The sequence below is a fragment of the Geobacter sp. genome (assembly GCF_030834625.1).
Classification (GTDB): Bacteria; Desulfobacterota; Desulfuromonadia; order Geobacterales; family Geobacteraceae; genus Geobacter.
Genome location: NZ_JAUQXO010000045.1, coordinates 1 through 57,671, shown reverse-complemented (window position 1 = coordinate 57,671; position 57,671 = coordinate 1). Strand labels below are relative to the sequence as shown.

Sequence of the window (57,671 nt, the reverse complement as noted above, 5' to 3'; positions counted from 1 at the left end):
TGAAGTTTCCGTATTCAAGCGTGAACACGAGGGAATCGTCGTTCTGGTCACACTCCGGTTCCGCAGGGGGCCGGAAAGCCGGTGCCAGGGGCTCAATCCGGACGGCGCCGATGGCCAGGGGGGGCGATGACGAAGTAATGCGGCGAACAGGAACTCCGCGCTCGGCAAGAACCGCCCTCAGCTCCCCATGGTCGCCGAATGGAGTCGTGACGCCGCTTTCCCAGAACTCGCCGATGGGGAACTGCGACGCTATCGAAACAAGCCCCTTGATGTGGTCGGGATGGGGGTGAGTCAGAACGACGACATCGAGCCGGTCTACCCCCAAGCTCCAGAGGGCGGGAGCCAGAAGCCGCTCACCCACGTCCATTCCCCCCTCATGGAGGGAACCGCCACCATCAACGAGCATCCGCTTGCCGTCGGGAAACGTGATGAGGGTCGATTCACCTTGGCCAACGCTGAAGAAGGTCACCGTGAGTTTGCTCGGTGAATCTGCCTGTGCCGGCAGGTGGAGCATGAGGATCAGTCCCACAGACCCCGTACAAAGGGCAAGTTGGGTCCGCGTTCCCTTGGTGAGCGAGAGGGCAAGGAGGGCCAGGTAGAGCACGACCAGGTCGGTGAGGGTGACGCTTCGCACTGGCAGAGGAGGAATTCGGGCCACCACAGTGATAATACCGTCGGATACCCTGACAAACCACGCCGCAACTCCGAGAAGAAACTCAGCCGCTCCCGGAAGGACAGAAATCAGCGGAAGAGCGGCAAAACCTGCCACTACTGCACCGTAACCCAGCAGAGGGACCGCCACGAAATTGCCAATGAGACCGGCGACCGATGCCCGGTGAAAGGTATGGACGACCGGAAGCATGGTCACCATGGTAGCTGCGGCCGAAGCGGCAACGAACAGCAGGAGCTTTTTCGTTACGCCTTCCCTGACGCTGGAAAACGGCTCCATGCAGAGCGGAATCAGCAGCAACATTCCCCAAATGGCGAGAAAGGAGAGCTGAAATGAAATGTCGAACAGTGCCTGGGGAGTGACCATCAGAATGCCGAACGCGGCTACCATGAGGGTGTTGAGAGGATCAGTTTCCCGTTCGAGGATGAACGCCAGCGTGACAACGACGATCATTACCACTGAGCGGACCGTGGCCGGAGCAAGGCCGGCAAGGAAGAGATAAAACACGACGGGAGGGAGCGTGGCAACAAGGACGGTGTGACGAAGATTCAGGCGCAGGGCGAGAAATTCCGACCGCGCCAGAAGACACAAGAGGAGATAGTGGATGGTAAGGGCAATTACTCCCACGTGAAAGCCGGAGATGGAGAGAATGTGGTTCACGCCGGCGCGGGCATAGGCATCTTCAGTTCCATCGGAGACATACCCCCGCTCACCCACGAGGATCGCCCGAAGAACTCCACCTTCAGCGGGGAACCGGCTACCGATGAAATTGCCAAGCTCCGCGGCGAGTCGGTCAAACCAGCGCTGGACAGGGTACGCAACCGCCTCGCGCATAAGTAGTATGTCGTCCGCACTCCGTACCGAAGCCGTGGCAAATATCTCCCGGTAAGCCAGGTGGCGGCGGTAGTCGAATTCCCCCGGCAGTCCGAAATTTAACGGCTGACGGATCCGGGTTTCGAACCTCACCCGGTCGCCGGTCAGTACGCCTCCCCTTCCCTCCCGGATAAAAACAAGGAGACGGCCGGTGGCGGGAACGGGTTTTCCGTCTCGGAGAAACCGCTCAACTTCCACAATGAGCCGCGAACCTGTTCCATCAACCTCGGGGCGGGCGCAGACAACCCCTTCCACGATGACCGGTTCCTGGGGGGCGGAACGCACAAGGTGATGCAGCGGGTGCGAAGGGGTGAGAAAAGGCTTCAGGGACGCGCTCCCCCAGACGAAAAAAGTAGGGGCAAGGAGGAGCGCGAACGGGATGCGGCTTCTGAGGAAAACTGTCCCTAGCGAAGCGGCTAAGAGCAGAGGAAGGAACAGATCAGGAATTATTAAGCTGAAATGATGGGCAGAGGCGAGCCCTGTCATCATCCCGAGGAGCGGAAGAAGAAGGGGCCTCGCGGTCACCCTGCCCCCTAGCGTGATGGACGGATGCGGCTCAGGTCCTTGCGGAGCTGGGCTTCGAGTTCGGCGCGCGAAATCGTCGCCTTCGGTTTCATGTTTCCAAGGCCAAGCGCAGACAGATAATCCGCCGGAGAAGATGGGCGACTGGAGATCTCAACGGAGTCGGCACCCCCAAGGGAAGGAAGCTGGACTTTCAGGATATGGGTCCCTTTCTGCAGACGCAGAACCCCGATGTCATACCAGTCAAGGTACGGTTTTCCCTTCAATTGCATATGTTTTCCATTGAAATCAGTGATGAGTGTCTCACCGAGGAGACGTACACGAACAGCATATACGCCGGTAACAGGTATATCGAGGGGGAGATCGATTAGTGCTCCGCCCGACCCAGCCCTCACCCACGTCGGGGCCACATGGGCACCCAGATAGTCGGCCGTGGTCGCTACAGCCGTTGAGGGGAGGGTTGCGCCATTGTGGAAACTCACGATCCGGGGACGACTTGCCCCGCTGGCAGAAAACCCCTTCTCCAGATCGAGGGCGGCTGCGATGGTTTCAGCGTAGTCACCCCAGGAAAGGGGTGCGTCGGGGCGCCATCCTTCAAGGGGCTCAATGGCCGGATGGTCCCCGACTGCATGAAGGGTAAAGGCATCGACTCCCCCTTCGGGAGGAAGTTGCACCAAGATCTCCTGCACCCCGGCATTGAGTAGCACCGTCCCGGCCTCTGCCTCGCGGAGGCTGCCGCCGGTTTTCACCGTGAGTTCCCGGTCCCCAGCCAGCCAGCGCTGGCCGTCTCCTCGTAACACGACCTTCAACAGATACTCCCCCCCACGCGGAAGAAAGACCGAAAAGCGGACCGTGGTCGGCATGGCGGTTCCACTGAGCCAACCCGTTCCCGAGAATGGTCCGTGGAGCGGATAGTTGCGAACAGTGACGCTGTCTCCCTGGGTATTGAAGACGTCTTCGGCCTCAAAGCGGAAGGTACGCTTTCCACTCAGGACCGCAAGATAATCGGCAGTCTTGGGTTCGGCGGGGAGCCCGGCCTGCCACCCCAGTTCCCGAACGAGATAGGCAGCGAACTCTCCCTGCGTGACGATGTCAGAGGGAGTGGCCTGGGCCAGCGGCTCACTGTGGGTCGCCAGAACCATGACGACTGCCAGAAGAGCGGCCATGCAAAACGATTTCAGGGAAACTGCCAGCCACGATGCGATCATGTCCGTCCTCCGCGCCTCACAAAAAAACTGTCGCTATCCATATAGCATAGCTCCCACCATTTGCCAAATGGCATGTACGGTGTTATTAGTATAGAGTTGCAATCGCTTGAGACCTGACCTCGTCGCCCCGAAGGGCGTGCAAAGCCGGTTTCCGCTATTGCAGGAGAAGTCAAAACCTGATCCCAACCAGTTTTTTCTTACTTATGTATAAAGTGGAGACGCTCACTTGAATCCCCCATTGCGTGTTCTCATAATTGAAGATTCCGAAGACGACTGCTTCTTCCTCGTTCGGGCGCTCAAGAAGGAATACGAAATAAGCTTCGAGCGGGTTGATGCTGAAGAGCCCCTTCGCAAGGCGCTGAACCGGGAGCGATGGGACATTGTCCTGTCCGACTACTTCATGCCCCAGTTCGATGCGGTGGCTGCTCTCACTATTCTTCAGGAGTTGAACCTGGACCTCCCGTTCATCATCGTTTCCGGCAGAATCGGCGAGATCGAGGCGGTAAAGGCCATGAAGGCCGGTGCCCACGATTACATCATGAAGGGTGACCTTGCCCGCCTCATCCCTGCCATACGCCGGGAACTGCGTGAGGTAGACATACGCGAAGAGCGCCGCCAGGCGGAGCGGAATCTGCGGGAACAGCTCCACTTCAGGCAGGTGCTCATCGACTCCATCCCGGCCCCCATCTACTTCAAGGACCCCAACGGGGTCTTTCTCGGCTGCAACAAAGCCTTCGAGTCATTTTCCGGCATTCCCCAACACCAGATAGTCGGCAAAACCATGACTGACCTGGCCTCGAAGTCCCTTGCCGAGCGGTTCGTCGAAACCGACCAGGAACTCTTCCAGCACGGGGGCACCCAGATCTACGAAAGCTCCATCTCCTTCGCCGATGGTGCGCTCCATGATGTCATCTTCTACAAGGCCACCTTCAACAACATCGACAACACCCTCGGCGGGCTTGTCGGCACGATCCTCGATATTACCGAGCGGAAACAAACCGAGGAAAAGCTGCGCTACATGAGCACCCACGATCCACTGACCGGCCTCTACAACCGGGCCTATTTCCAGGAGGAACTGGAGCGGCTCGAGCTGGGGCGCCAGTTTCCGGTGAGCATCGTCGTCAGCGACATCGATAAGCTCAAGTACGTCAATGACACCCTCGGTCACGCGGCAGGTGACGATCTGATAACCCGGGCAGCCCTGATGCTCAAGGGGGCCTTTCGGGCCGAAGACGTCGTCGCGCGAATTGGCGGCGACGAGTTCGCTGTTCTCCTTCCCACCGCCGATGCCGTGGTCGTGGAAGAAGCTCTTGCGCGCGTGATGTCCAAGATCGAGGCCAGCAATTCGTCCGACGTCTCCTTCGCGCTCAGCATGTCGTTCGGAGCGGCCACCGCCTCCAAAGGGGACCGGTTGGAGGAAACCCTGAAGCTTGCCGACAAACGGATGTACCAGCACAAGTTCAAAAAAAGCCACACGGCGGCCTGATCTCATATCCTGACGATGCCGCCCCTCTCCTGCCAGAAAGCGCTTCACTCATTCACCTTCATCAGCAAGCCCTTCACGCCCGACGTTCTGGACAGCCAGGTGCGCGATGTCCTCGAAGATCGGGTGACTATTTATCAAAAGCGAGAGAGGAACCGCCGTGAACGCTACCATCCTGACTGTCGATGACGAAGAGATGATCAGGGACCTCATGGTCACCGCCCTTTCCCGTGAGGGATACAGATGTTTCCAAGCCGGCAGCGCAGAAGAGGCGCGTGAAGTCCTCCTGAACAACAGGGTAGATCTGGCGATCCTCGACATCATGATGCCGGGACGCTCGGGAGTCGACTTGCTACAGGAACTCAAGGCCCTGAGCCCGGAAACCGTGGTGCTTATGGTCACGGCAATCAGCGACACGGAAACGGCCATGAAGTGCATCCACCTGGGGGCCTACGACTATATCCTCAAGCCGTTCGAGATTGACCGGGTGCTCCTGACCATCCGCAACTCCCTGGAGCAGCAGCGCCTTCTCATCGAGAACCGGGAGTATCAGGCCAACCTGGAGAAGAAGGTCGAAGAGCAGACCCGTCAGATCCGGACGGCCATGGAAGACCTAAACCTTGCCTACAATCACACCCTGACGGCGCTGGTGCGGGCACTGGATGCCCGCGAGAAGGAGACGGGCTCCCACTCCGAGCGGGTCATGGGCTATACCATGCTCCTCGGGAAAACCATGGGGATACCGGAGAGCGATTTAAGCGTCATGGCGCGGGGTGCGCTTCTGCACGATATCGGCAAGATCGGTATCTCCGACAATATCCTCCTCAAACCGGCCAAGCTAGACGAAGGTGAATGGACAGAGATGAGGCTCCATCCCCAACTGGGCTACGACATCCTCTCGGGCATCAGGTTCCTCAAGGGACCGGCAGAGATGGTCTTCGCCCACCACGAGCGGTTCGACGGCAGCGGCTACCCCAAGGGGTTACGTCGACACGACATTCCCCTTGGTGCCCGCATCTTCACCCTCGTCGACACCCTCGACGCCATGACGTCCGACAGGCCCTACCGCAAGGCGCTTCCCTTCGATGCAGTCATCAGTGAAGTGACGCGCTGTCGCGGAACCCAGTTTGATCCTCAGATTGCCGATATCTTCCTTTCAATCCCCCGCAAGCGATGGGAAGACGTGGGCAGGAAAACCTTCATCACCCGTTAACGCATCTGCGTTGCACTTTCACGTACCACTCCCACTCGATACCCAGCTTCTCTTTCTTTTGCATATACCAAATAAAAAGGCCGCCCAGATCGGACGGCCCCAGTGCTGCTATAGTTTGCGAAACGCGGAACGAGCCTAATCTTCGTCCTCTTCACCGTACTCATCCACGCCGAACGCCTCGTCGTACCCCAGGTCGTCGGCCCCTTCGGTTTCGTCGAGTTCCTCGGCGAAATACTGCTCGGGAGAACGGTCGTCATCAGCAATCGCCTCGAACCGGGCAAGAATGTCCCCCTTGGTGCAGTAGCGCCCGTCGCGGTGGCCGCAGACATCGACTGGTCCCTTGTCGCACAGGTCAAAGAGTTGGATTTCGGTGCAGAGTCGCTGCGGTTTCGCGTTTTCTTCCATGAATGCCTCGCTGTAAGTCGAAATCGATGTCAGTTGCCGCTGACAAATTCCATCGCCTTCGCCACTTCGGCCTTGCAACCGATGTAGACCGGCGCCCGGTGGTCGAGGGACTGGGGCTCCAGGTCAAGGATCGACTGCTTTCCGTCGGTGGCGGCGCCCCCTGCGTTTTCAACCAGAAATGCCATGGGATTGAGCTCGAAGAGGAGCCGGAGCTTGCCGTTGGGGGAGCCGTTGAGGGCCGGGTACATGAAGATTCCTTTCCCCTTCATGATAACCTGGTTGATGTCGGGGACAAAGCCGCCGGAGTAACGGAGCTTGGCCCCCTTCTCCTCCAGATAGCGAACGAACTTCTCAGTCCCCTCCTGGTACTTGTTGCGCAGGCCGCCGGGTGAATACATATCCCCTTCCGGCTTCATGACAATATTTTCGCGCGAAAGTGTGTACTCCATCAGGTGGTTCATGGTGAACTCGTGCACCCCTTTGCCAACAGAGTAGACCAGCGACACCCGCGGACCGTAGAGGATGTACAGGGCCGCCACCTGGTTGCGCCCCTTCTGGAGCAGGTTACATCCTTCGTAGATGGAGACGATGGTTCCGACCGCCAGATTCACGTCCACGAGAGACGAACCGTCGAGGGGATCGTAAGCCACTGAGTAGAGCCCGTCTGCATCGGCCTGGGCCTGGAAGATCTCGTCCATCTCCTCGGAAGCGATGTTACAGACAACGCCGGAATGGATGAGCCGTTTTCTGATGATCCGGTCCGAAAGGACGTCCAGGGCAAGCTGTTCTTCGCCATAGAGGTTTGACGTACCCGCCACCCCAAGGTCACCGGTACGAACCGCGTTGATTACGTACTTGCCCGCCTCGGCAATCTCGCAGATAAGGTGGATGAGGTTGTCGCAGATCCCCTGATTGCGCAGATGGCGGCGCAGGTCAACCTGGAATTTCGTCTTGCCCGGCTCACTGAACGGCATGCATCCCTCCTGTGCGTACATAGATGGTTAATTCAATAAAGGGTAATGTAAACAGGTGGGGCAAATCAAGCGAAAAGTGGCGTCAACCCTGCACCCATGGGGGGATTGCAAAGTCGCGGCTACGGTTTATACTTTAGCGCGAATACAGCTTTGACCGGAGGGTTTCATGCAGACCACCAGCAGACGGAAATTCCTCGGCATTTGCCTCGGGGGGCTTGCAGCTGCGGGGACCGCTGCCACAGCGTATCCCCTTCTCAGCTATCTTGCCCCGCGTTCAATCGATGAAACCGGCGGGAAAGTAACCTTTCCCGAAACGGAAATCCCACCAGACGGAGCGAAGATCTTCGACTATCGCGGCACGACAGGCGTTGTCATCAGAAAACAGAGTGGGGAACTCGTTGCCCTTTCAGCCATCTGTACCCACCTGGGATGCATCGTCCAGTGGGAAAACGAAAAACAAAATTTCCTCTGTCCCTGCCACGCCGGCCGCTTCACCCCCGACGGGGCTGTCATCTCCGGCCCACCACCAAAGCCCCTGGCTAAACTCCCGATCACCGTCGCCAACGGCGTTGTAACCGTAGGTTAGGAGGGGATATGTCTCCTTTGAAGAGCATCTACCACTGGCTCAATGTCAGACTCGGCGTGGATGAGCTGGTTGAAAAACGTCTCACCGGCTACCTCCTTCCCCGCTCCATCAACGCCTGGTACTCCCTCGGCAGTGTGCTCCTGGTTATTTTCGGCATCCAGGTGGTCACCGGCATCCTCCTTCTCATCTACTACGTCCCTGACGCGGAGAAAGCGTTCAAGAGCGTCACCTACATCATGAACGATGTCCACTTCGGCTGGCTGATCCGCATGTGCCACGCCGTGGGTTCCAACATGATGGTAGCGGTCCTGCTCCTCCACATGCTGTCGGCTCTCTTTATGGGGAGCCACAAGAGCCCCCGGGAACTGAACTGGGTGACCGGCTTCATCCTTTTCAACCTGGTCCTGGGGATATCGCTCACCGGCTACCTCCTCCCCTGGAGCCAGCTCTCCTTCTGGGCCACCACCGTGGCCACCAACAGCGCCGGCGCCATTCCAGTCATCGGCCAGTATCTGGTGGAATTTCTCCGGGGTGGAAAGCTCGTGGGACCCCACACCCTGGGGCGGTTCTTTGCTGTTCACGTGGCGCTGCTGCCCCTTGTAATCGGGGCGCTGATCGGGGCACACCTCTTTTTGCTGGAGCGGATCGGCGTCTCCACTCCACCCTTCGGCCAGAAGGAAACGAAAAGCACTTGGCAGGGGGACGAATTCCGCCATGAATCCCACCCCGGCGGCATCCCTTTCTTTCCCAATTATCTCCTCCAGGACGTCACTTCCATCCTGATTTATCTGGCGATCTTTTTCTGTGTCGTCTTCTTCAGCCCCTATATCTTCTTCCCACCAACCGCCTTCGTCCCGGCGGACCCGTTCAAGACCCCGGCCCACATCAAGCCCGAATGGTACTTTCTCGCAAACTACCAGACCCTCAAGGTCTTCCCCAGCGAACTCCTGGGCCTCATGGTCCAGGGGGCGGCCATGACCTTCCTGGCACTCATTCCCTTCATCGATCGGGGAAAGGAACGGCACCCCCTCAAAAGACCCCTCTTCCTCGCCTGTTTTATCGGGGGAATTATCCTCTTCATCGGCATGACGATCTGGGGGCACTACTCATGAGACAATCCGCTACCAATCGCTTCTGCGTCATTGCTTGTAGTACTCTGCTTCTCCTGCTGACTATCCTCTCACCCGCTGCCCGCGGCCAGGAGGAAACCGTCTGCATCCAGTGCCACGGCCCGCAACCGGGCAAAGGAGGAGCACCGGTGAAAGCGTGGCGTGGGAGCATCCACGCCGACAACGGCATCTCGTGTCACAGCTGCCATGGCGGAGACCCGAACGATGCCGCCAACGCCATGAGCCCTGCCCGGGGCTTCGTGGGGACGCCCCAGGAAGCCGGCATTCCCGCGTTCTGCGGCCGCTGCCACGCGGGGATCATGGAGGACTACCTGAAGAGCGCCCACGGGAGGGCCCTCGGCAAAGGTGGCCCCACCTGCGTCACCTGCCACGGAGCTCACGAAGTCAAAAAGGCAAACCTCGAACTTATCAACGAGAAGAGCTGTAGCCGTTGTCACCCCTATGACCGTGCCGCCGGAATCAAGGAGGCCATGCGGCAGACCGAAGGGCTCATTACCGACATTGAACGGAAGATCGAGCGCTTCAAGGGTGAAGGGGTTGACACCGAGCGGCACGAGAAGAGCCTCTTCTCCTTGCGCAACCGCTATCACCGCCTCTTTCACGAAGTCGATACCGCCAAGGTAAAACGCGAGTCGAGCCATATCCAGCAGGAACTGAACACCATCAACCAAACACTGGAAAACCTCGATGAACGGAACCGCCGCCGTAAAATTGCCGGTGCCATGGTGGTCGGTGGACTGCTCGTTGCCGCCCTCATCGCCCATCTCCTCAAGAGAACCTATGACGATTAACGCAATACCGAACCGCCCCAACACGCTATGAACCTCGCCCGTCAGCATTAATTGAGACTAATAGATTTTGCTTTACTCAAACTATTTTCTTATGTATACAATTACGTGGGTTGTTTGAATTGCCAGGGAACGGAGGTGGAACGTTACAGGCGCATGGGTAGCTGTCGTTCCCGGAAGAGATATTCCGGCACAGGCGCAGCCCGCGTCTGACGGTGATTTGGATCAAGGCATTTTCACGAGCTTTCCCGCAAAGGAGGAAGAGACATGGTTGTACTTGTTCGCTGCACCGACGACACCATCACCGTTGCACAGGAGTCAAAGCTCAGTAAACTCATCAAGGACGGTTTGGTCAAGTCGTATTTGCGCTCCGGAGAGTGGATGGACGCGGTAAACCTGCAACCCGAGCCCAGAAAACGTCCCGCCCCTCCCGCCGATTGCCTCTGCACGGCATATGTTTCGTGCTTCTGAGACGTTACTGCTTTCCCACTTATAGATAAAGAGAGCCGAGGGCGACAATCCGTTGCCCTCTTTTTTTGTCTGCACTGTATCGTAACAACTTTGTTCTGGACGAAAAAAGGCCGGCAGTTTCCCGCCGGCCCCCCTCTGTATTTCTCAAACTCCCCCCTACACCCGCGTCAGCTGACGGTACTTGATCCGGTGCGGCATGTCGGCTGCGGCGCCGAGACGCTTCCGGCGGTCCTCTTCGTACTCGGAATAGTTGCCGTCGAACCAGATTGCCAGGCTGTCCCCTTCGAAAGCGAGGATGTGGGTGGCGATCCTGTCCAGGAACCAGCGGTCATGGGAAATGACCACGGCGCAGCCGGCGAAGTTCTCCAGGGCCTCCTCCAGCGCCCGCATGGTGTTCACGTCAAGGTCGTTGGTCGGTTCGTCCAGAAGGATGACGTTGCCCCCCTCCTTGAGCATCTTTGCGATGTGGACCCGGTTTCGCTCCCCGCCTGAGAGCATCCCCACCTTCTTTTGCTGGTCGCTCCCCGAGAAGTTGAAGCGTGACACGTAGGCCCGGGAGTTGACGTTGACCTTGCCGAGTTGGAGCGTCTCCTGTCCCCCGGAAATCTCCTCCCAGATGCTCTTGTTCGGGTCGAGTGCGTCGCGGCTCTGGTCGACGTAGGCTATTTTCACGGTATCGCCGATGCGGATGGTGCCGTAATCAGGTGATTCCTGGCCGGTGACCATCCGGAAAAGGGTCGTTTTGCCGGCGCCGTTGGGGCCGATGATGCCAACGATGCCGCCGGGGGGAAGCCGGAAGCTCATACCCTCGAAGAGGAGCCGATCGCCGTAGGCTTTTGAGACATTGTCCGCCTCAATGACGATATCGCCGAGCCGCGGCCCGGGCGGAATGTAGATTTCGAGATCCTTGGACCTCTTCTCGCTCTCCTGTGAGAGGAGCTGCTCGTAGGAACTGATGCGCGCCTTGCTCTTGGCATGACGCCCCTTGGGGCTCATTCTGATCCACTCCAACTCCCGCTGGAGGGTCTTCTGTCGCTCGCTCTCTGACTTCTCCTCCTGGGTAAGGCGGTTCTGTTTCTGCTCCAGCCATGAGGAGTAGTTTCCCTTCCACGGAATCCCCTCACCCCGGTCCAGTTCAAGGATCCAGCCGGCCACGTTGTCGAGGAAATAGCGGTCATGGGTAACGGCGATGATGGTGCCGGGATAGCCTTGGAGGTGGTGCTCGAGCCAGGCGACGGTCTCGGCGTCCAGGTGGTTGGTGGGTTCGTCGAGGAGGAGGATGTCAGGCTTCTGGAGGAGCAGCCGGCAGAGGGCCACCCGACGTTTCTCGCCGCCGGAGAGGACCTTCACCGGGGTATCGCCCGGCGGGCAGCGCAGGGCATCCATGGCCATCTCCAGGCGGGAGTCCAGGTCCCAGGCGTCAAGATGATCGAGCTTCTCCTGCACTGCGGCCTGGCGGTCCAGCAGTTTTTCCATGTCGGCGTCGGGATCGGCGAAAGCAGCGGTGATCTCGTTGAATTCGTTCAGGAGGTTGACGGTCTCCTGGCATCCCTCCTCTACGATCTCACGGACAGTTTTCGCCTCGTCGAGCCGCGGTTCCTGCTCCAGGTAACCAACAGTATAGCCGGGGGAGAGGACCGCCTGTCCATTGAAGTCCTTGTCGATCCCGGCCATGATCCGCAACAGGGTCGATTTGCCCGAACCGTTCAGGCCCAGGACGCCAATCTTGGCGCCATAGAAATACGAGAGTGAAATGTCCTTGATGACCGGCTTCTTGTCGTAGTACCGGGAAACCCGCATCATGGTGTAGATAATCTTATTTCCGTCAGAGCTCATGGGCGGATAAAAACCTCCTGGATAAATTTGGCTTACCCTTGTACACTGTCGGCTAAGTACCTGTCAACAAGAAGCTTTTCCAAATTCCTTTGAAATCCGGACAGATTGGCTTACAATTCGTCGACTGATCTTCTCGAAAGGTGGAACCAATGAAAAAACGCTGGATTGCCAAAATCTTTACCATCGCCTTCGCCGTCTCCCTCGTAGCAGCCGCATACCAAGAGGCCGATGCCCGCGCCGGTGGCGGCCGCTCCTTCGGCAGCCGCGGTGCCCGCACCTACAAGGCACCGTCCCGCACGGTGAACCCGTCACCATCGAGCCCCCAGACTGCCCCGGCTTCGCCACAGCAACCCTTTCCCCAGGCCCAGCCCCAGCGGCAGGGAGGGAGTTTTCTCCGGGGCCTTGCCGGCGGGGTCGTTGGCGGCCTCCTCGGCGGCATGCTCTTCCGGAGTCTCGGCTTTGCCGGCCCCGGCGCCGGTGGCGGCATCGGGATCTTCGACATTCTCCTCATCGGCGGCATCCTCTACCTGATTTACCGCTTCGTGGCCTCACGTCGCCGTGAAGCTGCCCAGACCGCCGGCGGCGCACAGCAGAACTGGCGTCAGGCAGAAACCGTCGAACCTCCCCCGCAGCAGTTCGGCTTCGGCCAAACCGCGCAAGCCACTCCTGTTGACGAGACGAGCTTCGGCCTTGCCCATGTCCGCCAGATGGACGGCGCCTTCGACGAGAATCGCTTCAAAGAAACAGCCCAGGACGTCTTCTTCCGCGTCCAGGGGGCCTGGACACGGCGGGATCTGGCGCCGGTGGCCGACCTCCTGACTCAAGAGATGCAGGTAACCTTCCGGCAGCAGATCGACGAGCTCAAGGCTGCGGGCTCCATCAACCGACTGGAGAACATCGCCGTGCGGGAAGTGGACATCACCGAGGCGTGGCAGGAGGAAGGAAAGGACTATCTCACCGTCCGGTTCCTGGCAAACATTCTCGACTACACCACCGACGAGGCGGGAAAAGTCATTGCCGGAAGCGACACTGAGCCGGTAAAGTTTGAGGAGTACTGGACCTTCAGCCGGCCCGTCGGGCCGAACCAGTGGAAGCTGTCGGCAATCCAGCAGGCGTGATGGTGATGTGAAGCGATAGTAACCATGCATGCGGTACAGAAGCCGCCGGGGAATCATCCCCCGGCGGCTTTTTCGTTGCCGCATCCGTTTGACATCGCACGATTATCCGGTACGTTTATCCGGTATGTGACGTATACATCACCATAAGGAGGCAGGGAATGTTCGAAGAGATCGATGTGCAGGAAGCCATCAGGAAATCGCTCCAAACCGAAAAGAACGCCATGAACTTTTACCAGCTCGGCGCCACCCGGATGAAAGACCCTGATGCCATCAGGGTCTTTGAACTCCTTGCAAAAGAGGAACGCGAACATGCTGGACATTTCTACACTATCTATAAGGGGGCCGACATCTCCGATTTTGACGAGTTTATGGACGCCCCGCCTGACCACGAATCGACCTGGATGATCGCGTTGACCAAAACAATCAACTCCGACTTTACCGAGCAGAAGGCTCTGGAGCTTGCCATGCACAAGGAGCAGAAACTGGAAAAGGCCCTCCGGGATACCGCCGGTAAAATCAAGGATGACGACGTGCGCGCCATCTTCGAGCTTAACGCCCGCGAAACCCATAATCACTACGAGATGATTGAGTCGGAGTATGCGCGAATTATGGCCATGGTCCATGAATCGGACATGGACACCTACGTCCGGGAGTAGCCGGGATTAAGAGTGACTGAAAAATCCTGCAGAAGATGGAAAGGGGTGCGTATTACGCGCCCCTTTTTCACATCCTCAGAGCGTTGATACGAATGGAGTATCGCGACGAAAAAAGTGTAAACCGTATGCAACACTGCTGTCGAATTTTCTTACAGCAACAACAGTGCTTAACACGAGCAATCAAATTAACTTATCGAAATTATTTGTCAAAAACATTGGCCCCGAATTTGCTTAACCTTAACAAGCTTAGCAGTTTCTTAAAAATGCACTCTGTCTAATTTCATGGCACTGTCGCCATGAAGGCGGCTTTTTCTAAGAAAAGCCGGAACCTGACTTCATCACGGATGATTCAATGTCTAAGCGCGGCACCCTCCTCTTCAGTCTCGGTACCCATCTCCACCTACCCACCCACGAGCTTGCCTCTTCCGGTTGGGAGGTCCTCGTAGCCAACAATCTCCTCGATGCGAGAACCATCATCCGCGACCGGAACCTGCAAACAGGAATGATACTTCTTGATGACCCCCACATGACTACCCTCGGCAACATCGAAGACATCATGCAGGTAAGCAATTGCATGGAGTGGATCGCCCTGCTGACCGATGCATGCCTGCAGGCGCCGGTTCTCTGCCGTTTTGTCGCCGAAAACTGTTTCGATTACCATACGCTCCCCCTTGATGCGGAGCGACTCTCCGTCGTTCTTGGACATGCGCAGGGCAAGGTGGCGCTCAAAAATCGGGTAACAATCCGTAGCGGGAGTTTTCGCGACAATGAATTGATCGGCGAAAGCCCTGTCATACAGCAGATCTATCAAAAGATGCGCAAGATGGAGGGAGTCGACGCCCCCATCCTCATCAGCGGAGAAAGCGGAACCGGGAAAGAATTGGTGGCTCACCTGATCCACCAGCATTCTGCCCGCGGCAAGGCACCGTTTGTGGCCGTCAACTGCGGAGCGCTGCCTGCCCACCTGATACAGACCGAGCTCTTCGGCCACGAGAAAGGTGCATTCACCGGCGCCATTCAGCGTAAGATCGGGAGGATCGAATCTGCTGCCAGCGGGACAATCTTTCTTGATGAGATCGGCGACCTCCCCTTCGACCTCCAGACGAACCTGCTGCGCTTTCTCCAGGAAAAAACCATCGAGCGCGTCGGCTCCCACCAAAGCTTGACGATAGATGCTCGCGTCATTGCCGCTACCAACGTCGACCTGGAAAAGGCGGTAGCGGAGGGGCGATTCAGGCAAGACCTTTACTACCGCCTGAACGTGCTCAACCTGAGGATCCCCCCTCTCCGCGAGCGGGCAGGAGATATCGAGCTCTTGGCAATGGCATTTCTGGAGAAATTCTCCAGCCAGCGCAAGCTCTCTTCACGGAGGTTCAACCAGCAGGCCCTGCGGTGCATGAATCTCCATTCGTGGCCCGGCAACGTTCGGGAGCTTATCAACCGCGTGCAACGGGCCGTCATCATGAGCGAAGGGCCGTTCATCACCCCCGCCGACCTGGGGTTGGAGAAGCGAGCCGCCACCAGAAATCTACTCACCCTGGAAAAGGCCCGTGACAAGGCCGAGAAAGAGGCAATCCAGTTTAGCCTCCTCTGTCATCGCAACAACATCTCCGAAGCCGCGCGACAACTGAAGGTATCGCGGGCCACTCTCTATCGCCTCATGAGCAAGTTTCAAATATCCGCCTGATCGCTGGCAGGCCCATCCAGCACACTACCCCACCGCCGCATCTATTGCCCGGGCGGCAAGGAGAGAATGTTATGACTATGAAGTATGCGAAACGCCTGGCATACGTATTGATGCCTCTCACCCTGGCGGCACCGGCCGGGGCCCTTGCTGAAGAGATGCCCGCTGAAGCGCGGCAGGAACTGGTGAAACTGAGCCGGATTCTCGAAGAACAGAGCCGTCAGCTTGCCGAACAGAAACGCGCCCTGGAAGAGCAGGAAGCACGCTTCCGCGAATATCGGACCAGTGTTGATCAGCGGTTTGTCGATCAGCAGCGGCGCATTGACGAACTCCAGGCACGGGTCGGTTCGCTTGCACCTGCCGCCCCCTCCACCCAGTCTGAAGCGGCACAGCCCGTCAAGATAACGACGGTGCAGTCGCTCATGGAACAGCGGGCTACGGGCCCCGACGATGCAACCTCCCCTCCTCCCGCGCCTGTTACGCCGCAGCAGCCGGTGGGGATTCCACCCGAGCAGCCCAAGGAGCAGCGCCCTCCCGAGGTGGCACCCATCTTCGACGCTCCCGGCGTCCTGACCCCCCGCGGGTCGCTGGTGGTGGAGCCGTCGTTCCAGTACTCCCATTCCACGACCAACAGGGTTGCCCTCGTCGGGTACACGTTCGTCCCGGCGGTTCATGTTGGAATCATTGATATCAGGGCCGTCGATCGCGATGCCTATGTCTGGTCTCTGGCGGCCCGCTACGGCCTGACCAACCGTCTGGAGTTCGAAGTTAAAGTCCCCTATGTCTACCAGACGGATAAGTCATTGGCTCGCAGCTATATCAGCAGCGGGCTTGTTGAAGAAGCGTTCGATTCGGACGGCAATGGGATTGGTGACGTGGAATTTGGCATCAGGTACCAAATCAACAGCCCAACTACCGGTCCGTTCTATATCACCAGTATCCGCGTGAAGAGCGACACCGGCACAGGCCCTTTCGATGTCCCGTACAAGAATCCTGAAGTGACCCCAGAAGCATTTATACCTTTGGAACAGCCAACAGGCTCGGGGTTCTGGGCGCTGCAGTTCGGCCTGTCGGCCATCTATCCCACCGACCCGGTTGTCCTCTTCGGCGGGGTCAGTTACCTCTGGAACATCGAAAGAGATGTGGATGATACCAAAGGTGGCAAGGATCTCGGGATTGATTCCTATGATCCCGGCGACGCCATCGGTTTCAATTTCGGCATGGGGATCGCCCTCAACGAGGCGGTTTCCTTCAGCCTCGGCTACGACCACAGCATCATCGGCAAAGACAGTCAGAACGGTGCCACACTATCTAACGCTACCACTACCCACGTGGGAACGCTTCTGTTTGGCTATTCCCTGAAGCTCGGTGATAAGACGACGGCAAACCTCTCCCTCGGCGCCGGGGTAACCGAAGCGGCACCGGACGTGCAGATTACCCTCCGGGTGCCCTTCAGCTTCTAGGGATGGTGTCTCGGATTATCAGCGAAGAGATCGGATGAGTTGCCCGGTCACCATGGGCGATATGTTCATGGAGCGGATGCGAGAGAGGTTCAAGGCGGCGGCATTGATCGTCGTAATGACTTCAATTGGCTGATTGTCGAGAGAGTTCTGGATGAGAGGCTGAGTCAGGGCATTGGAGGGTGAACCCGGTTGAGAGGTGCCGGCTCCGCTGCCATAGAGATCCATAAAACGTTGGAGCGAAGCGGGTGAGACGGTCTGCCCCGTTGGGGAAAGCACCGGTTGTGTTGTTGTGTACTGAAGAACACCGTTAACGCGTACTAACTGATCAACACTAAACAGCAACAAAAATCCGTTACCCATGTCTATCCCGCCCCGGATGCTGTCCAGTTCCTGGTCGGAGACAACCTCCCGCGCGTCTAGTCCGTCAAGGTCCGTCAGAACCTGTCCAGCAGCGGGTACGGCGGCGGCCAGTGCTGCTGCTACACCGATAATCCTGAATCCCCTTGAGATCTTCATGGAACTACCTAAAAGTCATTTCTGCCGGGGAGAAGAAAGGTCACCCGGGCAAGGTCGCTGTTAGCCATGGCCATGCCGAGCGGCGCCTTACCATGAGTACTCCATTCGCCCGAACGGTTAAAAGTGCTCTGTGCCACGTCCTTCTTGTTCCTGATCAGAAAGAGAATCCCGTTCCACATGGGCTCGAAATCGGCCCGCGCCATCCGCTTCAGCCCCGCCGCCGGGTCGCCCAGCAGCACCTCCCGCTCACTCATCCCCTTGACCACCACAAAATGACGATAACCGTTGTGGTTTATGAGCACAATTGCGGGAACCCCGATGGAGCCCAGCTTGTCAAGAGAGGTCCGGAAACCGTCGGCCCGATACCCCCTCGCAATGAGGTAGTTTTTGATGTCGAGGAGCGAGAACCCTTCGCGCCTGATTTTTTCCTGATTCCCCTTGTCGAACATATCCTTGAAGACGTCCTGCTCGGAAACCTTGTCCTCGTAATGATATGCCAGAAGCGTTGCCAGGGCCGCCGAACCGCAGCTGAAATCATATTGCTGCTTGATAACGGTCCGGAAGCGGAGCTCCTTCACGCTCTTCACCTTCACTGACAAAGTGCCCCCCGTCGCCGCCGGGACGGTTACAGACCCGGCCAGCGACAGGGACGGCGTAATAGCAAGAAGGAGACAGGCGAAAATAATGCGGTTCATGGTCAGTCCACGTAGAGGTTAAGATTTATAGAGTTGTTGATAATCACGTGGTTGCCGGAATTCTGGATCACGGGGGCGATCCCGTTGACGTTGGTGAACGCACCGGCGGCTATCATGTTGTAGCCGGTAGTAGTTGGGCCCACTATGCTATTGCCCGGCATTGATGCGTTCTGGCGTGTGCTGCTTTCCAGCACGGTAACCGTATCGACCTGAATGTCCTGTCCTTGTCCTCCAGTGAGTTCATGGAGTTCCCCTCCCGTGAGGGGTTCGCCACACCCTGAACCGTCAACCGCGTCGACCTGATCGGCCGGCGCGGAAGAGATCACCTCCGCCTGCGCCCCGCCGGCCAGAAAAAGACCTATCGAGAGTGCTACTCCGACAACCGTGAGGTCGATGAATTGTCGCATGAACTGCTCCTTGTCGGGTTACCCGTGACTCCAGGGAAGGCCCGCACGACAAATGCCGGCGACGGTAAGAAGCCGCCGCCGGCGCTTAACCGCACCTACTTGGTAACGTTGACGTTGCCCTGAACGTTAACCGACTGCTGGATGGAAGACATGGCGCCGGTGTTTTGCGTGACGTTCGTGATGCCGTTCACGTTGTTGAAAGCGCTGCTGTCGACCCTGTTGGCGCCTGACGCATAGGTTCCAGTCGGCGGACCGGCGTTGATGGTTCCGCTAACCGTTGCATCAAGGGAGCTGTTTGCGACTGCCACACTGATGTCACCAATTGTAACGTCAACGCTGTCGTCGGTGTTAAAGGAATCATTGATACTGTTGTCGACGGACGCACCATTGTTGGCCGCGATGCTGCCGTTATCGGCATTGGCTTGGCTGTTGTCGTTGTTGTTGTTGGAGTCGACGTTGGCGGTGACCGTCGAGTTGTCGTTAGCTGCTATTCCTTTGTTGTCTGCAGAGACGTTTACGCTGTTATCAGAGTTGTCGGTATTGTTGGAGTCGGTGGTCGTGTTGTTGGTGATCGATGCACTCCCGCCGCTTGCTGCGACGCTGCCACCGGTCGCGGATACGTCATCATCGCTCAGATCATTGCCGTTCAGCGAGTCGGCAATGTCGACGGTAACGTTGGTGCTGTTATCGCTGTTGTCGGTGGTGCTGTTATCAATGGTTGAACCTTCGCTAGCGGCCGCGCTGCCGTCGGAAGCAGCATTGCTGTCGCTACTCAGGTCGTTGTTGTTGCCGGAATCGGCTACATCGACGTTGGTGCTACTGTCGCTGTTATTAACCGTTGAATTGGCGCCGTTATTAGCCGAGGCGCCGGCAGCTCCGGAGCTTGCGTTGGTCTGTGTTGAGTTGTCGCTGTTATCGCTATTATTGCTGCTGTCGTTGGCGGAGTCAGCAACGTTAGTGCTGTTGTTGCTGTTGTCGTTGGCGGAATCAGCTACATTGGTGCTGTTATCACTGTTGTCGCTGTTGTTGCTGCTGTCATTAGCGGAATCTGCTACGTTAGTGCTGCTATTGCTGCTGTCATTGGCAGAATCTGCTACGTTAGTGCTGTTGTTGCTGCTGTCATTGGCTGAATCAGCTACGTTAGTGCTGTTATCGCTGCTGTCGTTTGCAACGTTGTCCTGGTTGCCAAAATCGGACTGGGTGTTACTGTTGTCGCTGTTGTTGTTGGCAACGTTGTCCTGGTTGCTGAAGTCCGACTGGGTGTTGCTATTGTCGGACTTGTCGTTGGCAATATCCGAGGTCGAATTGCCATTCAACGTGTCATTCACGCCAACCGACGTGGAGCCCTCGTTGGCTGAAACTCCCTCGGTGGCGGCTGTCGACTGAGCCGTAGCCGTCTGGCTTTGTGCCGAGTCGGTTGCTGTGTTGGTCGGGTTCGCCATGACCTGTGATGCGAGTCCGAATGTGAGGGCAAAAGCAAACAACACCACCAAGCGCTTCTTCGACGTACTCATAACATACCTCCTGTAGAAGTTATTGTGGCAAGGCTGTATGCCGTGCCCTTCCACCCATAGTGCAAGAGGTATGCAATATTGATTAAATTTTTGTAACGCTAAATAATTCCAGCTAGTTACAACTGGTCATCTTTGGCATAACGAGTTCATAAGTTAGAATTTTTTCAGCACTATGTACAACGATTGCGACATGATTAGTTGCCTTGAGCGACTTGACAAACAAAACCAATTGTTTTTATTAAATAATCTCCATTTTAACCTGAAATGCCCCGAATCCTGAAAAGTGTATAAATCATAAGACATGGCTAACCGTAAAGATGGTGGTGAGTGTACTGGTCTATCCCCTGGATGATGTCGTATTAATGGATTGTGAGGTTATTGTCCAATAAGTAAGACAATCCACATTTATGGAATATACCGAAGAAAAATTTTTTCAACGCTAGATAAGGGGTATCCGAGTTTCTGAATGAAGCCCACGCCAAGCGCCGAAAGAAGTAGGAGTGAACGAAAAAAAGAGCCCGCAATCGCGAGCTCTTTCAACCACATACGCGTTGGAGAATGGCGTCAGTAGGCTTGCTTGTCCCCCAGAACATCCGCTTCGGTGACGGGCGCCCTGAAGACCCTGTAGACCCATATCTTGTAGGCAATGACGATCGGCACGAAGATAAACGCCACAACGGTCATGATCTTCAGGGTATAGGGGCTCGATGACGAGTTGAAGATGGTCAGGCTGTAGGCCGGGTCGAGGCTCGACGGGATCAGGTTCGGGAAGAGCCCGATGACGCCGGTCGCCACCACCGTGAGCACCGTCACGCAGGACGAGGCAAAGGCAGTGAGCGTGGCGCCCTTGGCCGAGAAAAGCCGGATCCCCACAAGGGCGATAACGGCCATGAGCGGTACAACAAAGAGGAGAGGATGTGCCAGATAGTTGTCGAAGAGCTTTGTAGCGAACTTCGTGTAGGCCAGGAATGCCACCGCTCCCACCAGCAGCGCCGGCCAGGTCTTGTCGGCAATCCCCTTGGCCCGGGTGCTCAGGTCGCCCACGGTTTTCACCGACAGCCAGAGGGCGCCGTGCACCGTGAAGAGAAGCACGAAGAGGACCCCGGTCAGGAGCCCGTAGGGGTTGAGGAGTGAAAGAAAGGACCCTTGGTAGCCGGCGGCGTCCATGGGGAGCCCTTTGAAGATATTGCCGAAGGCGACCCCGAAGAGGAGCGCCGGCAGGAAGCTCGACACCTGAATCGCCACGTCCCATGCCTTTTTCCATCCTTCGCCCTCGAGCTTGCCGCGAAACTCGAAAGATACCCCCCGAACGATCAGGGAAAAGAGAAGGAGCAGCAGCGCCGTGTAGAGATAGCTGAACATGAGCGCGTAGGTGGTGGGAAACGCCGCGAAGGTGGCACCGCCGGCGGTGATGAGCCAGACTTCGTTGCCGTCCCACACCGGCCCGATGGTATTGATGAGAACACGCTTCTCGCCGTCGGTGCGGGCCAGTATATTGTGGAGGATTCCGGTGCCGAAGACGAAACCATCGAGCATGAAGTAGACAGCCCAGAGAACTCCCCAGAGCACAAACCAGGTAATCTGCAGTTCCATGTTACGCCCCCCTTACCGTTGTTGGTTTGATAATTCCGGAAAGATCGTCGTCAGGCCCTTTGCGGGCGTACTTGGCCAGAAGATAGATGTCTATGGCGCCCAACAGGCTGTAGATAAGCGTGAAGCCCACCAGAGAACCGATAACCTGGGGCGATGTAACCGCCTTGGAGACCCCTTCGGAGGTTTTCAGCACCCCATAGACGATCCAGGGCTGCCGTCCCAGTTCGGCCACGATCCAGCCGAGCTGCGCTGCAATGTACGGCAGTGGCAGGGCAAAGAGCATAATCCGAAGGAAGAGGGTTTGTTTCTCGAAGTTCTTCATCCGGGAGAGGACTGTTCCGACCAGAGCCGCCAGGGTCATGAATGTCCCCATCCCGACCATGAGCCGGAAACTCCAGAAGGTGGGCTGCACCGGCGGCCGTAGCTCCTTCGGAAAGTCCTTGAGGCCCTTGATTTCGGCATTGGGGTCATGGAATGCAAGCATGCTCACCATGTTAGGGATACATAAACGCTCAACGGCGTTGCACTCGTTTTTCGGGTCGGGAAGGAGAAAGAGGTTCATGCCGACCCCCTTCTGGGTCTCCCATACCGATTCCATGGCCGCGAACTTGGTAGGTTGGGTCTTGGCAATCTCCACCGCATGGAAGTCGCCCGAAAGGAAAACGAGTATCGCGGCGACCAGACCGAAGGTGGCCCCCATCCTGAACGAGCGGACGAAGAAGTCCGGCTGGTTCTTGCGGAGCAGGTGCCACGCCGAAATTCCCATCACAAAGAAGGCGGCGACCATGTAGCCGGAGCTGACCGTATGGACAAACTTGATGATGCCGTAGGGGTTGGTGATGACGGCCATGAAGTCGACCATTTCGGCACGACCATTTCGGAGAACATAACCCACCGGCTTCTGCATCCAGCCGTTGGCCAGGAGGATCCAGAGGGCCGACAGGTTGGTGGCGATGGCCACGAGCCAGATGCTGACAGCGTGGGTAGCCTTCGACACTTTGTTCCAGCCGAAGATCCAGACGCCGATGAAGACCGACTCCAGGAAGAAGGCCACTGTTGCCTCAATGGCCAGCGGCGCGCCGAAGATGTCCCCCACGTACCGGGAGTACTCGGCCCAGTTCATGCCGAACTGGAACTCCTGGGTAATGCCGGTGACGACCCCCAGGGCAAAGTTGATCAGGAACAACTTCCCCCAGAACTTGGTCATTTTCAGGTAGGTCTCATCCCCCGTGCGGACATATCTGGTTTCCATGTACGCAGTGAGGATGGAGAGACCCAGGGTGAGCGGTACGAAGATGAAATGGAACATGGTTGTTGCCGCGAACTGCAGCCTGCTCAGGGTTAACACGTCCATCCGTCCTTACCTCCTTGTAGAGTGATATGTGTGTATCGGTAGCCTCTGACGGCTGATAACCACGAACTGTTTTGTATAGGCAAACAATAATTCCCTCAAACTATACCATATCGGACTAAATTTATCCTTTATACGGACAAAAAAATTTTGCGCTACTTCTGGCGCGCGGCAAGCTCCTCGATGGTTACGCCGTCGAGAACCTCCACAACCCGCTGCTGTACTTCCCTCCAGACCGGATGGACGCCGCAGGTGCTGTCACGTTCGCATGTTCCTGAACCAATCAGGCAGCGGTTTGGCATGATGGGCCCCTCCACTGCCTCCACCACTTCGCGCAGGGTAATCCGTGAGGCGGGACGACCCAGCATGAATCCGCCGCCTGCTCCTCGGAATGAATTGACGATCCCGATCTTTGCGAAACTCTGAAGTATTTTGGCAAGGAACGTCTGAGGGACATCTACTGCCTCGGCAATCTCGCTAATGAGAGCCACCTGCCCCGGCGGTAACTGGGCCAGGTAGACAATTCCTCTTATTGCGTATTCGCCTTTACGGGTTAGCTCCATCATAATTAATACCTATAAGACCATTTTTGTCCTTTTATACCTGACGATTATTGTGCTGTCAAGTTTTTTTCTGCATAGTTTCGGCTCTGATTAATGCGAATCCGCCAGAACGGCTATTCCTGCTCGCCCCCGTATTCCCGCTTCATATATTCTTTCCATTCGCCAAAGACGCCGTCAAGGTCAAGGCTCAGGTCGGAAAGTCCCTTGATAAATGCCTGGTCAATCGCCAGTCCCTCACCAAGATTCACGAGAATTGACCGTACCCGATGCCACCCGTACGTTAAAACCATGAAGTTTACCACCGCATAGCTCTGCTCATAGGCGAGACGAACCTCACGGTTTCCCAACCCGGTGAACCCTGCTTCAAGCCTCCTCAAGGCAAGAAACTCTCCCCTCTTAGCCGCTTTCCCCAGTTCCGCCAGCGGCGTGTTGGACTCCAGCCTTCCCTGCAGTTCCGCAATTCCTTCGTTGAGCCAGACAGGGCAGTTCCCCTTGGTCAGCTCACGTACCACGGCATGGGTGTATTCGTGGCGTAGCGTCGCCCGCAACTCCGGCGTAATATCGGTAAGTCCACCGATGGGAAGGCGGATCTTGCCGTCATAGAGTCCCCCCGACCAGTCGGGCGAGCGGGTTACCTCCCGATAATCGCGTTTCGTATAGAGGATGACCGGCACCCGCGCCTCGGGGAAGTGCCCCAAATCGGTACCAACGCTGTTGTAGGCGCTTTCCAGAACATCGAGAATCGACAGAGCAATGCCGGTCTGCACCTCTCCGGTATCGTAGGAAACGATGAAGCGGGAGCTGTGTCCACGCTCCATGCGAGCCTCAACGGCCTGCTCACGTCGCATCTTCTCAAGAAGCCCCCCGAAGAAGGCATCGGATGGCGCCAGAGCGGCAGCCTTTTCCCAGTACCCCAGGGCCTCGTCCGTTTCTCCAGCATCGTAGTGCAGGCGCCCAAGAAAATACAGACCCTCAGCCGTGTCTCCACCCAAGTCGCGGGCCTTCAGAAGCTCATACCGCGCCAGGGGAAAATTTTTTGCCAGAGTAAAGGCAATACCCCTCAGGAGATGATACCGGGGAGCATCGGGGAAAAGCATCAGGGCCTTCTCGAACTGCACAGCGGCTTCGGGGTAGGATTTTTTGTCGAGGAGCTTCTGGCCCTGAAGGGTATAGGCGGTGGCAAGATTACCCTTCAGGGTCTGATCTGAAGAATAGAGACCGTAGGCCGTTTCCAGCTGCTCGATGGCCTTCTCGATTTCGCCCTTTTCAAGGAGATTGACACCGTAGTTGTTGTGAAGAAGAGGATCAGCGGCGCTGGAAACCGGTGGGATTGAAGAGTCTGCGGCCCAAAGGAGGCTGATAAAAAAAACTGTGTGTGCGGCGGATCGTTTCATGGTGATCTATTTTGTCCTCATGCCCACCGAGGCTGAGTTCAGTCGGCCCTCAAACCCACAACCTGGGGGCCACGAAAAAAGCCGGGAGCTACCCGGCTTCGTTCAATCCTTCAAAAAACTGCGCACCCGGCCGGCTATTCCCGGGGCATCAAGACCATGCAGAGCCCTTAGTTCGTGCTGTTCGCCCTGCTCCACGTACCGGTCCGGATACCCCAGACGGAGAACCTTTACCCTTTCTATCCCCTCTTCTTCGAGGAGTTCCAGCACCGCCGTACCGAAGCCACTTTGGACAACATTCTCCTCAACGGTGACGAGAATTCCGGTCGTGCGGGCGAGTGAAAGTATCAGGTCACGGTCGAGGGGCTTCACGAAGCGGGCGTTCACAACGGTCAGGTCGATTCCCTCGGCCGCCAGGGTTTCAGCCGCATCCCGGGCCGGGTAGACCGTGGATCCGATGGCAAGAATGGTGCCGGTCTTCCCCTCCCTCAGAATCTCTCCCTTCCCGATCGGCAAGACCCGGAAGGTCTGGTCGAGGGAGATCCCGTAGCCGTTGCCCCGCGGATAGCGGACCGCCGCCGGTCCCTCATGCTCCAGGGCGGTCATGAGCATGTGCTGGAGCTCGTTCTCGTCCTTGGGGGCCATGAGGATCATGTTGGGGAGATGCCGCAGGAACGCAAGATCGAAGAGGCCGTGGTGAGTCGGTCCGTCGCTCCCCACCACGCCGGCCCGGTCGATAGCGAAGGTGACGGGAAGATTCTGGAGGCAAACATCGTGGAAGATCTGGTCGTAGGCCCGCTGAAGGAATGATGAGTAGACGGCGAAAACCGGCCGATATCCCTCCGCGGCAAGACCTGCCGCAAAGGTGACGCCGTGCTGCTCGGCAATCCCCACGTCGAAAAAGCGTTCCGGGTAGGCGGCGGCGAAGGCGGTAAGCCCGGTGCCGTCGGGCATTGCGGCAGTGAGGGCAAGAACCCGCTCGTCCTCGGCAGCAATTTTATTTATTGCTTCGCCGAAAACGCCGGTGTAGGAGGCTGCCCCCCCTTTCCCTTTAAGTACCTTGCCCGTTTCAATATCGAAGGGTCCGACGCCGTGGAAAAGGGCCGGCTTTTCTTCTGCGGGGCGATACCCCTTCCCCTTCTTGGTCAGGACATGGATCAGGACCGCGTCGTCAAAGCGGCGGACCTTTTCGAAGGTTTCCATGAGCCGGTCGATGTCGTGGCCGTCGATGGGGCCGATGTACTCGAAGCCGAAGGCCTCGAAGAGCATTCCGGGGGTAAAGAGCCCCTTGAGGGACTCCTCGGCCCGTTTGGCCACCTTCAGGACCCCGCGGCCGATCCGGTCGAGTCCACCGAGGAAACCCTCCAGGTCCTTCTTCATGGTGTGGACGAATTCGCTGGTGACGGTCCGGTTCAGGAAGTTCGACAGGGCGCCCACATTTTCGGCAATGGACATCTCGTTGTCGTTCAGGACCACGATTAGGTCCTTGTTCAGGTGCCCCGCGTGGTTGAGCCCCTCGTAGGCGATACCGCCGGTCATGGAGCCGTCGCCGATGACGGCAACCACCTTGTTCCTCTCCCCCCGAAGGTCCCGGGCAGCGGCAAAGCCGAGGGCAGCCGAAATGGATGTGGAGGTATGTCCCGTGTCGAAGGCGTCGTGGGGGGACTCGCACCGCTTAGGAAAACCGCTGATTCCCCCGAGGGTGCGAAGCGTTGCGAACCGGTCGCGCCGGCCCGTAATCAGCTTGTGGGCGTATGACTGGTGCCCCACGTCCCAGATGATCCTGTCCGTGGGGGATTCAAATACCCGGTGGAGCGTCAGGGTCAGCTCGACCACGCCGAGGCTCGGAGCCAGGTGGCCCCCGTTCCTGGCGCAGACGGCAATGATCTGCTCCCGGAGCTCGCCGGCAAGTTGCACAAGCTCTCGAGGAGATAGCACCCTCAGGTCACGGGGGGACTCGATGCTGTCGAGTATGGATGTCATCAGGATTTCCGGGATACGATGTAGCGGGCGACCTCCCGCAACGGTTCGGCCATCTCGCCAAAGGGGGCGAGGGATTCAAGGGCCATGTCCACCAGCTCCTGGGCCCGGCGCTTCGAGTCTGCGAGCCCCATGACCGCGGGATAGGTGGCCTTGCCGCGGGCCTGGTCGCTGCCGGCGTCCTTGCCGATCTGCTCGGTGGTCCCCTCGATATCGAGGATGTCGTCGGCGATCTGGAACGCAAGGCCGATGGCCTCGCCGTACCGTGTTATAGCAACAAGGGCCTCGCCGTCGGCGCCGCCGAGTATGGCGCCCGCCTTGACCGACGCCTTCATGAGGGCGCCGGTTTTGTGGGTGTGGATGTACTGCACCGTGGCCAGGTCTATATCCCGCTTCCCCTCGCTCTCCATGTCAACCACCTGGCCGCCGACCATCCCCCGCGAACCGGCGCAGAGACCGATTTCGTGGATTACCGGGAGAAGTCGCGCCGGTCCCACCGTGGCCGCATAATCGGGGTTGCTCATGAGGATGAACGCCTCAGTGAGGAGCGCGTCGCCGGCAAGGATGGCGATTGCCTCTCCGAAGACCTTGTGGTTGGTGGGGCGACCGCGCCGGAAGTCGTCGTCATCCATGGCCGGCAGGTCATCGTGGATGAGGGAATAGGTGTGGATCATCTCCATGGCGCATGCCGCAGGAAGTGCAAGATCGGGCGTCCCTCCCACTGCCTCGCAGGCGGCGAGCATCAGGACCGGCCGGACCCGTTTTCCCCCCGCGAAGACCGAATAGCGCATGGCGCGGTGGATGGAATAGGGAAGGTCGCCCTCACCGGGAAGATAGCGACTGAGGGCTTCATCGACCAAGGCGCAGCGTTCTTTTAGATAGCTTTTCAGGTCCATGAAAACTCGCTTTACGTGAAATTGAATAAGGGACACGGGAGAACAGCCCCTATTACCCTAGTGGCCGTCGTTCTCATAACGGAACTCTTCCTTCGCGAAACTGCCGTCCTTCTTCTTGAGCAGGATTTCCACCTTCTTTTCCGCCTCGTCCAGCTTCTTCGTGCAGAAGGCAGCCATCTTGACCCCTTCCTCGAAGGACTTCAGGGACTCCTCGAGGGTCAACTCCCCGCTCTCCAGCCTGTTCACCACCTCTTCAAGCTTTTTGAGTGCAGTCTCGAACTTTTCAACGGCCATGGGAATCCTTCCTCGCAAAAATGAAGGGTTCATTATACCGATTAGACATAGTGAGTCAAGGAGTTGCGGTAAACGCAGCGGCAAAGCGATGCCAGTCGAACCGGGTGAAGTCAATGAGGATGGCTGTCGGGATGAAGGTGTCGAGTTCGCGGAATTCCCGCCCCAAAAGCTTTCGTGAGAAGTGTCGAAAGAGCCGTACCTCCTCCTGGAAAATCCTTGTGAAGTCTTCCCTGATCCCCGCGTCGGCAAGGGGGTCGTCGCCGACATAGTTAAGGGTGCACCACTCGTCGTGGTGTACCTCGCCCGTCAAGTCCACAAGGGGAAGACCATGGAGCCGGCAGGTCATGGGACGGTAGTCATAAACGAGACACCTGCTGTCCGACCCCAGGAGCGGACAGGGAGTTTCGTCATCCTCGGGCATGAAGAGTTCCCACTCCTCTTCTGGATGGTCGTTGAGGATATAGGGATTATCGAACTGGGGCCAGAGCCGCCGCAGCCCCGCAAGGCGCTCCCGGCACCGAACGAGCACCCGCTCCCGCGTCTCGCCATCGAGGCGGTCGAAGCCCTGCTTGAGAAGCGCCGCATCGAGGAGCGTGATGTCAAAGAGTCCCCTGCAGCACTCGGCACATCCTGCGGCACAGCGGATGCGTTCTCCAGACTGTGTAATGCAGCGGCTGAACCACTGGTCCACGTCGGACAGCAGGCCCCGGTATTCCCCGAGAATTGTGTTCATGTGCCCCCAAAAAAAAGAAGGCGGGAAATTCCCGCCCTCTCTGCTCCATGCTCAATCGTTATCAGGCGACAAGCTGAGACTTGGTGAATATGCTCCTCAGCCAGACTCCTTCAGCCTCGATGTTTTCGCGCCCCCCCTCTTCCCGGTCCACGAGGGCAACAATGCCGAGCACAACCAGTCCTTCCTCCTCGGCACGGCGCACCGCCTTCATGGAGGAGCCGCCGGTGGTGACCACGTCCTCGACTATGACGACCCTCGACCCTGGCGGAAGGTTTTTGCGCCCTTCGAGCCACTGGCCGGTGCCGTGCCCCTTGGGCTCCTTGCGGATAATGAAGGCATGCATGGGACGACCATCAAGGTACGCCGCGATGGAGGTGGCAGTGGCGATGGGATCGGCTCCCAGGGTGATCCCCCCTACCCCATGAACCCCTTCCACGTCCCGTATCGCTTCGTAGAAGAGCTTGCCGACCAGGAGCCCTCCCTCGGCGTGGAGGGTGGTCTGCTTGCCGTCGAAATAGAAGTCGCTCTCTCTGCCAGAGGCGAGGGTCACCTTCCGTTTTTCGTAAGAAAGTTCGAGGATAATCTGTTTCAAGCGCTCCCGGTCAGTCATGGTCGAATCTGCTCCTTTCAGAAGAGGTCCAGCTGGGGTGCCGCCAGCGTGGGAAACGTAATGGGATAATTGCCGGAGAAGCACGCCTTGCAGTAGGGGGTTTTACTTGCCCCCACGGCCTGCAGCAGCCCCTCCTCCGACAGGTAGCCGAGGGAATCGGCGGTGATATAGCGGCGGATCTCCTCGATGGTGTGGGACGAGGAGATGAGCTCCTTGCGGGTGGGGGTATCGATGCCGTAGTAGCAGGGATAACTGGTGGGGGGTGAGGAGATCCGTACATGAACCTCCTTGGCGCCGGCGTTTCGGACCATCTTGACGATCTTGCGGGAGGTGGTCCCCCGGACGATGGAGTCGTCGATGACCACGACCCGTTTCCCCTCCAGAAGCTCGCGCACCGGGTTGAGCTTGATCTTGACCCCGAAGTGGCGGATAGACTGCTGGGGTTCGATGAAGGTTCGGCCGATGTAGTGGTTGCGGATGAGCCCCAGCTCGAAGGGAAGCCCAGCCTCCTGGGCGTAGCCTATCGCCGCCGGCACCCCCGAATCGGGGACAGGGATCACGATATCGGCATCAACCTGGTGCTCCCGGGCGAGCTGCCGACCGAAATCCTTACGGACCATATAGACGTTTTTGCCGAAGATGTAGGAATCGGGGCGGGCGAAGTAGACAAACTCAAAGATGCAAGGAGCTGCATCGTCCTTCTTGAGGGGGAAATGGGAGGTGACGCCATCCTTGGTGATGACGACAACCTCTCCCGGCTCGATTTCCCGGATGAATTCAGCCTCGATCAGGTCAAGGGCGCAGCTTTCGGAGGCAACCACCCAGCCGTCACCCAGCTTGCCGAGGCAGAGGGGGCGGAACCCCTGGGGGTCGCGGGCAGCCACCATGCGGGTTTCGGTCAGGAAGAGGAGGCAGTAGGCACCTTTGAGGCGGCCGAGGGCCTCGGCAATCCGGTCCTCCAGGGAGTTCTGCTTGGAGGTGGCCAGGAGGTGAAGGATCACCTCGGTGTCCATGGTGGTCTGGAAGATGGAGCCCCACGCTTCCAACTCGTCCTTGACCATCTGGGCGTTAACCAGGTTGCCGTTGTGGGCCACGGCGATGGAGCCCCGGGAATAGTCGACCTTGATGGGCTGAACGTTCTTGGTGACCGAGTCCCCGGTTGTCGAGTAGCGGACGTGACCGATGGCCGCCTCGCCCGGGAGATTGCGGAAAATCTCCTGGTCGCCGAAGACATCGGCCACCAGACCCATGCTCCGGTGAACATGGAGGCTTCGTCCGTCCGAGGAAACGATGCCGCAGGCTTCCTGTCCCCGGTGCTGGAGGGCGTAGAGGCCGAGGTAGGTCAGGTTTGCCGCCTCGGGATGACCGTAAATACCAAAAATTCCGCACTCTTCCGTAGGTCTGTAAAGCTTCATTCCGTCTCCATGCACGAACCAAGCGGCTACACGAAGGCAGCCGCCCGGTTTCAGCGGTTTTACAGCAGATTCATTCTGACATACTCGGCAGCGTTCTTGAAAAGGGCAAGGCCGTCCCCTTCCTCGGGAAGCTCTTCGCGGGTCCAGCGGGGGTGATGAGTCCGATGGACGAAGGCCTCTGGATGGGGCATCATCCCCATGAGGCGGCCGGTCTCGTTGCAGAGGGCGGCAATGGCGTTCACTGACCCGTTGGGGTTCAGGGGAAATTCCATGACCGGCTGACCATAGGCGGCGTCGGAGTACTTGAAGACCGCCAGATGCTTCGCCTCGATGGCCGCAAGGGTAGCCGGACCGTCGACCACGAATTTCCCTTCGCCGTGACGCATCGGAAGGTAGAGCCCCTTCTTCACCCCCTTCGTGTAGACCGACGGAGACGCGGGATCCACCTTGAGATAGACCCAGCGGTCCTGGAACCGGCCGCAATCGTTGAAGGTCAGCGTGGCGGTCTGCTTGAGATAGGAGCCGTCCAACGCCGGCAGAAGCCCCATCTTCACCATGAGCTGGAAGCCGTTGCAGACCCCGAGAATCAGCTTGCCCGCGTCGATGAAGCGGGTGAACTGGTCGATGAGGTGCTCGGCCAGGTCGTCCACCTTCGCGTACCGGAGCCGGTTCGCCTGGGCCTTGGCGCTCCCCAGGTCGTCGCCGTCGAGGAATCCGCCGGTGAGGTTGATGAAGTGGAAATCGTCCAGCCGGACATCCCCCGATAGAAGGTCCGAGATGTGGGCAATGACCGCCTCGTCGAAGCCGCCGAGCCTGCAGGCGTGGGCCGCCTCCACCTCGCAGTTGGTACCGTTGCCGGTTATTACTATCGCTCGTGCTTTTGCCATGTTACAGCTCCCTCAGCGGGCTCTGCCACGCCTCTTTCAGTTCGTCGATTCCCGCCTTGACCACCGTTTCTCCGGAAATGCCCGTGACGGTAACTATCCCCTCCTCCGTCACCACGCCGATGGACGAGAAGCAGTTCCCCGCCATGGCTGCCTCGAAGGCCTCCCGGTTCCCGGGCCGTACCGTCACCAGGTGCCGCGATGCTGACTCGGAAAAGAGGAGGACCGCATCGTTCCGCGTGGCGTCGTCACCCGTCCAGAGGACACGGCCCAGATCCACGGAGATGCCGCAGCCGCCGGCAAAGGCCTTCTCGGCCACGGCCACGGCGAGGCCGCCATCGGAAAGGTCGTGACATGAGGCCACAAGCCCGTCGGTGATGGCCTGATGGAGGGCCTTGTACCGCTTGAGAGCCTTCTCGGGATTCACCGTCGGGACAGAGTTGCCGATGGCGCCCCGCAGGGCCAGGTATTCGGAGCCACCAAGCTCGTTGCCGGTCTTGCCCAGCAGATAGACGATGTCGCCGGGGCGCTTGGCGTCCATGGTGACGCTCTTGCGGGCGTCCTCGATCTTGCCGATGACCGAGAAGAGGATGGTCGGCGGGATGGAGATCTTGGTGGCGCCGTCGTAGAAGTCGTTCTTCATGGAATCCTTGCCGGAGATGAGCGGCAGGTTGTAGGCAAGGCAGACGTCGTAGAGTGCCTGATTCGACCGGACCAGCTGGGCCATCTTGTATTCGCCGTCGGGGGTCTTCTCCGACTTCACCGGGTCGCACCAGCAGAAGTTGTCGAGCCCCGCCACGAGATCCAGGGAGCCCCCCACGGCCACGTAGTTGCGCAGGGCCTCGTCGATGGCGTTGGCGGTCATGTGGTAGGTATCGATGTCAGAGTACCGAGGGCAGATGCCGTGGGCAACCACGACACCCTCGAAGGAGTCGAGGATCGGACGGACCACCGCGGCGTCGGAGGGGCCATCGTTGGCTACGCCGGTGAAGGGCTTCACGACGCTTCCTCCCTGGACCTCGTGGTCGTAGCGGCGGACCACCGACTCCTTGGAGCAGATGTTAAGAGCGCCGAGAAGCTGCTTCAGGTCGGCGGTGTGATCACCCTTCGCCTCGACAGACGGCTCCTCATGGCGCGGTGGCACCCACTTTGCCGGAAGCTGCATGGGTGGAAGCCCCTCGTGCATGAACTCCATGGGAAGCCAGGCCACCGTGCGGTCACCGTAGAGGATATGGAAGTAGCCGCTGTCGGTGAATTCGCCGAGCACTGTCGCCTCGACGTTGAAGCGCTTGGCCATGGCCATGAACTCGTCGATATTCTCGGGCGGAACCGCAAGGCTCATCCGCTCCTGGGCCTCCGAAATAAGGATCTCCCACGGGTCGAGTCCCGGGTACTTGAGGGGAGCCTTTTCCAGATCCATCCGGCAGCCGCCGCATTCGCCCGACATCTCGCCGATGGACGACGAAAGGCCGCCGGCGCCGTTGTCGGTAATAAACCGGTAGAGTCCCTTGTCCCGGGCGCGGATCAGAAAATCGAACATCCGTTTCTGGGTGATGGGGTCGCCGATCTGCACCGCCGTGACCGGCGAGTTCTCGTTCAGCTCCTCGGAGGAGAAGGTGGCCCCGTGGATGCCGTCCTTGCCGATCCGGCCGCCGGTCATGACGATGAGGTCCCCCGGCTTGATGGACTTCTCGTGGCCCGGCTCGCCGTTCAGGGTGGCCGGCATGATCCCGGCCGTGCCGCAGAAAACCAAGGGTTTTCCGGCGAAGCGCTCGTCGAAGACGAGGGAGCCGTTGACCGTGGGGATGCCGCTCTTGTTGCCCCCGTGCTCGACCCCTTCCACAACCCCCTCGAAGATGCGGCGCGGATGGAGGAGCCGCGACGGCAGGGGCTTGTCGTAGAACGGATCGGCGAAGCAGAAGACGTCGGTGTTGAAGATGAGCTTCGAGCCCTTGCCGGTGCCGAAGGGGTCCCGGTTCACCCCGACGATGCCGGTGAGCGCCCCGCCGTAGGGGTCGAGGGCCGACGGGGAGTTGTGAGTCTCCACCTTAAAGACCAGGGACCAGTCGTCATTGAACTTTATGACCCCGGCGTTGTCCTTAAAGACCGAGAGGCAGAAATCCTTGTCGCCCAGCTTCTCCCGCACATCCTTGGTGGTACGCTGGATGAACGACTTGAAGAGGGATTTGATCTCCTGTCGGTTGCCGTGTTCATCCTCGTAGTGGACCGTGCCGGCGAATATCTTGTGCTTGCAGTGCTCCGACCAGGTCTGGGCCAGGCATTCCAGCTCCACGTCGGAGGGCTTCGTGCCGAGTCCCACCTTCAGGCGGTCCTCACGAACCCGCGGGTCCCGGTAGTGGGCCTGGATGATCTTCATCTCTTCGAGGGTCAGGGCAAGAACCCCGTCCTTGCTGATGCGCATCAACTCATCGTCGGAGACCTCCAGGTCAATCTCCCTGACCTGAATGTGCGTCTGGGACTGAACCTTGGGGACGTAGGCCGGCACTCCGCCTTGTGAAGCGAATTCAGCCGCATCGAGAACCACGAAGCGCTGGATGAGGGCGTTGCCGAGGAGGTCCCGGGCGATCCGCTCCACGTCAGTGCGGGAAAGTTTTCCGCTCAGAAGGTACTGGACCGAGGTGTAGACCCCCTCCCCTGCGCCCATGGGGCGGCCCATGATGTATTCGATCGCTTCCCGGCCGGTACGCCCCACGTTGTCGGTGACCCCGGGGCGGTAGCCCACCTCCACGAGGAAGTCGAAGCCGGCGGCCAGGGGGCGGTCGGTGCTCCAGACCTGGATGACCGGGTCGCAGAAAGGCTCCGAGGCAGCCTTCACCAGCTCATCCTCGGAAAGTTCCGCGTCCACGGTGTAGACGTCGATGGTCCGCACCGCATTCACGGGCAGATGGAGGAAGTGCTCGATCTCACGCTTGATCCGCTCGCCACGGGCGTCGCGGACACCTTCCCTGAGGGCAATCTCGATTCGTCTCGCCATTAGCTTTCCTTTTCCAAGAGAACGGTCCGTATCGGGTAGGGTATGGTGATGCCGTGTTCCCTGAACCGGTTGATGATCTGTTCGTTGATAAGGTCGGTAACGGCGAAGAGCCGCGTGTAGTCTTCGACCCAGAAGAAAAGCGACATACTGAGAGCGCTGTCGCCAAAAGAGACGAAAAAGGCCTCCGGAGCAGGATCACGCAGCACCTCGGGAACACCGAGGGCCGTATCCACCAGAATGCCCTTGACCTTCTCCACATCACTCTCGTAGCCAACTCCCACGTTCACCCTACCCTTTGCCCTCAAATCGGGAAAGGTCAGGTTGATCAGGGTCGTATTGCAGAGCTCGGAGTTGGGGATGACGAGAAGGGTGTTGTCGATGGTTTTAATCTTTGTGGTGCGAAGGCCGATGTCAGCCACGTCTCCCCACTGGCCAGTAGTGAGCTGGATTCGATCGCCGATTCGGAACGGCCGGTCAACCATGAGGGTAAAGCCGGAGATCATGTTGGCCAAGGTATCCTTTGCAGCCAGACCGATGGCTAGGGAGCCGATCCCCAGAGCCGTCACGACCGAGAGGATGTCGTAGTCGAAATGTCTGAGCGTCACCATCAGTGCGATGCCTACAAGGAAAATCGTAATGATCTTCTCAAGGGGCGGGATAATATGTCGGTCAATCCCGGCGCCGTGCCGCTCGGTAAGCTTTCCGCCGTACCATTCGAGGAGCTCCGCAATGATCCGCTCGACGATAATGGTCACGACGATGATGTTAAAAATATACACCGCCCCTGACGAAACCACATGGGCCTTATCGGGGAGCGGCAGAGACCTGACAGCGAAGTAGAGGCCCGCGAAAACAACCAGGATACAGGTAGGCGGCGTCACCCTCTGGATGATCCGGTCATCGAGGCCGGTGCGAGTAAAGGCGGTCAACCGGGGCACCCAGGTGGTGAGGAGATACCGGACAACCAGGGAAAGCCCCCAGAAGACCGTGAAGATGACGACGGCGACGAGGATCTCCTTCAGCCAGAAGAGAAGGAGATGGTCAGAGGCCTCGAGCCGAAGAAAATCGAGAATGCTATCCACCGAAGACCCTCGTGAAGATGGTTCCCACGTGCTTCAGGTGATAGTTGAGATCAAATGCTTCGCGAATCTCCTCTTCTGGGAGAAAACTGCGCACCTCGGTATCGGCCAGGAGCTCTTGCTGGAAATCCTTACCCTGCTCCCATACCTTCATGGCATTGCGCTGGACGAGTTCGTAGGCCTTCTCCCGCGAAGCGCCGGCAGTGGCAAGCTTCAGGAGAACACGCTGGGAGAAGATGAGCCCCCGCATGAGATTGAGGTTCTTCATCATGTTCTCGGGATAGACGACGAGGTTGTCGATGAGGCCGATGCAGCGGTTGAGCATGAAGTCCATGACGATGGTGGCATCGGGGCCGATGACCCGCTCCACCGACGAATGGGAGATGTCCCGCTCATGCCACAGCGGCACGTTCTCCATGGCCGACACCGCGTAGCCCCGCATGAGGCGAGCCAGACCGGTCAGGTTCTCCGAAAGGACGGGGTTGCGCTTGTGGGGCATGGCCGAAGAGCCCTTCTGCCCTTTGCTGAAGTATTCCTCGGCCTCCAGGACCTCGGTCCGCTGCAGGTGACGAATCTCAACCGCGAACTTCTCGATGGAACTGGCGATGATGGCGAGTGTGGAAAAGAACTCGGCGTGGCGGTCCCGCTGGATCACCTGGGTCGAGCAGGGGGCGGGCTTGAGGCCGGCTTTCTTGCAGACGTACTCTTCAACCTTCGGATCGATATTGGCGAAGGTGCCGACCGCCCCGGAGATCTTCCCGTAGGCGACTGTCTCGCGGGCAGCCTCCATGCGGCGCAGATTGCGGCGCATCTCGTCATACCAGAGCGCCATTTTAATGCCGAAGGTTACCGGCTCGGCATGGATGCCGTGGGAGCGCCCCATCATCGGTGTGTCCCTGTGCTCGAAGGCCCGGCGCTTGATCACCTCCATGAGGCGCTTGATGTCGTCAATGATGAGGTCAGATGCCTCGGCCAGGAGCATGGCAAAGGAGGTATCAAGAACGTCCGATGAGGTGAGGCCCAGGTGGACAAAGCGGGAGTCATCGCCGATGTAATCTGCCACTGAGGTGAGGAAGGCGATGACGTCGTGCTTGACGGTCCGCTCGATCTCGTCGATCCGTTCCACGTCGAAGTCGGCCTTGGACTTGATCCGTTCAACGGCCTCGTGGGGGATATTGCCCAGTTCGGCATGGGCCTCGCAGGCGAAGATTTCTATGTCGAGCCATTTCTGATAACGGTTGCGTGCTTCCCAGATGCGGGTCATTTCAGGACGGCTGTAACGTTCGATCACGGTGGCGTCTCCTTCGTCATTGCAGAAGTAACGGTGCCGGTATCGCAGGTAGCGTCCGGTCCCGAATTTTCGTTGTCAGAGGATCAGTGTTTCGCTCGGATGGTACTGGTCCCCGACGATGAGCCGGGGGGAGCAGGTGGTCTGGGCAGCCAGAAGGTTCACGGTAACTTCCCGGGCCACGTTCGGATCGTTGTTGACCTCCGACAGGTGGGCAAGGAATAGCCCTTCGAGACCGGGGTGAAGCACATCAGCGAGCAGAGCCGCGGAATCACCATTGGAAAGATGCCCATGGCGGGACTTGATCCGCTGCTTCAGGTGCCAGGGGTACGGTCCCCCCATCAGCATGTCTTCATCGTGGTTCGATTCGAGAATAAGAACTCGGCACCCCTTGAGCTTGTCCGCCACAAGCCGCGTCGCCGTGCCGAGGTCAGTGGCGACCCCGACCTTTCCGTCCCGGCTCTCGACGGTGAAGCCGACCGGATCGCAGGCGTCGTGGGTGATCGGAAAAGGGTCAATGAGGAGATCCCGAAAGCCGAAGGAATAGCCCGATTCGAACTCGATGACCGAGGAGTCACGGATTCCCTCGTGAACTGCCCGATGGGTTGGATAGCTGACGTAGACCGGCACTCTATACTTTCGGGCGAGAACGCCAACCCCTCTCACGTGGTCCACATGCTCGTGGCTTATGAAGAGCCCGTCCAGGTCCGCAGCATCTACGCCGATGACGGCAAGCCGGCGGACGATCTCTCGGGCTGAAAGGCCGGCATCGACAAGAATCCTGGTGCCGTCCATCTCGATGAACAGGGAATTTCCTTTGCTCCCGCTGGCGAGCAGGCACACTCTCACAAATCCTCCGTCCATCGGCTATGGAAACATCTCACTCAACCGTCCGGCAAACCAAATTTTATACCCGAAAGGAGGGTTATATTCAAGGTTAAACACGGAAGTTTTTTTTAATGAAATCAGGCAGCAGGCTACTTGAGGAGATTGAGATAATCGATGGTGCCATCGCCGGTAACGGGGTTTAGGGGGAGAACAATGTGAAAGGTGGATCCGGGAAATTGGTCGGGATTGTAGCCGGGCGACTCCACCCAGATTTCACCGCCATGCATCTCCACAATTCCCTTGGAGATAGAAAGCCCGAGCCCTGCTCCCCGGGCCTTGAAGGCCACTTTTCCCGAGCTGTGCTCCTCGATGTTCCCCGCTTCGTAGAACTTGTCGAAAATCCTGAGCTGGTCGTCAATGTCAATGCCAATGCCCGTGTCCGCCACGGTAATCTCCACATAGAGGTGCTGATCCTTGCCGATGTTGACTACCGGCTGGATCATCTCCGCCGATGGCGATTGCTTGGAACGCAGGAGGTACTTGGCCCGCGTGGAGACCGTAATCCTTCCCCCGTCGGGCGTGAACTTGATGGCGTTGCCAATGACGTTCGAAAGAAGCTGCATGAGCCTCACCGTATCCCCCTTGACGGGAGGAACGGAATCATCGAGCTCGAGGACCAGCTGCTGCTTGCGCATGGATACGAAGAAACGGAGTTCGTTCAGCGAATCCTCCACGAGGCGGTTCACGTCCACTTCGTCGAGTTTGAGTTGCAGCCTCTTCTCATCGATCATCGAAATATCGACCATATCCTTGACGATGCTGTCAAGGCGCGCAGCGGCATTGGCTATGTTGTTAACCATGTCGAGGACATTGGGGTCGACCTTGCCCGGCAAATCCGTAAGGATAAGCTCCGAATAACCCATGATGACGGTCAGGGGCGTTTTGAGCTCGTGGGATGCAATGCCAAGGAACGAATCCTTCATCTTGTTAAGCCGGGCCAGATCCGCCGCGCTCTTTTCCAGGTTGAAGAGAATCTCCCGCTCGCGGGTTACGTCGCGAATGATGGCCTGAATGAGTTTCTCAGCACCGATGGTGATGATGTTGGCGTGAATGAGGCCGACGACCAGTTCCCCATCCTTCCGGTAAAACCTGATCTCCTCAGCCACATGCCTCCCCTTCCCTGCCTCCTGGAAAAAATTGTAGACGATGGGGGTATTCTGGGTGCCCACCAGGGTAAGCATCCGGCTGAGGGAAAGCCCGACGAATTCGTCGGCATCGTGTCCGAAGAAGTCTTCTGCCATCTTGTTGACCATCTTGACTATGTCGTTCTCGTCGATGACTACAATGGCGTCACTGGCGTCAGCGAGAAGGGACTTGTAGAGCTCTTCCGATTTTTCCAGATCAAGGCTCAGGCTTTCAAGTTTCAGGTACGAGGAGTGAAGGTCGGTGTGGATATTCTCCAATTCCTGGTAATTGCGTCTGATCTCCTCTTCACGGTTTTTGAGGGCTTCGGACATGATGTTTACGTTACTGGCCAAATCATTGAATTCACCGACAGGCAATTCCTCGATCCGGTGTTCAAAATCACCCTCTGACACCTTCTTGACCCCGCCGAGCAGGGCAGCAATGGGCTGGCCAATGCTTCTTTTGACGAAGATCACCACCAGTGAGAATGAGATCAGAAACACAATGGCGAGCAGAACAAGAGAGCGCAGAACTATTGCCTGCACCTTCTCGGATACGACGTGCACCGAGAAACCAATATGTACAAGGGCGACCTGCTTGCCGTCAGGGGAACGGACCGGAGTAACGGTGTCGTAGTAGGAACCGTCCTCCCCGATGAGGTGAATGTTCTGATCAAGGCGGGTCGTCAATGATTTCTTTATAATGTCCAAACGGAGATTGCGGTAGACGGGATCGTTAAGGTGGAGGATTTTCCCCTCATTGTCGGTGATAATGCAGTAGGCTATCTCGGGGCTTGATGTGACAACCTCGCGGCATTTATCGCTCAGGTCATCAATATCCCGGACATCCAGACCGAGTCCCACCACCTTCTCGATGTTTGCCCGAAGGGAAGAGCCGAGACTCTGGGACCTGAGGATAAGCGCCTGAACATAATCCCTCCTGAACCCCACGATGTCCATTCCCGAATTAACGGTAATCGTGAGAAAAAGGATAATGACGGCAAAAAGGATAATCCTTCTTTCAAGGGTTTTCTTCATGGAGTATATCAAGAAAGCGAAGGTGGTGAGCTTGTTTTCACGGGGGCATACTATCACATTTCACCGGTACAACGACCACTAAAATACCACCACATATGTTTTTCATGGTACTCGCCCTTTCTCTTCGGTCCCGTTCAGCGTCGACCTTTCAGAGGACAAAAGAGTTGACGTGTCATAAACTTCTTGATTATTATGGAGAAGTTTACAAACAAAGTTTCCTAATTTGTTTACACATCAATCAACAGGAGGGTTCAATGGCTCTAAGGGTTGCAATCAACGGTTTCGGCAGAATCGGGCGTTCCGTGCTCCGTGCAGCGATCAAGGAGAAAGGCATAGAGTTCGTCGCCATTAACGATCTCACCGATGCCAAGACCCTCGCACATCTGCTCAAGTATGACTCCGTGCATGGCATTTTCCCCGGCAAGGTCGAAGCTGGCGACGGCGAAATCATCGTCAACGGTAAACCGATCAAGGTTCTTGCCGTAAGGAACCCAGAAGAACTCCCCTGGAAAAAAGAAAAAGTCGATGTGGTCCTCGAGGCCACCGGCCTTTTCACCTCCCGCGAAAAGGCCGAACTGCACCTGAAGGCCGGCGCCAAGAAGGTAATCATCTCCGCTCCCGCCACCAACGAAGACATCACCATCGTCATGGGTGTCAACAGCCACCTCTATGATCCAAAGAAGCATAACATCATCTCCAATGCATCCTGCACCACCAACTGTCTCGCCCCCGTGGCCAAGGTGCTTCACGAGACTTTCGGCATCGAGAAGGGCCTGGTAACGACGGTTCATTCCTACACCAACGACCAGCAGATCCTCGACCTGCCCCATAAGGATCTGCGGCGGGCTCGCGCCGCCGCCATGTCGATGATCCCCACTTCCACCGGTGCCGCCAAGGCGGTCTCCCTTGTTCTGCCGGAACTTAAAGGGAAACTGGACGGCATGGCAATCCGGGTGCCGACCCCCAACGTCTCGGTCGTGGACCTGGTTGTGACCCTCGCGAAGAAAGCCGACGCAGACAAGGTCAACGCGGCCTTCAGCAAAGCCTCGAAGGGTTCCCTCAAAAATATTCTCGGCTACGAGGAACAGCCCCTCGTCTCCATCGACTTCAACGGTGATGCCCGTTCTTCCATTGTTGACGCCGGCTGCACCAAGGTGATCGAAGGGAACATGGTCAAGGTCCTCTCCTGGTATGACAACGAGACCGGCTTCTCCCACCGTGTTGTCGACCTTATGAAACTCATCGCGCAGTAATCACCCATCACCTACAAAGGGGGGAACTCGTTCCCCCCTTTTTTTATGCATTTGTCGCCGTTATTACACAACATCTGGACCGCAACGGTTTCAGGAGGTTTCCATGGCAATCCGCTACATAAACGAAATCGACAACCTTCACGGGAAAAAGGTATTCATCAGGGTCGACTTCAACGTTCCCCTCGACGAAAACCAGAATATAACCGAAGACACCCGGATCAGGGCTGTCCTCCCCACCATCAACTATGCCCTGGACGCCGGCGCCAAGGTTATTCTCGCCTCCCACCTTGGCCGCCCAAAAGGAGAACGCAAGCCCAAGTATTCCATGGCGCCGGCTGCCAAACGTCTCTCCCGTCTCCTCAACAAGGATGTGCCGCTGGCCCCTGACTGCATCGGCGACGACGTCAAGAAGATGATCGACGCCTTGAACCCGGGTGATGTTCTCCTGCTCGAAAACGTCCGTTTCTACGAAGGTGAAGAGAAAAACGACGACGGCTTCGCCAAAGCCCTGGCCAACAGTTGCGACATCTACATCAACGACGCCTTCGCCGTCTCCCACCGGGCCCACGCATCCGTTGAAGCCATCACGAAGTTTTTCCCCATCGTCGCTGCCGGTTTCCTCATGAAAAATGAGATGAACTACTTCGAAAAGGCGATGCAGACGCCAATCCGACCGTTGGTCGCCATCCTCGGAGGTGCTAAGGTGTCGGGTAAACTGGAAGTCCTTGAGAGCCTGGTCAATAAAGTTGATAAAATCATCATTGGCGGAGGTATGGCCTTCACCTTCCTCAAGGCCCTCGGCTACAACGTTGGCAAGTCACTGGTGGAAGAAGACCTGTTGGAGACCGCCCGCAACACTTATTCCAAGGCCCGTGAAAAGGGGGTCAAGTTCTACCTGCCGGTGGACTGCGTTGCGGCCGACCGCTTCAACCCCGAGGCTGAAACCAAAGTGACCACCATTCAGGAAATCCCCGAAGAGTGGATGGCACTCGACATCGGCCCGGCTACCGTAACTCTCTTCGGCGAGGCGCTCCAGAACGCAAAGACCATCATCTGGAACGGCCCCATGGGGGTTTTCGAGATGGACGCCTTCTCGCGCGGCACCTTCGCCATGGTTTCAGCGGTGGCCAACTCCTACGCCCTCACCATCGTCGGCGGCGGCGATACTGACTCGGCCGTTCACCGCGCCGGCGAATATGCCAAGATCAGCTACATCTCCACCGGTGGCGGCGCTTTCCTGGAGCTCTTGGAAGGGAAGCATCTTCCCGGGATCAAGGTTCTGGAAGAAAACGGCAAGTAACTTGAACGGAGTGAACCCATGAGAACACCGATCATTGCGGGAAACTGGAAACTCTTCAAAAAAAGCAGCGAGGCAGTCGACCTCGTCATGAACCTTGCCCCGCTTGTCAAGTCGGTCGGCGGAGTCGAGATTATTGTCGCACCGGTTTTTACGGTGCTTGCCACCGTAAAGCGAGCAATAGCCGGATCCACTATCAAGCTCGCAGCACAAGACTGTTTCTGGGAAGAGGAAGGTGCCTTCACCGGTGAAATATCCCCCGGTATGCTCGTCGACGCCGGGTGCAGCCATGTGATCATCGGCCACTCGGAGCGGCGGCAATATTTCGGCGAAACAAATGAAACCGTCAACCGCAAGAGCAAGGCTGCCCTGGCAGCGGGGCTCACCGTCCTCTTTTGCATTGGCGAAACGCTCGCTGAACGGGAAGCTGACAAGACTTTCGATGTGCTCAGGACCCAGGTTCGTGACGGATTGACCGGTCTCACGAAGGAAAATCTGGCCAGGATCGCCATCGCTTACGAACCGGTCTGGGCTATCGGAACCGGCAAGACCGCCACCGAAGATCAGGCCCAGGAGGCTCACGCCTTTATCCGGGGTGTCGTGGCCGAACTCTACGATCACCCCACTGCCGATGCCATACGCATACTCTACGGAGGAAGCGTGAAACCCGAAAACATAAAGGGACTCATGGCCCAGTCCGATATCGATGGAGCTTTGGTTGGGGGTGCGAGCCTCAAGGCTGACTCATTTAGTGCCATCGTCAACTACGGAGCGTAGCCAACGGACAATTCCCTCTTGGCAATTTCCGGCTGATGTGCTACTTATTCCAGGTTGCTAATATTTTCTGGAGAACATGGCCCATGACAATTTTACTCACGATTCTACATATCCTTGTATGCATCGCCCTTATCGCAGTCGTCCTGCTTCAGTCGGGTAAGGGAGCGGAAATGGGTGCCTCATTCGGCGCAGGGGGAAGCCAGTCGGTATTCGGTGCAGGCGGAGGCACCACCTTCATGAGCAAACTCACAACGGGTGCGGCAATCATTTTCATGCTCACTTCACTTACCCTTGCCTACCTGTCTGGAAAGGCGGAAACCTCTTCAATCATGCCAAAGGGTGCCGTCGCACCTGCCCAGCAGAAACCGGCCACGCCATCCACAGCGCAACCGGTTCAAACACAGCAGGCGCCCGCTCAATCAACTCCGGTGCAGCAACAAGCACCTCAAACTGCACCCGCACCAACTCTCCCTGTAAAATAGTTAGTGATAAAAAAACTTATTGACAGACAATAACTGAAAATGCTAAATAATTGGTCCTTGCCGAAGTGGTGGAATTGGTAGACACACCATCTTGAGGGGGTGGCGGGCAATTGCTCGTGCGAGTTCGAGTCTCGCCTTCGGCACCAAGTAAATGCGAAACCCGTTGATTTTCAACGGGTTTTTTCGTGTTCAAAAAGCTCCCCTGACAGCACCTGGTCCTGTCAGGGGAGCTTTTTATGTTATTGAGGCGAAGAGCAACTTACTAGTGCAGGGTATGGGTTCCACTTGAGATGCGTGGGCACCAGATTCTGAAGATCAGGTGCCCAAAGGGAACGAATCTTCAACCAGCTAATTGGCCGTATTGTGAACGGAACTCGAGCATCTGACGGTGAAATAGAATGTCGCGCCTTTCTTTGGTTCACCCTCAGCCCAGATCTTGCCCCCGTGTCTGGAGATGATCCGTTGTACTGAAGCCAAACCGACGCCGGTCCCGCCAAACTCATCGATTCCGTGCAGTCTCTGAAACGGGATGAATAGCTTATGGACATAGGCCATGTCGAAACCGATGCCATTGTCGCGTACGAAATAGACCGTTTCGCCATTGCAGGTGCGGCTTCCGAATTCGATCTTCGGGCTTGGCTCCTTACTGGTATACTTCCATGCATTGCCGAGGAGATTTTCCAGCGCGAGCCGGATGAGGATTGGGTCACCTTCGTCCTCAAGGTTTTCGGCTATGATGAATTCCGCCCGGCGATCAGGATCGTGCTCGCGTAGTTCGTCGACGATACCATGGACGAGGTGACTAAGATCGACCCTCTCCCGATGCAATTCTCTGCGTGTAACCCGGGAGAGCTCGAGAAGGTCGTTAATCAGTTGCCCCATCCTCACGGTTGCTGAACCCATCCGCACGAGGTAGCTCTGCCCGGCTTCATCCAGCCTGTCGGAATACTCTTCAAGAAGGATGTTGCTGAAACCGTTTATACCGCGCAGAGGCGTGCTCAGATCGTGCGCAACAGAATAGCAGAAGGCTTCAAGCTCGCGGTTGGAGGCCTCGAGCTCGGCGGTGCGCTCCAGCACTCGCTGTTCCAATTCATCGTTCAGCCGGCGAATCAGTTCGTTCTGTGCCTTGGACTGCCTTTCGTGGGTGATTCGAGCGATGCAGTCATTGACTGCCTCAAAGAGCATTTTATGGTCGATGGGTTTCAGCACATACCTGCTGATCCCCATTTTGATGGCCTCCAGCAGGTATTCTGTTTCACTGCACGCAGAAATGACGATAATACTCGCAGTGGAATTAACTCCCCGTATTTCGCGGGCCATCTGGATGCCGTCCATGACCGGCATGCGGATGTCGGTCAGGATGATATCCGGACTGAGCTCCTTGAACAGCTCCAGCCCGGCCATGCCGTTTTCTGCGGTATGGATTTCCACGGCGGGGAACTTCCTTATCAGTACCCCACTGAGCAGCTCTCTTATTTCAGGTTCATCTTCCACATACAGTAGTGAAAGTTGAGAGCCCGGGCAATTCAAGGGTTCCATTTCAGACCTCAATCCTGAATTCTGCACCGTTCCCGACATTGTGAGCGGCAAGCGCGCCGTTCATGTTCTTTTCGATGATGATTTTCGACATGAACAGACCGACCCCCGTCCCCTTATCCGGCCCTCTGGTGGTGAAATACGGATCGAAGATCTTGTCCATGATCTCTTCCGAAATGCCACCAGCGTTATCGGCAATAATGACGACGGCCTTGTCGTCTTTCGTGTCTATTGTGATCGTCACGCGCGGATTGTCAACTTTGCGCTCTTCGATGGCATCCCTGGCATTCAGCAGGATATTGATCAGCACCTGGGAGAATTCGTTAGGGTAGCCATGGATGACGGGATCACCCATTGCTCGCGTCTCGATCGTGATCATGGAACTGGTAAAGCTTCCTTCGATGATGGATAGAGCCCTGGAGACAGCATCGCAGACCTTGAATGATACCTTTTCCTTATCGGGCCTGAAGAAGTTTCTGAAATCGTCAATGGTCTGTGACATGTGAAAGATTACCTGCATGGCTTTGTTTGAACTGACCTTCAGGTCCTCTGCGTTTATCTCGCCCCGATCACTGCTTTCCGGCAACCCCTGGACGATAAGTCCCAACAGGTTAAGCGGCTGCCGCCATTGGTGAGCGATGTTGCCGATCATCTCCCCCATGGCCGCCTGACGGCTTTGGATGATGAGGAGACGTTCCTTGTCGCGGAGTTCTTCTCCCGTTTGCTGGTGATCGGCAATTTCCTCCTCCAATGCCGCAATGGTCTCTTCAAGTTCATCATTCAGGCTACGGGCTTTTTCCTCGGCACGTTTGCGTTCCTCGACCTCCAGGCGCAACGCAGCAACGCTATTCCGCAGGTTGGCATCGGCTGACTGGAGCCTTTCCGTCATCTCGTTGAAGGCTCTGGCCAGACGTCCCAGTTCATCGTCAGCCACTGGCTCAACCCGGTGATCCAGGTTCCCGGCAGCCACAATTTCCGTCCCGCTCCGCAATCTGGCGATGGATGCAATGATGCTTCTGGAACTGAGAGCGGAGATGACGCTGATCACTGACGCAAGCGCAATAAACAATACAATAACACTGAAGTTGAATCTTTCCCGTATTGAGGCAAGCTCGTGCTGCTTTTTGTTGGCAAGGTGCACAGCGGCGGTGAACATTTCGCGCGCCTTGATGAGGAGAACCCCTGAAAGGCGCTCGCTCCGTTCATCTGGTTGCCCAGCGTTGCCGACCTCATTACGGGTGTCGAGATCATTGCTCAACAGGGTGAAAATATACCCCATTTCCCTGTGTACCCGACGCAACTTTTCCCTCAGTTGTTCGTTTCCCCTGTCAGCAAAACGCTTCTCTGCAAGACGTTTCCCAATGGCATCGTGCTTTGTGAGCCACTGGTCCTTGATCTGGCGTTCCTGATAGATAAGGTAGCGGTCAGACAGGAAGTTCAGGTCGAAAACATCCTGAGCAAGGGTAGTGGCAAACTGCAACTCCTTCCTATGGTCTCGGAGGTGCCTGTCCTTGTGGATGACATAAAGGCTGAACAACAAGGCCACAGCGAGGGGGAGGATGGCTATGGCCGCCAGGCGTTTCCGGATGGACATAGGAGGCTACCTCATCACCGTAACCGCAGCGGGGTTGATGCGGTGCAGGGCATCCAGATAAAAGAAGTTCTGAAAGTTCGGCATCTCCCGGGCCGTGGTCTTGTTCTGCTTCATCGCCCATCGCGCCTGGTTTTCCAGGGTCATGAGCAAGGTATGGTCAAGGGAAAGGTCAAACTCATAGTCGGTCCAGACCTCTTTAAGCTGCGCCGGGTCAAGCCGAAATGCCTCCATGGCCACCTTCTGCGCCCCGTCAGGATTACTCGCGATGTAGTTGTTTGCGCGATAAAGGGCCTTGACGAATTTATTGATCGAGTCCTTGTGTTCGACAACAAAATCCCTGGTGGCGACAACATTCCAATTCATTTGGTATGTTTCCTCACCAAGGAATCTGATGCCGTTATCCCCCAGGTTCTTCAGCAGTTTTGCGGTGTATTGGTTCCAGGTAGAGACCGCATCAACCCTGCCGGAGAGCAGGACATCCACCGTTTCGCCCGGCTTCAGGGCGACAATGGTAATCGCTGTGCGTGGAATACCGTGCATAATGAGAAATTCGTCCAGTAAGAATTCACTGGTGGTTCCGGGTATGAGACCGACGATTTTCCCCCGAAGCTGGTCGGGTGTGGTGATTCCTCTGTCCTTCCTCGCCACGATACTGTTTTCCCTGCCGCTCTTGCAGATCGTGGCAAATATTTGTATATCCGCCCCCTCCAGGGTGGCTAACACAATGGGCAGGTCCGCCACCGTCGCAAAATGTGCCTCTCCGCGATGTACTGCCGCCAGGGCGTCCTTCCCGGCGGGATAGAATTTGATCTCAACATCAAGCCCTTCCCGGGCGAAAAAACCCTGTTGGTGGGCGACTAAAGCTGGAACGGAATCGAGCACCGCGGCAACGGCGAAAATCAGGCGCTCGGGCGGTCGGGCAACCTTTCCCGGCCCTGTTGTCTTCAAATTGATGGCAACGAAAATCCCGCCAATGATGACGGCGACCGCTCCCAAAATGATGGCCATTCTCTTTGTCTTGGGCACTGATGAGATCCTATCCCGTATTGCGGTTCAAAAGATCGGTTGGTTTTTCGGCACGCTGTCGTCAACAGTTCCATTTCAGATCACAATCCTGAATTCTGCGCCTTCCCCGGTGTTGCGTACGGTAAGCGTGCCATCCATGTTTTTTTCGATGATGGTTTTAGCTATGAAGAGCCCGAGCCCTGTTCCCTTGCTCGGTCCCTTTGATGTGAAGTACGGATCGAATACTTTCCCGAGGATCTCCTTATCAATACCGCCGGCGTTGTCGGCAATGGTGACCACCACCCGGTTGCTTTCCGCGATCATCCTTACCATGACGCGTGGTCCGTCTACCTTTCGCTCTTCAAGGACATCACGGGCATTCATGAGGATATTGAGGAGCGCCTGGGAGAATTCATTGGGATACCCGTTGATGGACAGATCCCTTGAACAGTCGAACGAAACCTGTATCCCGAGACTCTGGAGGTTCTCTCCGATAAGGGAGAGGGCGTTATTGATTACCGGCTTCACCTCGAACCGGACCTTTTCCTTGTCCGGCCTAAAAAAATTCCTGAAGTCGTCAATGGTCTGCGACATATGGAATATCAGCTGCATTGCCCTGTTGACTCTTTCGTCTAGGTGCTCTTTGGTGAGTTCCCCCGACTCTTCACTCATGGAGAGCCCCTGGATGATGAGCCCCAGCGTATTCAACGGCTGCCGCCACTGGTGCGCGATATTGCCGATCATCTCCCCCATGGCCGCCAGGCGGCCCTGATGGATGAGAAGCTGCTCTTGTTCACGGAGCGTCTCCAGGGCCTGGATGCGGTCCGAACTTTCTTTCCGCAAGTCATTAAGTGTCGTGGCAAGCTCCCAGGTGCGCTCCGCAACCTTCCGCTCCAGATCATCGTGGGCCGCCTGCAACGCTACAGCAGCCCTCTTGCGTTCGGTAATGTCCCTGGAGATTCCGGTCGTGCCGATGACCGTGCCGTTCTGGTCAAAGCGGGGCGCCTTGAAAGTCTCGAACCACCTTTCCCCGCCGTTCTCAACAATGTGTTCCTCGACTAACTTTCTCTGGCCGCTCTCCATGACTTCCTGATCGTCGGCACGGAATGCCTCGGCCATGTGCGCCGGCCAGAGGTCAAGGTCCGTTTTCCCGATGACCTCTTTCGGCGATGCGCAGCCACAGGCTGTAGCAAATGGCCAGTTCGCCTTCACGTAACGGCCTTCCGTGTCTTTGAGCCAGGCACGGTAGGGGATATTGTCAAGGATGGCATACACGTCGAGCTGGCTCTTCATAACCACGTTCTCCAGCTCTTTGCGCTCGGTTATGTCCATAAAGGCGCCGACGGCGCCACATGGCCTTCCTTCTTTATCTCGCACCGTTGCCGCGGAACAATACAGATTCAGACGCGTCCCATCCTCCCGTACAATGTCGAGAGTTTCTCCGACAACGGGTTCACCGCGGACCGCCTGTTGCATGGGCAATTCTGAAGGAGGAAGTTCCTTGCCATCCTTCAGAACCCGATATCTGGCCGAGTTGAATGCGTTTTTGGAAAGTTCACCGCCGCCCGGTACGCCGAGCAGTTTTTCCAGGGCTGGGTTGCCCCGAATGATGGCGCCCTCTGGATCGTTGGTGATGGCCAGACCGATGGGTGACGTGTCAAGGATGAGCTGCGATTCGGCTACCCGCTGCTCCAATTCCCGATTTAACTGTAAAATTCTTTCCTCTGCCTTCTTGGTCTCCGTGATGTCTTCGGAGAAAATGACAATTCCACCCACCTGGTCTGACGAGTCGTACCAGGGATGAATCTCCCACCGTATCCACTGCACCGAGCCGTCCACCCGCTCGAAACGGTCTCCTTCCGCCCGCAGTTCCTCGCCTGCCAACCCGCGACGATGGGCCTCTTTCCACTCCTCGGGAATCTCCGGAAAGACTTCATAGTGACATTCACCGCGCAGATCACGATCACCGAGCCCGTAGTCGCTCAGCCAGCGTCGACTGGCGCTCAGGTAGCGCATGTCACGATCAAACATCGCCAGTTCTGCCGGAGCGTGTTCGATGAAGAGCCGCAGCCGTTCCTCGTTTTCCCGTAATGCCTTTTCGGCCTGCCTGATATCGGTGATGTCGTGGATATAGAAGCGCACGACAGTGAACTGGGGTGTAAGGAAAATGGTCTCGCGGAAGGCCCTTGTCCCGATGGAAACCTCGCGAAAATGGGTTGCTTCGCTTCTCCTGTCCCAATTGCGTAGAATGTCGTCCAGATCAGCAGGAACAAACAGGCCGGCATCGCCCCCTGCGCCAATGCTCTCCAGAATCTTCTGCGTGGCCGGATTACAGAAGGTGACCGTACCGAGGTAATCGGTCTCGATGATCGGGTTCGGATTGAACTGCGGGAAGTAGGAAAGATGCCTAATTCGCTCATCCGCTCGCTTCCGGTCGGTGATGTCGGTGATGAACGAATAGTAATAGAGGGGCTTGCCAGTGTCATCCTTCTTGAGGTGGGCGAGAAGTTCGACCGGTACCCGTGAGCCGTCCTTGCGGCAGTATTCCTTTTCGTACTTTACGGGCTCGCCAGTGCGGCAAAGCTCTGCCAGCTTTGCCTGTTCCGTCTTCTGCCATTCTGGCGGGGTGAGAGCCCAGGTCCAGTCCATAGCCTGTAATTCTTCCCTGCTGTAGCCGGTTAGGCGCTCGAAGGCTCTGTTGACGTGGCCGATTCTGCCGTCCAAATGGCCGATGCCGAAGGGCTGTTGAGAGTCTTCCAGCAGTTCGGCAAGGATGCGAACCTCCCCTTCTCTTCTCGGCCCCTTGTCCGAATGCTCCTTGCTCTGCGCATTCGAACAGGTATCGTCATCGGCGCATAAATTTTTGCAGTCACCCTTCAAAAGCTACCCCTCTCTATCCCTTAGAGGAAAAAATTAATGGTATAAGCGGCGGAAAAACCGAGTACAAACCCCCCATCCAATGCCGGATCGAAAGCCCTGAAAAATGCCTAGAACGTCTTCCAGGTGCCCATGGAGAAGAGATACGCCCTCGAGTTGTTAAAGGGGGATCCGGACTGTTACCGCCATGCGATCAAGTTTGTCATGGCAGGTAACAAGCTCTACGAGAAGATGGCAACGAAGGAGCCCAATTCCGCGACATCAAGGATTCTCCTGACGCTGGCCGATAATAATAAGACGCGACCGTCATTATGTTAACAAAATTAATGGATAAACGCTTGTTGTCAATGCCTGGGCTCGGACAGTCCCGGAGGATTACCCATGCGTCATCGATCCGCCTGGCCAGCTCTCCCGCTTTGTGGAGACGAATATAGGATGGGAGTATGGAGAAACCAGCGGTCCAACACGACATGGCGGGCAAACCAGCCGCTGGCGAGGAGTCTGGCCCCGAGAAAACGCAGAAGACCGGAGGAAATGGGCGAAGAGGGAATTCCCATGCTTTCGCCGCCAAAACGGGTGACCAGCCGTGCCGCGTAGGGCTCCAGGTTGGCGCGGCGATAATCGCCATCGGCCGCCAGGATGGTATCCGCGGCCAGAAGGGCCGACTCGATCGCGGGGAGGATACCCTCGCCACTCTGGGGCTGGGCAAGCCCGGCCGCGTCACCGACCAGCAGCGCGCCATCACTCACACAGGTGCGTCCCCCCTGCCCCCCGTACAAGAGATAGGGATGGCCCCGGAACCGTCCGGCAAGGCCTGCCGGCAGATCACCCCGCTGCTCGAGAAAAACGCAAAAATCCCGCATATGGCGGCCGAGATGCTTCCGGTCCATCCGTCCCAGGCCAACATTGAGAAAGCTCCCCTTCCGGAAAAGCCATCCGTAGCCTTTCATGTCCCGGCAGAAAAAGAGTGCCGGCGTATCGGCAGGGGTGCGGCAGAGGTGCTCCTGGTCCGGGTCCATGGCAATCTCTGCTGCCTGGGCAGCAATTACCTCCTCTCTGCCGATTTGTGCGCCCAGGAGGCGTGCCACCGGGCAGAAATGCCCCCCAGCACCCACCACGAGCCGGGCCCTGATGCGCCCGTTCACGATCCACCCCCCGTCGTGCCGTGCCAGCGCTGACACCGGTTCACCCATCGACTGGCGAACAGCACACAGCTGCAGGAGGTAATGATCAAACTCGTAGCGCCGGATGCCGAAGCTGACGGTCGTGCCGTACCGGGTAACCACTTCGGATCCATTGATGAGGCCGGTGCGGAAGGTGGTGATCTCCTGGAGCACCCGTCCCCGGCGGTATTCCTCCGGATCAATCGCCAGTGTTGCCAGCACCGCCGGCGTTATCCAGCCGGCACACGGCTTGTCCCGTGGAAACGTCGCCTTGTCCAGCAGCAGCACATCAAGCCCCGCCTGTCGCAGCTTCCCGGCACAGGTCGATCCTGCCGGTCCGCCGCCGACGACAAGAACATCGCAGGTATCCATCAGGACTTCCCTGGGGGAGCAGTGAGATGGGAGCGGGTCAGGGGAACCAGGTTGTTGGTGGGACGCGAGAATACGACCTGGAAAAGTTGCAGGGCACCGATAGTGAAATTCGCGATGCATCCGGACAGGTAGAGTCGCCAGGCCCGGATAAAGCATTCGTCAAACATCTCTCGGACCCGGTTCTGGTTCTGTTCAAAACGCTCAAGCCAGTGTTCGCACGTTTTTGCATAGTGCAGCCGCAGGTTTTCCACGTCCAGGACGGTGAATTCCCAAGGCTCGAACAGTGCCATCATTTCTCGCAGCGTCGGAGGGTAGCTCCCGGGAAAAATACGCTTCAGGAACCAGGGGCTCATCGGTGTCGCCGTATTTTGCCCGATGGTGTGGATCAGGCCGAGCCCCTCTTCTCTCAGGGAACGGTCGATCACTGCGCCGAGCTCCCGGTAATGGTCAGGCCCCACATGTTCCAGCATTCCCACCGAGACGAACGCGTCATAGGTTCCCGTAATGTTGCGATAATCGTCCTCCATATACTCGACCTGCCCCTCAAGCCCTTCGGCCTTGGCGCGCTCCCGCGCGTAGGCGATCTGCTCGCGGGAGATGTTGTACGCCTTGACTCTGACCCCGTAACGCCTGGCCATGTACCGTGCCAGTGCGCCCCAGCCGCAGCCCGCTTCCACCACGGTCTGCCCCTTCTGCAGGCGCAGTTTGCGGCAGACCAGATCCATCTTGGCAATCTGGGCATCTTCCAGTGACGCGGCTGGGTCCGGAAAGTAGGCGCAGGTATAGAGCATTTCCGCGTCAAGCCAAAGCTCGTAAAACGCATTACCAATATCGTAGTGGTGATGGATATTCTTCTTCGCTCCCGAGAGGGAATTCAGTTTCGGTTGATTGCGGCGGTACGCGGCAGGATCGGGAGTACGCCGGAAGTTGGGCGTTTGGGCCATGGCCCGGTAGACGGTTTCCATGAACGCCACCAGCCCCCCTTCTACCTCGATACGGCCGGCGCAATAATCATCACCGAAGTGGAGAAGAGGATTGGTCAAAAGCCGCCACAGAGTGGCCCGGTTGCGAATCACCATACCGACAGCGGGGGTGGAGTTGGATGGAGCAATTTCTTTACCATCCCACAAAACCATGCGTAAAGAGGGCTCACCAATGGCTTGCAGAAATTTGCGCGCTATCAATACATCGACACCGTAAACCCTGCCACCGGTGTTCGCCTTATCGTTTCTGGAAGGAAACGGTAAGGCAACTGCGTTTGCCTTGGGAACTTTCATAGCATTTACCCTTAACCGGAGTTAATACACACTAATTGTGTCGGCGCGCAGCTATAAGTCAAGAGGGTAAATTTGTTTGGCAGACGAAGTATTCCAATGAAGGTCTAGGGGATTCCGAGGAGTTGTGCCTACCGGCAAAAAAGGGATGCGAAGATTACCGGACCGAACACTCGATGGCTGGAGGGATGAGTTGTCACAGCTGGCGGAGAAATGTGCTCAATGCTGCGAAATAGGCTTCTTCGTTGGCCGACAGTATGGTGTTATGGTCGCCCCGGTCGAAGATAAGCAGCTCTTTCGGTTACCCCAGTGCCAGGATCGGCCACAGTTTCTCGGCGTAGCGCCTGCCAGCCTCGTCATCACTGACCAGCTCGATTCCGTCGGCCCCCTTGATTCCGAGCCCCAGTTCCACCGCCCGAGCGATCTGCTCCTGGGCAAAGACCGGTCGCTCCATGATCGCTCGGTTGCTTCCCAGCTCTTTGAGAATAGCCACACCAACCGCGTCAACGGCAATCCGGTCGGTGCCGGCAAGGATCACGTCGGCCCGCTTCTTCGGCCCCTCCATCGGCCCTTTGTCGACAAAGGCCTCAATCCCGTCGAGGAGGATCAGGGCCGGGGCATAGGGATGGTTCACCTCGGCGATCATCTTGCGCTGACTGAAAAACGAGGTGTGCAGCTCCCGCATGTTCTTCTTGTGGACCATGCCGACCGAGAGTTTGAGGGACATGGTAAAGACACCGCCATAGCCGTGGGTCTTGAGGCAGCAGGTTGATACGACGCACTCGGCATCGAGGACCGGCTTGGCAAACAGGAAGCCATCGAACCAGTGGCTTTCCGGTGCATCCACCTTCACCCAACCCTCCGGAGGCAACTCCTCGAAGTTGATCAGGTCGATTCGCAGCCGTCGGCAGAGATCGTAGATCCCCTTGTCCTGAAGAACATCGCGGGTATCGGGCGGGCCGCTCCGCTCGCCAATGGTGATCTCCCGGGCTCCCATCTCCCGCAACTCGGCCACCAGATGAATCAGGGTATCGTTGTGGGTCGAGGCGGGATAGGGATCGGCGGTGTTGAAGTTCGGTTTCAGGAGCACCCGCTTACCGGCCACCGACTTGTCCCCCAGGAGACGAATCGCCCGACTGACTCCTGCGGCTCGGTCCCCGGTCTTTACCAGGGCAACCCGCGTCTTCGCCTTCGCCGCTGTCGACGTCGGCCTCTGGGCCGCCTCCACTAGTGGTCCCGCATCAACCATCATGCCGAGCGCCCCTCCTGCCATGGTGATCATGAATTCGCGCCGATTCATAGTCTCCTCCGTCCGGGTAGCGTACGGTGGCACCTGGACACAGGGAAAGTCTAGCGCGGGAAGATCAGATGGCAAGGACGGGATGGATGCGGGCGGCAATCGTGCGTTAAGCCTCCCGATATCTTCGGTTGGTTTTCAACCTTGATTCGAGGCGTTTCTGCTTACTGCAGGCATTGAAACACCCCCATGCACCAGAGACACGAACCGCACGGTTCCGACCTGATGTGGCAATCCTGCTCGAACTCATCGACCTGAACATAATCGCACGGTGCGAGCTTGCAGCTGAAACAGTGGGGATAGTCGTAGAGAAGCACGTTCTCGCGGAATTCACGGAATGGCTTGTCGTTCCAGATGTCGAGGATTCCACGCATGGCCAAGGAGCCGAAGGCCCGCGGCCGTACCATCTGATTCCATCCCTGCACGTGGCACTGGTAGTTATGCCAGAGAAAATAACAGGGGTGGACGTTGCCGTCCCATGAGACGAAAGCCCCGCCCCCCTCCACGAACTCGCACCGCCGCATCTGCCGGGGAACCAGTTCCGGCAGCTTCAGATCAATTCCCTCTTCGATCGCTACGGCACGGCCCTTGTCAAAGATCTCTGTCGCCTCCGCGAACCATTCTTCATCCCTTGCCAGGAGTTTCTCCAGATTGATGAATATGTTCCGGGAAAGGGCGTGCTCCTTCATTCTGGCGACAAAATCGACGATGCGCTGCTCTTCGGGAGTCCGACTGTATCGCCACGCCACCTCCCCATAGCGCCGAAGATCAATCCCTTCTTGACATGCAATCTGCTTCCATTCCTCGAAAAGGGCCACTGCCTCATCCGTATTGTTGTCGTAGGCAACGTGGGAGATGTGGGCCTCATCGTAGGGAACCAGCTGGGTCACGAGGGCAAAGGAAGCACCTCGGCGGGCCGCCCACCGGATGACTTCGGGGAGTTCCCGGATGTTGTCCCTCATGACAACGAACTCTATCCCGATTTCCAGCCGGGAAGCCAGATGCACTTCCCGAGCGGCAGTCAGGGCACGGAAGGCCTGCTCTATATCTCCCACCTCCCCACCCTCGCGAAGCCGTCGAAAAGTTTCGGGAGATGCAGCATCCATGGAGATGCAGATCCGGTCGAGCCCGGCCTCCACCAGGGACACTGCCCTCCCCTCGTTCAGCAGGAGGCCGTTGCTCTGGAAACCGATCCACCCCGTCGCCGGCATCAGTTCCTTGGCCCTGCGGATGAATGATTCAAGCTTCGGGTGGAGGAGCGGTTCGCCGATGCCGTTGAGAATGAGCGCTTCAAGGTGGGGAAAAGCAGGGGTCAGGGCGGAGAAGATCTCGTCCGCCATGACTCCCTCGGTCATGCCGTGGTGTTTGGTCTGCTTGACGCACATGGCGCAGCCGAGGTTGCAGTGGGTCGTCACCTCGACGAAGAGTTTGGAAGGATGATTGCGACGTGCGGGGCTTTCATCAGGGGACTGGGTCATGGTTTCCGTCCTGATCTGCTCAGAACTCCTGTGGCATTGCCTTGACTTGGGCGGCGGTGAACACCGGGCCGTCCTTGCAGACATAGACGTTGCCCACGTTGCAGCGGCCGCACTTGCCCAGGCCGCACTTCATCCGGTTCTCCAGGGTCGTGTAGATGGCGTCGTCGCTGAACCCGAGCCGCTCCAGCACCGGGAGGGTGAACTTGATCATGACGGGGGGGCCGCAGACAAGGGCAATGGTGTTGTCGGCCGAGGGGGCTGCCTCTTCCAGCACTGTGGGGACGAAGCCGACGTGTCCGTCCCACGCGGGGGAGTTGCCGCCGGGATCCACGGTCTTCACCAGGCGCACGTCGCCCCGCTCCTGCCACTCTTTCAGCTCCCGCTGGTAGACCAGATCCCCCTCGGTGCGGGCGCCGTAGACGATGGTGATGTCACCGAACTTCTCCCGCCAGTCGAGGCACTGCCAGATGAGGGTCCGCAAGGGGGGGAGCGCAATCCCCCCGGCCACAAAGACGAGATTCTTGCCCAAGAACTCCTCGATGGGAAAGGAGTTGCCGTAGGGGCCCCGCACGCCAATGGCGTCGCCCACCTCCAGGCTTCTGAGCGCCTCGGTGACCCGCCCCACGGCCCGGAAGCAGCACTCGATGTACCCCTTGCGGGTGGGGGCCGAGGCGATGCAGAAGGTGGCCTCCCCGGCCCCGAAGGCCGAGTACTCGGCGAACTGCCCGGCCCGGAAGGAGAAGTTCTCGCGCACCTCGTCATCCTGGAACACGAGGCGGAAGGTGCGGATATCGGCGGTCTCGTCGACAATCTCCGCGATGGTGGCGAGCTGGGGGAGGTAGATGTTTTTGCTGTGATCGCACATGGAGAAAACCTTTTTTAATAACACGGAGCAACTGAGCAACGGAGAAAAACAAAATCAACTTCGTATA

Annotated in this window: 48 protein-coding genes and 1 tRNA gene (1 of these 49 running past the window's edge); 15 read left to right on the top strand and 34 right to left on the bottom strand. The window is 57.6% G+C overall.

What is annotated here, in order from left to right; all coding sequences use genetic code 11:
• Together RCH91_RS11810 and RCH91_RS11805 are read right to left on the bottom strand one after the other, a co-directional pair.
• A protein-coding gene (locus RCH91_RS11810) for a DNA internalization-related competence protein ComEC/Rec2 (protein WP_306535151.1) crosses the window boundary here: on the bottom strand, positions 1-2,068 show its 5' portion. It extends 329 nt beyond the left edge of the window; the window shows 2,068 of its 2,397 coding nt (coding positions 1-2,068); the start codon lies at positions 2,066-2,068; its stop codon lies off the left edge, out of view.
• An 8-nt stretch (positions 2,069-2,076) separates the two neighbouring features.
• Positions 2,077-3,273 (bottom strand): hypothetical protein, encoded by a 1,197-nt coding sequence (locus tag RCH91_RS11805; protein WP_306535150.1) that lies wholly within the window; start codon positions 3,271-3,273, stop codon positions 2,077-2,079.
• A gap of 226 nt (positions 3,274-3,499) precedes the next feature.
• Here RCH91_RS11805 and RCH91_RS11800 point away from each other — a divergent pair, with 226 nt between their 5' ends.
• Together RCH91_RS11800 and RCH91_RS11795 are read left to right on the top strand one after the other, a co-directional pair.
• Complete coding sequence (locus RCH91_RS11800; protein WP_306535149.1) at positions 3,500-4,759, top strand: diguanylate cyclase; 1,260 nt, start codon at positions 3,500-3,502, stop codon at positions 4,757-4,759.
• 157 nt (positions 4,760-4,916) lie between these two features.
• Positions 4,917-5,969, top strand: a complete 1,053-nt coding sequence (locus tag RCH91_RS11795) for an HD domain-containing phosphohydrolase (RefSeq protein WP_306535148.1) — start codon at positions 4,917-4,919, stop codon at positions 5,967-5,969.
• A 135-nt stretch (positions 5,970-6,104) separates the two neighbouring features.
• Here the strand turns inward: RCH91_RS11795 and RCH91_RS11790 are convergent, their stop codons facing one another.
• Both RCH91_RS11790 and RCH91_RS11785 read right to left on the bottom strand, forming a co-directional pair.
• Complete coding sequence (locus tag RCH91_RS11790) at positions 6,105-6,374, bottom strand: hypothetical protein (RefSeq protein WP_306535147.1); 270 nt, start codon at positions 6,372-6,374, stop codon at positions 6,105-6,107.
• A 29-nt stretch (positions 6,375-6,403) separates the two neighbouring features.
• Positions 6,404-7,348 carry a class 1 fructose-bisphosphatase gene (locus RCH91_RS11785; protein WP_306535146.1) on the bottom strand — a complete coding sequence of 315 codons (945 nt, stop codon included), beginning with the start codon at positions 7,346-7,348 and terminating at the stop codon, positions 6,404-6,406.
• A 166-nt stretch (positions 7,349-7,514) separates the two neighbouring features.
• On the opposite strand from RCH91_RS11785, the gene RCH91_RS11780 reads away from it, so the two are divergent.
• From RCH91_RS11780 to RCH91_RS11765, 4 genes are all read left to right on the top strand, one after another.
• Positions 7,515-7,934: a ubiquinol-cytochrome c reductase iron-sulfur subunit gene (locus RCH91_RS11780; RefSeq protein ID WP_306535145.1), complete on the top strand. Its 420-nt coding sequence runs from the start codon at positions 7,515-7,517 to the stop codon at positions 7,932-7,934.
• 8 nt (positions 7,935-7,942) lie between these two features.
• Entirely contained in the window at positions 7,943-9,046 is a 1,104-nt protein-coding gene (locus tag RCH91_RS11775) for a cytochrome bc complex cytochrome b subunit (RefSeq protein ID WP_306535144.1), read from the top strand.
• Entirely contained in the window at positions 9,043-9,855 is an 813-nt protein-coding gene (locus tag RCH91_RS11770) for a multiheme c-type cytochrome (RefSeq protein ID WP_306535143.1), read from the top strand. The genes RCH91_RS11775 and RCH91_RS11770 overlap by 4 nt, the downstream gene beginning before the upstream one ends.
• Positions 9,856-10,119: 264 nt before the next feature.
• A complete protein-coding gene (locus tag RCH91_RS11765) occupies positions 10,120-10,323 on the top strand; it encodes a GSU3473 family protein (protein ID WP_306535142.1) in 204 nt (67 codons plus the stop codon).
• Between the two features lie 156 nt (positions 10,324-10,479).
• Here RCH91_RS11765 and ettA read toward each other — a convergent pair whose 3' ends face one another.
• Positions 10,480-12,159, bottom strand: coding sequence for an energy-dependent translational throttle protein EttA (gene ettA, locus RCH91_RS11760; RefSeq protein ID WP_306535141.1), 1,680 nt, complete (start codon positions 12,157-12,159; stop codon positions 10,480-10,482).
• A 149-nt stretch (positions 12,160-12,308) separates the two neighbouring features.
• Here ettA and RCH91_RS11755 point away from each other — a divergent pair, with 149 nt between their 5' ends.
• The 4 genes from RCH91_RS11755 (at position 12,309) to RCH91_RS11740 (ending at position 17,080) form a co-directional block, all read left to right on the top strand.
• Entirely contained in the window at positions 12,309-13,277 is a 969-nt protein-coding gene (locus RCH91_RS11755) for a Tim44 domain-containing protein (RefSeq protein WP_306535140.1), read from the top strand.
• A 158-nt stretch (positions 13,278-13,435) separates the two neighbouring features.
• Positions 13,436-13,933 (top strand): ferritin family protein, encoded by a 498-nt coding sequence (locus RCH91_RS11750; RefSeq protein ID WP_306535139.1) that lies wholly within the window; start codon positions 13,436-13,438, stop codon positions 13,931-13,933.
• 352 nt (positions 13,934-14,285) lie between these two features.
• The gene (locus tag RCH91_RS11745) at positions 14,286-15,620 is read left to right on the top strand and encodes a sigma-54 dependent transcriptional regulator (RefSeq protein ID WP_306535138.1); all 1,335 of its coding nucleotides are present in this window, start codon (positions 14,286-14,288) and stop codon (positions 15,618-15,620) included.
• Positions 15,621-15,691: 71 nt separating this feature from the next.
• Entirely contained in the window at positions 15,692-17,080 is a 1,389-nt protein-coding gene (locus tag RCH91_RS11740; RefSeq protein WP_306535137.1) for a transporter, read from the top strand.
• Between the two features lie 18 nt (positions 17,081-17,098).
• Here RCH91_RS11740 and RCH91_RS11735 read toward each other — a convergent pair whose 3' ends face one another.
• From RCH91_RS11735 to RCH91_RS11640, 20 genes are all read right to left on the bottom strand, one after another.
• Entirely contained in the window at positions 17,099-17,596 is a 498-nt protein-coding gene (locus RCH91_RS11735) for a hypothetical protein (RefSeq protein WP_306535135.1), read from the bottom strand.
• Positions 17,597-17,604: 8 nt separating this feature from the next.
• Positions 17,605-18,291 (bottom strand): C39 family peptidase, encoded by a 687-nt coding sequence (locus tag RCH91_RS11730; RefSeq protein WP_306535134.1) that lies wholly within the window; start codon positions 18,289-18,291, stop codon positions 17,605-17,607.
• Positions 18,292-18,293: 2 nt separating this feature from the next.
• Positions 18,294-18,698: a hypothetical protein gene (locus RCH91_RS11725; protein WP_306535133.1), complete on the bottom strand. Its 405-nt coding sequence runs from the start codon at positions 18,696-18,698 to the stop codon at positions 18,294-18,296.
• A gap of 95 nt (positions 18,699-18,793) precedes the next feature.
• On the bottom strand, positions 18,794-20,212 hold the full coding sequence (locus RCH91_RS11720; protein WP_306535132.1) for a hypothetical protein: 1,419 nt from the start codon (positions 20,210-20,212) through the stop codon (positions 18,794-18,796).
• Between the two features lie 564 nt (positions 20,213-20,776).
• The gene (gene cydB / locus RCH91_RS11715) at positions 20,777-21,805 is read right to left on the bottom strand and encodes a cytochrome d ubiquinol oxidase subunit II (protein ID WP_306535131.1); all 1,029 of its coding nucleotides are present in this window, start codon (positions 21,803-21,805) and stop codon (positions 20,777-20,779) included.
• A 1-nt stretch (position 21,806) separates the two neighbouring features.
• The gene (locus RCH91_RS11710) at positions 21,807-23,159 is read right to left on the bottom strand and encodes a cytochrome ubiquinol oxidase subunit I (protein WP_306535130.1); all 1,353 of its coding nucleotides are present in this window, start codon (positions 23,157-23,159) and stop codon (positions 21,807-21,809) included.
• Between the two features lie 152 nt (positions 23,160-23,311).
• Entirely contained in the window at positions 23,312-23,722 is a 411-nt protein-coding gene (locus RCH91_RS11705; RefSeq protein ID WP_306535129.1) for an Rrf2 family transcriptional regulator, read from the bottom strand.
• Positions 23,723-23,832: 110 nt separating this feature from the next.
• The gene (locus RCH91_RS11700; RefSeq protein WP_306535127.1) at positions 23,833-25,113 is read right to left on the bottom strand and encodes a peptidase MA family metallohydrolase; all 1,281 of its coding nucleotides are present in this window, start codon (positions 25,111-25,113) and stop codon (positions 23,833-23,835) included.
• A 102-nt stretch (positions 25,114-25,215) separates the two neighbouring features.
• Positions 25,216-27,093 carry a 1-deoxy-D-xylulose-5-phosphate synthase gene (dxs, locus tag RCH91_RS11695; protein ID WP_306535126.1) on the bottom strand — a complete coding sequence of 626 codons (1,878 nt, stop codon included), beginning with the start codon at positions 27,091-27,093 and terminating at the stop codon, positions 25,216-25,218.
• Positions 27,093-27,986 (bottom strand): polyprenyl synthetase family protein, encoded by an 894-nt coding sequence (locus RCH91_RS11690; RefSeq protein WP_306535125.1) that lies wholly within the window; start codon positions 27,984-27,986, stop codon positions 27,093-27,095. Before RCH91_RS11690 ends, dxs begins: the two co-directional genes overlap by 1 nt.
• 57 nt (positions 27,987-28,043) lie before the next feature.
• Complete coding sequence (locus RCH91_RS11685; protein ID WP_306535124.1) at positions 28,044-28,280, bottom strand: exodeoxyribonuclease VII small subunit; 237 nt, start codon at positions 28,278-28,280, stop codon at positions 28,044-28,046.
• 55 nt (positions 28,281-28,335) lie between these two features.
• Positions 28,336-29,013, bottom strand: coding sequence for a YkgJ family cysteine cluster protein (locus tag RCH91_RS11680; RefSeq protein WP_306535123.1), 678 nt, complete (start codon positions 29,011-29,013; stop codon positions 28,336-28,338).
• 61 nt (positions 29,014-29,074) lie between these two features.
• Positions 29,075-29,623 carry an orotate phosphoribosyltransferase gene (pyrE, locus tag RCH91_RS11675; RefSeq protein ID WP_306535122.1) on the bottom strand — a complete coding sequence of 183 codons (549 nt, stop codon included), beginning with the start codon at positions 29,621-29,623 and terminating at the stop codon, positions 29,075-29,077.
• 17 nt (positions 29,624-29,640) lie between these two features.
• On the bottom strand, positions 29,641-31,038 hold the full coding sequence (gene purF / locus RCH91_RS11670) for an amidophosphoribosyltransferase (RefSeq protein WP_306535121.1): 1,398 nt from the start codon (positions 31,036-31,038) through the stop codon (positions 29,641-29,643).
• A gap of 59 nt (positions 31,039-31,097) precedes the next feature.
• Positions 31,098-31,925 carry a phosphoribosylformylglycinamidine synthase subunit PurQ gene (locus tag RCH91_RS11665; protein ID WP_306535120.1) on the bottom strand — a complete coding sequence of 276 codons (828 nt, stop codon included), beginning with the start codon at positions 31,923-31,925 and terminating at the stop codon, positions 31,098-31,100.
• A gap of 1 nt (position 31,926) precedes the next feature.
• Positions 31,927-34,917: a phosphoribosylformylglycinamidine synthase subunit PurL gene (gene purL, locus RCH91_RS11660; RefSeq protein WP_306535119.1), complete on the bottom strand. Its 2,991-nt coding sequence runs from the start codon at positions 34,915-34,917 to the stop codon at positions 31,927-31,929.
• Positions 34,917-35,999, bottom strand: coding sequence for a mechanosensitive ion channel family protein (locus RCH91_RS11655; RefSeq protein ID WP_306535118.1), 1,083 nt, complete (start codon positions 35,997-35,999; stop codon positions 34,917-34,919). Before RCH91_RS11655 ends, purL begins: the two co-directional genes overlap by 1 nt.
• A complete protein-coding gene (gene purB / locus RCH91_RS11650; protein ID WP_306535117.1) occupies positions 35,992-37,287 on the bottom strand; it encodes an adenylosuccinate lyase in 1,296 nt (431 codons plus the stop codon). Before purB ends, RCH91_RS11655 begins: the two co-directional genes overlap by 8 nt.
• A gap of 75 nt (positions 37,288-37,362) precedes the next feature.
• Positions 37,363-38,133 (bottom strand): MBL fold metallo-hydrolase, encoded by a 771-nt coding sequence (locus RCH91_RS11645; RefSeq protein ID WP_306535116.1) that lies wholly within the window; start codon positions 38,131-38,133, stop codon positions 37,363-37,365.
• 128 nt (positions 38,134-38,261) lie between these two features.
• The gene (locus RCH91_RS11640) at positions 38,262-40,334 is read right to left on the bottom strand and encodes an ATP-binding protein (RefSeq protein ID WP_306535115.1); all 2,073 of its coding nucleotides are present in this window, start codon (positions 40,332-40,334) and stop codon (positions 38,262-38,264) included.
• A 254-nt stretch (positions 40,335-40,588) separates the two neighbouring features.
• On the opposite strand from RCH91_RS11640, the gene gap reads away from it, so the two are divergent.
• The 5 genes from gap (at position 40,589) to RCH91_RS11615 (ending at position 44,289) form a co-directional block, all read left to right on the top strand.
• Complete coding sequence (gene gap, locus RCH91_RS11635) at positions 40,589-41,587, top strand: type I glyceraldehyde-3-phosphate dehydrogenase (protein WP_306535113.1); 999 nt, start codon at positions 40,589-40,591, stop codon at positions 41,585-41,587.
• A 103-nt stretch (positions 41,588-41,690) separates the two neighbouring features.
• Complete coding sequence (gene pgk / locus RCH91_RS11630; RefSeq protein ID WP_306535111.1) at positions 41,691-42,887, top strand: phosphoglycerate kinase; 1,197 nt, start codon at positions 41,691-41,693, stop codon at positions 42,885-42,887.
• A gap of 18 nt (positions 42,888-42,905) precedes the next feature.
• On the top strand, positions 42,906-43,661 hold the full coding sequence (tpiA, locus tag RCH91_RS11625) for a triose-phosphate isomerase (RefSeq protein WP_306535110.1): 756 nt from the start codon (positions 42,906-42,908) through the stop codon (positions 43,659-43,661).
• 83 nt (positions 43,662-43,744) lie between these two features.
• Positions 43,745-44,143: a preprotein translocase subunit SecG gene (gene secG / locus RCH91_RS11620; RefSeq protein WP_306535109.1), complete on the top strand. Its 399-nt coding sequence runs from the start codon at positions 43,745-43,747 to the stop codon at positions 44,141-44,143.
• Between the two features lie 59 nt (positions 44,144-44,202).
• Positions 44,203-44,289 (top strand) — tRNA-Leu (locus RCH91_RS11615).
• A 202-nt stretch (positions 44,290-44,491) separates the two neighbouring features.
• Here RCH91_RS11615 and RCH91_RS11610 read toward each other — a convergent pair.
• From RCH91_RS11610 to RCH91_RS11570, 9 genes are all read right to left on the bottom strand, one after another.
• The gene (locus RCH91_RS11610; RefSeq protein ID WP_306535108.1) at positions 44,492-45,682 is read right to left on the bottom strand and encodes a response regulator; all 1,191 of its coding nucleotides are present in this window, start codon (positions 45,680-45,682) and stop codon (positions 44,492-44,494) included.
• 1 nt (position 45,683) lies between these two features.
• Positions 45,684-47,273: a sensor histidine kinase gene (locus tag RCH91_RS11605; RefSeq protein WP_306535107.1), complete on the bottom strand. Its 1,590-nt coding sequence runs from the start codon at positions 47,271-47,273 to the stop codon at positions 45,684-45,686.
• A gap of 6 nt (positions 47,274-47,279) precedes the next feature.
• Complete coding sequence (locus tag RCH91_RS11600; RefSeq protein WP_306535106.1) at positions 47,280-48,281, bottom strand: ABC transporter substrate-binding protein; 1,002 nt, start codon at positions 48,279-48,281, stop codon at positions 47,280-47,282.
• 93 nt (positions 48,282-48,374) lie between these two features.
• On the bottom strand, positions 48,375-51,158 hold the full coding sequence (locus RCH91_RS11595; protein ID WP_306535105.1) for a PAS domain S-box protein: 2,784 nt from the start codon (positions 51,156-51,158) through the stop codon (positions 48,375-48,377).
• A 383-nt stretch (positions 51,159-51,541) separates the two neighbouring features.
• Complete coding sequence (locus tag RCH91_RS11590) at positions 51,542-52,690, bottom strand: NAD(P)/FAD-dependent oxidoreductase (protein ID WP_306535104.1); 1,149 nt, start codon at positions 52,688-52,690, stop codon at positions 51,542-51,544.
• Positions 52,690-53,769: a cyclopropane-fatty-acyl-phospholipid synthase family protein gene (locus tag RCH91_RS11585; protein ID WP_306535103.1), complete on the bottom strand. Its 1,080-nt coding sequence runs from the start codon at positions 53,767-53,769 to the stop codon at positions 52,690-52,692. The genes RCH91_RS11590 and RCH91_RS11585 overlap by 1 nt, the downstream gene beginning before the upstream one ends.
• A 496-nt stretch (positions 53,770-54,265) precedes the next feature.
• Positions 54,266-55,264, bottom strand: a complete 999-nt coding sequence (locus tag RCH91_RS11580) for a DUF362 domain-containing protein (protein ID WP_306535102.1) — start codon at positions 55,262-55,264, stop codon at positions 54,266-54,268.
• Between the two features lie 161 nt (positions 55,265-55,425).
• Positions 55,426-56,739 carry a radical SAM/SPASM domain-containing protein gene (locus RCH91_RS11575; protein WP_306535101.1) on the bottom strand — a complete coding sequence of 438 codons (1,314 nt, stop codon included), beginning with the start codon at positions 56,737-56,739 and terminating at the stop codon, positions 55,426-55,428.
• A gap of 19 nt (positions 56,740-56,758) precedes the next feature.
• A complete protein-coding gene (locus tag RCH91_RS11570) occupies positions 56,759-57,604 on the bottom strand; it encodes an FAD/NAD(P)-binding protein (protein WP_306535100.1) in 846 nt (281 codons plus the stop codon).
• Between the last annotated feature and the right edge of the window lie 67 nt (positions 57,605-57,671).

Bases quoted from the DNA above. Each gene is read 5' to 3' on its own strand.
- RCH91_RS11805 (WP_306535150.1), bottom strand. From the start codon at position 3,273: ATGATCGCATCGTGGCTGGCAGTTTCCCTGAAATCGTTTTGCATGGCC.
- RCH91_RS11790 (WP_306535147.1), bottom strand. From the start codon at position 6,374: ATGGAAGAAAACGCGAAACCGCAGCGACTCTGCACCGAAATCCAACTC.
- RCH91_RS11785 (WP_306535146.1), bottom strand. From the start codon at position 7,348: ATGCCGTTCAGTGAGCCGGGCAAGACGAAATTCCAGGTTGACCTGCGC.
- RCH91_RS11780 (WP_306535145.1), top strand. From the start codon at position 7,515: ATGCAGACCACCAGCAGACGGAAATTCCTCGGCATTTGCCTCGGGGGG.
- RCH91_RS11775 (WP_306535144.1), top strand. From the start codon at position 7,943: ATGTCTCCTTTGAAGAGCATCTACCACTGGCTCAATGTCAGACTCGGC.
- RCH91_RS11770 (WP_306535143.1), top strand. From the start codon at position 9,043: ATGAGACAATCCGCTACCAATCGCTTCTGCGTCATTGCTTGTAGTACT.
- RCH91_RS11765 (WP_306535142.1), top strand. From the start codon at position 10,120: ATGGTTGTACTTGTTCGCTGCACCGACGACACCATCACCGTTGCACAG.
- ettA (WP_306535141.1), bottom strand. From the start codon at position 12,159: ATGAGCTCTGACGGAAATAAGATTATCTACACCATGATGCGGGTTTCC.
- RCH91_RS11755 (WP_306535140.1), top strand. From the start codon at position 12,309: ATGAAAAAACGCTGGATTGCCAAAATCTTTACCATCGCCTTCGCCGTC.
- RCH91_RS11750 (WP_306535139.1), top strand. From the start codon at position 13,436: ATGTTCGAAGAGATCGATGTGCAGGAAGCCATCAGGAAATCGCTCCAA.
- RCH91_RS11745 (WP_306535138.1), top strand. From the start codon at position 14,286: ATGTCTAAGCGCGGCACCCTCCTCTTCAGTCTCGGTACCCATCTCCAC.
- RCH91_RS11740 (WP_306535137.1), top strand. From the start codon at position 15,692: ATGACTATGAAGTATGCGAAACGCCTGGCATACGTATTGATGCCTCTC.
- RCH91_RS11735 (WP_306535135.1), bottom strand. From the start codon at position 17,596: ATGAAGATCTCAAGGGGATTCAGGATTATCGGTGTAGCAGCAGCACTG.
- RCH91_RS11730 (WP_306535134.1), bottom strand. From the start codon at position 18,291: ATGAACCGCATTATTTTCGCCTGTCTCCTTCTTGCTATTACGCCGTCC.
- RCH91_RS11725 (WP_306535133.1), bottom strand. From the start codon at position 18,698: ATGCGACAATTCATCGACCTCACGGTTGTCGGAGTAGCACTCTCGATA.
- RCH91_RS11720 (WP_306535132.1), bottom strand. From the start codon at position 20,212: ATGAGTACGTCGAAGAAGCGCTTGGTGGTGTTGTTTGCTTTTGCCCTC.
- cydB (WP_306535131.1), bottom strand. From the start codon at position 21,805: ATGGAACTGCAGATTACCTGGTTTGTGCTCTGGGGAGTTCTCTGGGCT.
- RCH91_RS11710 (WP_306535130.1), bottom strand. From the start codon at position 23,159: ATGGACGTGTTAACCCTGAGCAGGCTGCAGTTCGCGGCAACAACCATG.
- RCH91_RS11705 (WP_306535129.1), bottom strand. From the start codon at position 23,722: ATGATGGAGCTAACCCGTAAAGGCGAATACGCAATAAGAGGAATTGTC.
- RCH91_RS11700 (WP_306535127.1), bottom strand. From the start codon at position 25,113: ATGAAACGATCCGCCGCACACACAGTTTTTTTTATCAGCCTCCTTTGG.
- dxs (WP_306535126.1), bottom strand. From the start codon at position 27,093: ATGACATCCATACTCGACAGCATCGAGTCCCCCCGTGACCTGAGGGTG.
- RCH91_RS11690 (WP_306535125.1), bottom strand. From the start codon at position 27,986: ATGGACCTGAAAAGCTATCTAAAAGAACGCTGCGCCTTGGTCGATGAA.
- RCH91_RS11685 (WP_306535124.1), bottom strand. From the start codon at position 28,280: ATGGCCGTTGAAAAGTTCGAGACTGCACTCAAAAAGCTTGAAGAGGTG.
- RCH91_RS11680 (WP_306535123.1), bottom strand. From the start codon at position 29,013: ATGAACACAATTCTCGGGGAATACCGGGGCCTGCTGTCCGACGTGGAC.
- pyrE (WP_306535122.1), bottom strand. From the start codon at position 29,623: ATGACTGACCGGGAGCGCTTGAAACAGATTATCCTCGAACTTTCTTAC.
- purF (WP_306535121.1), bottom strand. From the start codon at position 31,038: ATGAAGCTTTACAGACCTACGGAAGAGTGCGGAATTTTTGGTATTTAC.
- RCH91_RS11665 (WP_306535120.1), bottom strand. From the start codon at position 31,925: ATGGCAAAAGCACGAGCGATAGTAATAACCGGCAACGGTACCAACTGC.
- purL (WP_306535119.1), bottom strand. From the start codon at position 34,917: ATGGCGAGACGAATCGAGATTGCCCTCAGGGAAGGTGTCCGCGACGCC.
- RCH91_RS11640 (WP_306535115.1), bottom strand. From the start codon at position 40,334: ATGAAGAAAACCCTTGAAAGAAGGATTATCCTTTTTGCCGTCATTATC.
- gap (WP_306535113.1), top strand. From the start codon at position 40,589: ATGGCTCTAAGGGTTGCAATCAACGGTTTCGGCAGAATCGGGCGTTCC.
- pgk (WP_306535111.1), top strand. From the start codon at position 41,691: ATGGCAATCCGCTACATAAACGAAATCGACAACCTTCACGGGAAAAAG.
- tpiA (WP_306535110.1), top strand. From the start codon at position 42,906: ATGAGAACACCGATCATTGCGGGAAACTGGAAACTCTTCAAAAAAAGC.
- secG (WP_306535109.1), top strand. From the start codon at position 43,745: ATGACAATTTTACTCACGATTCTACATATCCTTGTATGCATCGCCCTT.
- RCH91_RS11610 (WP_306535108.1), bottom strand. From the start codon at position 45,682: ATGGAACCCTTGAATTGCCCGGGCTCTCAACTTTCACTACTGTATGTG.
- RCH91_RS11605 (WP_306535107.1), bottom strand. From the start codon at position 47,273: ATGTCCATCCGGAAACGCCTGGCGGCCATAGCCATCCTCCCCCTCGCT.
- RCH91_RS11600 (WP_306535106.1), bottom strand. From the start codon at position 48,281: ATGGCCATCATTTTGGGAGCGGTCGCCGTCATCATTGGCGGGATTTTC.
- RCH91_RS11590 (WP_306535104.1), bottom strand. From the start codon at position 52,690: ATGGATACCTGCGATGTTCTTGTCGTCGGCGGCGGACCGGCAGGATCG.
- RCH91_RS11585 (WP_306535103.1), bottom strand. From the start codon at position 53,769: ATGGTGATTCGCAACCGGGCCACTCTGTGGCGGCTTTTGACCAATCCT.
- RCH91_RS11580 (WP_306535102.1), bottom strand. From the start codon at position 55,264: ATGAATCGGCGCGAATTCATGATCACCATGGCAGGAGGGGCGCTCGGC.
- RCH91_RS11575 (WP_306535101.1), bottom strand. From the start codon at position 56,739: ATGACCCAGTCCCCTGATGAAAGCCCCGCACGTCGCAATCATCCTTCC.
- RCH91_RS11570 (WP_306535100.1), bottom strand. From the start codon at position 57,604: ATGTGCGATCACAGCAAAAACATCTACCTCCCCCAGCTCGCCACCATC.